The sequence below is a fragment of the Pseudomonas sp. EA_65y_Pfl1_P113 genome (assembly GCF_963970525.1).
Taxonomy (GTDB): Bacteria; Pseudomonadota; Gammaproteobacteria; order Pseudomonadales; family Pseudomonadaceae; genus Aquipseudomonas; species Aquipseudomonas tritici.
Map to the genome: position 1 here is coordinate 1 of NZ_CAXAQM010000002.1, position 57,671 is coordinate 57,671.

At 60.3% G+C, this 57,671-nt stretch carries 47 protein-coding genes and 3 pseudogenes (1 of these 50 running past the window's edge); 23 read left to right on the forward strand and 27 right to left on the reverse strand.

The window, feature by feature from the left end:
* Positions 1-76: 76 nt before the first annotated feature.
* Positions 77-1,192, reverse strand: a complete 1,116-nt coding sequence (locus AACY52_RS02050; protein WP_339415912.1) for a Gfo/Idh/MocA family oxidoreductase — start codon at positions 1,190-1,192, stop codon at positions 77-79.
* A gap of 307 nt (positions 1,193-1,499) precedes the next feature.
* Between AACY52_RS02050 and AACY52_RS02055 the strand changes: the two genes are divergently transcribed.
* The 6 genes from AACY52_RS02055 (at position 1,500) to AACY52_RS02080 (ending at position 7,087) form a co-directional block, all read left to right on the forward strand.
* Positions 1,500-2,540 (forward strand): YCF48-related protein, encoded by a 1,041-nt coding sequence (locus AACY52_RS02055; protein WP_339416327.1) that lies wholly within the window; start codon positions 1,500-1,502, stop codon positions 2,538-2,540.
* Between the two features lie 15 nt (positions 2,541-2,555).
* Positions 2,556-4,931 (forward strand): RND family transporter, encoded by a 2,376-nt coding sequence (locus AACY52_RS02060; protein WP_339439191.1) that lies wholly within the window; start codon positions 2,556-2,558, stop codon positions 4,929-4,931.
* A 79-nt stretch (positions 4,932-5,010) separates the two neighbouring features.
* The gene (locus AACY52_RS02065) at positions 5,011-5,304 is read left to right on the forward strand and encodes a DUF5629 family protein (protein ID WP_339415915.1); all 294 of its coding nucleotides are present in this window, start codon (positions 5,011-5,013) and stop codon (positions 5,302-5,304) included.
* On the forward strand, positions 5,294-6,466 hold the full coding sequence (locus tag AACY52_RS02070) for a lactonase family protein (protein WP_339427587.1): 1,173 nt from the start codon (positions 5,294-5,296) through the stop codon (positions 6,464-6,466). Before AACY52_RS02065 ends, AACY52_RS02070 begins: the two co-directional genes overlap by 11 nt.
* A 156-nt stretch (positions 6,467-6,622) precedes the next feature.
* A complete protein-coding gene (locus tag AACY52_RS02075; RefSeq protein ID WP_016980181.1) occupies positions 6,623-6,802 on the forward strand; it encodes a hypothetical protein in 180 nt (59 codons plus the stop codon).
* 159 nt (positions 6,803-6,961) lie between these two features.
* Positions 6,962-7,087: a hypothetical protein gene (locus AACY52_RS02080; protein WP_339415919.1), complete on the forward strand. Its 126-nt coding sequence runs from the start codon at positions 6,962-6,964 to the stop codon at positions 7,085-7,087.
* 157 nt (positions 7,088-7,244) lie between these two features.
* Here AACY52_RS02080 and AACY52_RS02085 read toward each other — a convergent pair whose 3' ends face one another.
* The 4 genes from AACY52_RS02085 to AACY52_RS02100 form a co-directional block, all read right to left on the reverse strand.
* Complete coding sequence (locus AACY52_RS02085) at positions 7,245-7,838, reverse strand: glutathione S-transferase (protein WP_339415920.1); 594 nt, start codon at positions 7,836-7,838, stop codon at positions 7,245-7,247.
* Positions 7,835-11,473 carry an AAA family ATPase gene (locus AACY52_RS02090; protein ID WP_339427586.1) on the reverse strand — a complete coding sequence of 1,213 codons (3,639 nt, stop codon included), beginning with the start codon at positions 11,471-11,473 and terminating at the stop codon, positions 7,835-7,837. Before AACY52_RS02090 ends, AACY52_RS02085 begins: the two co-directional genes overlap by 4 nt.
* Entirely contained in the window at positions 11,470-12,711 is a 1,242-nt protein-coding gene (locus AACY52_RS02095) for an exonuclease SbcCD subunit D C-terminal domain-containing protein (protein ID WP_339415923.1), read from the reverse strand. The genes AACY52_RS02090 and AACY52_RS02095 overlap by 4 nt, the downstream gene beginning before the upstream one ends.
* Before the next feature lie 111 nt (positions 12,712-12,822).
* Positions 12,823-13,017 (reverse strand): DUF3077 domain-containing protein, encoded by a 195-nt coding sequence (locus AACY52_RS02100; protein WP_339560205.1) that lies wholly within the window; start codon positions 13,015-13,017, stop codon positions 12,823-12,825.
* Between the two features lie 445 nt (positions 13,018-13,462).
* Between AACY52_RS02100 and AACY52_RS02105 the strand changes: the two genes are divergently transcribed.
* The 3 genes and pseudogenes from AACY52_RS02105 to AACY52_RS02115 all read left to right on the forward strand — a co-directional run.
* Entirely contained in the window at positions 13,463-13,921 is a 459-nt protein-coding gene (locus AACY52_RS02105; protein ID WP_339415925.1) for a hypothetical protein, read from the forward strand.
* A gap of 506 nt (positions 13,922-14,427) precedes the next feature.
* Complete coding sequence (locus AACY52_RS02110; RefSeq protein WP_339415926.1) at positions 14,428-14,817, forward strand: hypothetical protein; 390 nt, start codon at positions 14,428-14,430, stop codon at positions 14,815-14,817.
* A gap of 88 nt (positions 14,818-14,905) precedes the next feature.
* Positions 14,906-15,079 (forward strand): annotated as a pseudogene (locus tag AACY52_RS02115) (xylose operon transcription regulator XylR); the annotation flags it as partial.
* Between the two features lie 660 nt (positions 15,080-15,739).
* On the opposite strand, the gene AACY52_RS02120 reads toward AACY52_RS02115, so the two are convergent.
* From AACY52_RS02120 to AACY52_RS02150, 7 genes are all read right to left on the reverse strand, one after another.
* On the reverse strand, positions 15,740-17,380 hold the full coding sequence (locus tag AACY52_RS02120) for a BatD family protein (RefSeq protein ID WP_339415927.1): 1,641 nt from the start codon (positions 17,378-17,380) through the stop codon (positions 15,740-15,742).
* The gene (locus tag AACY52_RS02125; RefSeq protein ID WP_339436587.1) at positions 17,377-19,116 is read right to left on the reverse strand and encodes a tetratricopeptide repeat protein; all 1,740 of its coding nucleotides are present in this window, start codon (positions 19,114-19,116) and stop codon (positions 17,377-17,379) included. Before AACY52_RS02125 ends, AACY52_RS02120 begins: the two co-directional genes overlap by 4 nt.
* The gene (locus AACY52_RS02130; protein ID WP_339415930.1) at positions 19,113-20,201 is read right to left on the reverse strand and encodes a VWA domain-containing protein; all 1,089 of its coding nucleotides are present in this window, start codon (positions 20,199-20,201) and stop codon (positions 19,113-19,115) included. The genes AACY52_RS02125 and AACY52_RS02130 overlap by 4 nt, the downstream gene beginning before the upstream one ends.
* Positions 20,194-20,688, reverse strand: a complete 495-nt coding sequence (locus AACY52_RS02135) for a DUF4381 domain-containing protein (protein WP_339456823.1) — start codon at positions 20,686-20,688, stop codon at positions 20,194-20,196. The genes AACY52_RS02130 and AACY52_RS02135 overlap by 8 nt, the downstream gene beginning before the upstream one ends.
* Positions 20,685-21,617, reverse strand: a complete 933-nt coding sequence (locus AACY52_RS02140; protein WP_339415932.1) for a DUF58 domain-containing protein — start codon at positions 21,615-21,617, stop codon at positions 20,685-20,687. The genes AACY52_RS02135 and AACY52_RS02140 overlap by 4 nt, the downstream gene beginning before the upstream one ends.
* Positions 21,618-21,622: 5 nt before the next feature.
* Positions 21,623-22,582: a MoxR family ATPase gene (locus tag AACY52_RS02145; RefSeq protein ID WP_003174327.1), complete on the reverse strand. Its 960-nt coding sequence runs from the start codon at positions 22,580-22,582 to the stop codon at positions 21,623-21,625.
* Between the two features lie 207 nt (positions 22,583-22,789).
* On the reverse strand, positions 22,790-23,143 hold the full coding sequence (locus tag AACY52_RS02150) for a hypothetical protein (protein ID WP_339560206.1): 354 nt from the start codon (positions 23,141-23,143) through the stop codon (positions 22,790-22,792).
* Positions 23,144-23,631: 488 nt separating this feature from the next.
* Between AACY52_RS02150 and AACY52_RS02155 the strand changes: the two genes are divergently transcribed.
* Complete coding sequence (locus AACY52_RS02155) at positions 23,632-28,500, forward strand: NAD-glutamate dehydrogenase (RefSeq protein ID WP_339560207.1); 4,869 nt, start codon at positions 23,632-23,634, stop codon at positions 28,498-28,500.
* A gap of 101 nt (positions 28,501-28,601) precedes the next feature.
* Here the strand turns inward: AACY52_RS02155 and AACY52_RS02160 are convergent, their stop codons facing one another.
* The 3 genes from AACY52_RS02160 to AACY52_RS02170 all read right to left on the reverse strand — a co-directional run bounded on the left by AACY52_RS02160 (position 28,602) and on the right by AACY52_RS02170 (position 31,516).
* A complete protein-coding gene (locus AACY52_RS02160; protein WP_339427583.1) occupies positions 28,602-29,294 on the reverse strand; it encodes a GntR family transcriptional regulator in 693 nt (230 codons plus the stop codon).
* Between the two features lie 17 nt (positions 29,295-29,311).
* Positions 29,312-30,013: an FCD domain-containing protein gene (locus tag AACY52_RS02165; RefSeq protein WP_339427582.1), complete on the reverse strand. Its 702-nt coding sequence runs from the start codon at positions 30,011-30,013 to the stop codon at positions 29,312-29,314.
* A 177-nt stretch (positions 30,014-30,190) separates the two neighbouring features.
* The gene (locus AACY52_RS02170; RefSeq protein WP_339416329.1) at positions 30,191-31,516 is read right to left on the reverse strand and encodes a C4-dicarboxylate transporter DctA; all 1,326 of its coding nucleotides are present in this window, start codon (positions 31,514-31,516) and stop codon (positions 30,191-30,193) included.
* Positions 31,517-31,733: 217 nt separating this feature from the next.
* Between AACY52_RS02170 and AACY52_RS02175 the strand changes: the two genes are divergently transcribed.
* Complete coding sequence (locus tag AACY52_RS02175) at positions 31,734-32,363, forward strand: DNA-3-methyladenine glycosylase I (protein ID WP_339436585.1); 630 nt, start codon at positions 31,734-31,736, stop codon at positions 32,361-32,363.
* Positions 32,364-32,413: 50 nt separating this feature from the next.
* Here AACY52_RS02175 and AACY52_RS02180 read toward each other — a convergent pair whose 3' ends face one another.
* From AACY52_RS02180 to AACY52_RS02195, 4 genes are all read right to left on the reverse strand, one after another.
* Entirely contained in the window at positions 32,414-33,181 is a 768-nt protein-coding gene (locus tag AACY52_RS02180) for an SDR family oxidoreductase (protein WP_049713006.1), read from the reverse strand.
* A gap of 22 nt (positions 33,182-33,203) precedes the next feature.
* Positions 33,204-34,271, reverse strand: coding sequence for a phosphotransferase family protein (locus AACY52_RS02185; RefSeq protein WP_339415939.1), 1,068 nt, complete (start codon positions 34,269-34,271; stop codon positions 33,204-33,206).
* Positions 34,272-34,400: 129 nt separating this feature from the next.
* Positions 34,401-35,354: a 2-hydroxyacid dehydrogenase gene (locus AACY52_RS02190; protein ID WP_339415941.1), complete on the reverse strand. Its 954-nt coding sequence runs from the start codon at positions 35,352-35,354 to the stop codon at positions 34,401-34,403.
* A gap of 53 nt (positions 35,355-35,407) precedes the next feature.
* Positions 35,408-35,932 (reverse strand): cysteine hydrolase family protein, encoded by a 525-nt coding sequence (locus tag AACY52_RS02195; protein WP_339415943.1) that lies wholly within the window; start codon positions 35,930-35,932, stop codon positions 35,408-35,410.
* Positions 35,933-36,321: 389 nt separating this feature from the next.
* On the opposite strand from AACY52_RS02195, the gene AACY52_RS02200 reads away from it, so the two are divergent.
* Positions 36,322-37,599: a serine/threonine transporter gene (locus AACY52_RS02200; RefSeq protein WP_339415944.1), complete on the forward strand. Its 1,278-nt coding sequence runs from the start codon at positions 36,322-36,324 to the stop codon at positions 37,597-37,599.
* A gap of 209 nt (positions 37,600-37,808) precedes the next feature.
* On the opposite strand, the gene acnB is transcribed toward AACY52_RS02200, so the two are convergent.
* Positions 37,809-40,418, reverse strand: a complete 2,610-nt coding sequence (gene acnB / locus AACY52_RS02205) for a bifunctional aconitate hydratase 2/2-methylisocitrate dehydratase (protein WP_339416331.1) — start codon at positions 40,416-40,418, stop codon at positions 37,809-37,811.
* Between the two features lie 397 nt (positions 40,419-40,815).
* Between acnB and AACY52_RS02210 the strand changes: the two genes are divergently transcribed.
* On the forward strand, positions 40,816-41,289 hold the full coding sequence (locus AACY52_RS02210; protein WP_339415945.1) for a DUF1289 domain-containing protein: 474 nt from the start codon (positions 40,816-40,818) through the stop codon (positions 41,287-41,289).
* 58 nt (positions 41,290-41,347) lie between these two features.
* On the opposite strand, the gene AACY52_RS02215 is transcribed toward AACY52_RS02210, so the two are convergent.
* The gene (locus AACY52_RS02215) at positions 41,348-42,193 is read right to left on the reverse strand and encodes a universal stress protein (RefSeq protein ID WP_339415946.1); all 846 of its coding nucleotides are present in this window, start codon (positions 42,191-42,193) and stop codon (positions 41,348-41,350) included.
* A gap of 151 nt (positions 42,194-42,344) precedes the next feature.
* Between AACY52_RS02215 and AACY52_RS02220 the strand changes: the two genes are divergently transcribed.
* Entirely contained in the window at positions 42,345-42,947 is a 603-nt protein-coding gene (locus tag AACY52_RS02220; RefSeq protein WP_339415947.1) for a tRNA isopentenyl-2-thiomethyl-A-37 hydroxylase MiaE, read from the forward strand.
* Here the strand turns inward: AACY52_RS02220 and AACY52_RS02225 are convergent.
* Positions 42,903-44,102, reverse strand: a complete 1,200-nt coding sequence (locus AACY52_RS02225; protein ID WP_339427581.1) for an MFS transporter — start codon at positions 44,100-44,102, stop codon at positions 42,903-42,905. The two genes, AACY52_RS02220 and AACY52_RS02225, sit on opposite strands and share 45 nt — an antisense overlap.
* A gap of 157 nt (positions 44,103-44,259) precedes the next feature.
* Here AACY52_RS02225 and AACY52_RS02230 point away from each other — a divergent pair, with 157 nt between their 5' ends.
* The 4 genes and pseudogenes from AACY52_RS02230 to AACY52_RS02245 form a co-directional block, all read left to right on the forward strand.
* Positions 44,260-44,967: a winged helix-turn-helix domain-containing protein gene (locus tag AACY52_RS02230; RefSeq protein ID WP_339427580.1), complete on the forward strand. Its 708-nt coding sequence runs from the start codon at positions 44,260-44,262 to the stop codon at positions 44,965-44,967.
* The gene (locus AACY52_RS02235) at positions 44,968-46,245 is read left to right on the forward strand and encodes an ATP-binding protein (protein WP_339439401.1); all 1,278 of its coding nucleotides are present in this window, start codon (positions 44,968-44,970) and stop codon (positions 46,243-46,245) included. It begins immediately after the preceding gene.
* A gap of 14 nt (positions 46,246-46,259) precedes the next feature.
* A pseudogene (locus tag AACY52_RS02240) lies at positions 46,260-46,994 on the forward strand (CoA ester lyase); the annotation flags it as partial.
* 242 nt (positions 46,995-47,236) lie between these two features.
* Positions 47,237-47,476: pseudogene (locus tag AACY52_RS02245) on the forward strand (TRAP transporter large permease subunit); the annotation flags it as partial.
* Positions 47,477-47,479: 3 nt separating this feature from the next.
* Here the strand turns inward: AACY52_RS02245 and AACY52_RS02250 are convergent.
* A complete protein-coding gene (locus AACY52_RS02250) occupies positions 47,480-48,952 on the reverse strand; it encodes an NUDIX domain-containing protein (protein ID WP_339560259.1) in 1,473 nt (490 codons plus the stop codon).
* 419 nt (positions 48,953-49,371) lie between these two features.
* On the opposite strand from AACY52_RS02250, the gene AACY52_RS02255 reads away from it, so the two are divergent.
* A complete protein-coding gene (locus tag AACY52_RS02255) occupies positions 49,372-50,346 on the forward strand; it encodes a polyprenyl synthetase family protein (RefSeq protein WP_339560208.1) in 975 nt (324 codons plus the stop codon).
* A 19-nt stretch (positions 50,347-50,365) separates the two neighbouring features.
* Here the strand turns inward: AACY52_RS02255 and ampC are convergent, their stop codons facing one another.
* Positions 50,366-51,520, reverse strand: a complete 1,155-nt coding sequence (gene ampC, locus AACY52_RS02260; RefSeq protein WP_339427577.1) for a class C beta-lactamase — start codon at positions 51,518-51,520, stop codon at positions 50,366-50,368.
* 131 nt (positions 51,521-51,651) lie between these two features.
* Between ampC and AACY52_RS02265 the strand changes: the two genes are divergently transcribed.
* The gene (locus AACY52_RS02265) at positions 51,652-52,530 is read left to right on the forward strand and encodes a LysR family transcriptional regulator (RefSeq protein WP_339494870.1); all 879 of its coding nucleotides are present in this window, start codon (positions 51,652-51,654) and stop codon (positions 52,528-52,530) included.
* 78 nt (positions 52,531-52,608) lie between these two features.
* On the forward strand, positions 52,609-53,793 hold the full coding sequence (locus AACY52_RS02270) for a DUF2252 domain-containing protein (protein ID WP_339560209.1): 1,185 nt from the start codon (positions 52,609-52,611) through the stop codon (positions 53,791-53,793).
* Between the two features lie 49 nt (positions 53,794-53,842).
* On the opposite strand, the gene yghX is transcribed toward AACY52_RS02270, so the two are convergent.
* Together yghX and AACY52_RS02280 are read right to left on the reverse strand one after the other, a co-directional pair.
* Complete coding sequence (gene yghX / locus AACY52_RS02275) at positions 53,843-54,730, reverse strand: YghX family hydrolase (protein WP_339560210.1); 888 nt, start codon at positions 54,728-54,730, stop codon at positions 53,843-53,845.
* A gap of 43 nt (positions 54,731-54,773) precedes the next feature.
* Entirely contained in the window at positions 54,774-55,268 is a 495-nt protein-coding gene (locus AACY52_RS02280; protein WP_339456839.1) for a PaaI family thioesterase, read from the reverse strand.
* 133 nt (positions 55,269-55,401) lie between these two features.
* Between AACY52_RS02280 and AACY52_RS02285 the strand changes: the two genes are divergently transcribed.
* On the forward strand, positions 55,402-55,956 hold the full coding sequence (locus AACY52_RS02285; protein ID WP_339560260.1) for a YceI family protein: 555 nt from the start codon (positions 55,402-55,404) through the stop codon (positions 55,954-55,956).
* Here AACY52_RS02285 and AACY52_RS02290 read toward each other — a convergent pair.
* Positions 55,953-56,843, reverse strand: a complete 891-nt coding sequence (locus AACY52_RS02290; protein ID WP_339427576.1) for a DMT family transporter — start codon at positions 56,841-56,843, stop codon at positions 55,953-55,955. The two genes, AACY52_RS02285 and AACY52_RS02290, sit on opposite strands and share 4 nt — an antisense overlap.
* A gap of 91 nt (positions 56,844-56,934) precedes the next feature.
* Here AACY52_RS02290 and AACY52_RS02295 point away from each other — a divergent pair, with 91 nt between their 5' ends.
* A protein-coding gene (locus AACY52_RS02295) for a PLP-dependent aminotransferase family protein (protein WP_339560211.1) crosses the window boundary here: on the forward strand, positions 56,935-57,671 show its 5' portion. 589 nt of this gene lie beyond the right edge of the window; the window shows 737 of its 1,326 coding nt (coding positions 1-737); its start codon is at positions 56,935-56,937; its stop codon lies beyond the right edge, outside the window.

Below are 57,671 nucleotides of genomic sequence, written 5' to 3' on the forward strand. Positions count from 1 at the left end.
CTTGCCTGCGATAGCGGTGTAACCGTTACACCGCTATCGCAGGCAAGCCAGCTCCCACAAAGTTCTGTGGTGGATTTTAGAGTGAGTTCACGGCTACCCAGCGTTCTTCCCTGGCAGCCAGGCGAATCGCCGTCGCCAACCGCTCAACCTCCCATGCCGCCTCAAAGTCAGTGCCATCCGTACCTTGGCCCGCCACGGCCAGGATCAACGCCTGCACCTCCAGCGTTTTCAACTCGTTGTACCCCAACTGGTGCCCCGCAGCCGGGCTGAACGCCGCATAGCCGGGCAGGGCGGGACCGGCCAACAGACGCTGGAAACCCTCCTGACCAACCCGGCAAACGCGCAACTCATTCAAGCGCTCCTGATCGAACGCCAGCGTGCCTTTCGTCCCGCTGATCTCGAAGCTCAGGTGGTTCTTGTAGCCATGCTTGAGCCAGCTACTGCTCACCGTGCCGCGCGCGCCGTTGGCGAAACGCAGCAAGGCATGCACCTGATCGTCCACGGCGATGGGTTTCACCTCCGTGCTCCCTTTGACGGCAGGGCGGCGGGCGTGGACGGTCTGGGTATCGGCACACACGCTGACTACATCCCCCAGCAGATAGCGCGCCATCGACAGCAGATGGCTGCCCAAGTCCGCCAGCGCGCCGCCGGCATGTTCCACTTCGCAGCGCCACGACCAAGGGGACGTCGGGTCGGCCATGAAGTCTTCGCTGAATTCACCCTGGAAGCTGATGATCTCGCCAAGCTCGCCAGTGGCAATCATCTGTCGGGCCAGGGTGATCATCGGGTTGTGCTGATAGTTGTAGCCGACCCGCGTGACCACGCCGGCCGCACGGGCGGCGCGGCGCATGGCGTCGGCCTGCTCCAGGCTGACCGCCAGGGGCTTCTCGCAGTAAACCGCCTTGCCTGCCGCGATGGCGGCCATGGCCATTGGGTAGTGCAAATGGTTGGGGGTGGTGATGGCCACTACACCGACGCCGGGATCATTGATCAACGCCTGCCAGTCGCCGTGGGCCTGGGCAAACCCCCAGGCATTGGCGCAGCGCTGCGCACGCTCGGTGTCGGCATCGGCCAGGGCGGCCAGCTTGAGCTGTACCGGCAGCTCAAATACCGCTCGCGCATTGTTGAACGCCAACGCATGGGCGCGGCCCATGAAGCCTGTGCCGATCAAGCCGATTCCGAGTTCGCGCATTGCCGTGGTCCTTTGCATTATTGTTTTGAGAAAAGGTATTAATGGAATAAAAATTCACTAAATTCAATAGATGGAATAAAAATTCATTAAGCCGCTGAAGATCACCTCAGCGAATGCAGCTATATTCAGGTGATGGGGAAATGGCATCAGTTAACAAAAGATAACGTAGCGCCGATTGTCAGACGATTCGAAAGCCCGATAGGATGGCCCCTGCTTCCTCCAGGCGCTCTAGATTGCAGGTTTCAAGGCCCCGGAAGGCAGGCGATAACAATAATAAATGGGAGAAAGGTCTATGAGTGAGCCTGTCATGGGTTGGGTTGTTTGCCGCCCACGCGCCGCACGCACGGTTGCGTTGTTGGCCACAGCGCTCTCGTTGCTGGTCGGTGGCGTGTTGTCCACGTCCGCACTGGCAGCCAGCGATACCACCGCAACGCCTGCGTTTGCGATTGAATCCCCCAAGGCCGCCAAAGGCCTGATGATCGACGTGGTCCATGCCGGCAAGCGGCTGGTGGCCGTTGGGGATCGCGGGCATATCCTCTATTCCGATGATCAGGGCAGCACCTGGACCCAAGCCAAAGTCCCCACCCGGCAACTGCTCACGGCGGTGTTTTTTGTCGATGAGAAGCAGGGCTGGGCGGTGGGCCATGATGCGCAAGTTCTCGCCAGTTCCGATGGCGGCGCTACGTGGACCCGGCAGTATCAAGACCTCAAACACGAAGCCCCGTTACTCGACGTGTGGTTCAACAACGCCAATCACGGCCTGGCCGTCGGCGCCTACGGTGCGTTGATCGAAACCACCGACGGCGGCAAAACCTGGAACGACGTCAGCGACCGCCTCGACAACGAAGACCAGCTCCACCTCAACGCCATCGCCCATATCAAGGACGCCGGCCTGTTCATCGTCGGTGAGCAAGGCAGCATGTTCCGCTCCAGCGACGACGGCCAGACCTGGGAAAAACTCGAAGGCCCTTACGAGGGCTCGCTGTTTGGTGTGATCAGCACCGCCCAACCGCAGACCCTGTTGGCTTATGGCTTGCGTGGCAACCTTTACCGCTCCGCGGATTTCGGCAGCACGTGGGAACAAGTCGAGCTGAACGCGGCGCGGGGAGCGCTGGAGTTCGGTTTGTCGGGCGCGACTTTGCTGGATGACGGTTCCATCGTTGTCGTCGGCAACGGTGGCAGCGTGGTGATCAGTCATGACGGCGGGGCGACCTTCAGCGTGTTCAACCGTCCGGACCGTATTTCGCTGTCGGCCGTCACGGCGGCAGGCAATGGCAACTTGATTCTGGTCGGGCAGGGTGGCGTTCGTGTTGCCATGCCCACCGGCGCTGAACCGACAAAACAATAAGAAGGCGGGCAAAGAATGAGCAGTCATCACAACGATAAAGCGACCTTTCTTGAGCGCCTGATCTTCAACAACCGCCCGGCAGTGATCGTCATCTGCCTGCTGGTGAGTATTTTCCTGTTCTGGCAGGCGACGTTGATTCGCCCGTCCACTAGCTTTGAAAAGATGATCCCTCTCAAGCACCCCTTCATCGAGAAGATGATGGAGCACCGCAACGACCTGGCCAACCTGGGCAACACGGTGCGCATTTCGGTGGAGGCCAAGAACGGCGACATCTTTACAAAGGAGTACATGGAGACCCTGCGCCAGATCAACGACGAAGTGTTCTACATCTCCGGCGTCGACCGTTCGGGCCTCAAGTCGCTGTGGAGCCCCAGCGTACGCTGGACCGAAGTGACCGAAGAAGGCTTTGCCGGTGGTGAAGTGATTCCGCAGAGTTACAACGGCTCGCCGCAAAGCCTTGATCAACTGCGCAACAACGTGCTCAAGTCCGGCCAGGTCGGGCGCCTGGTAGCCAACGATTTCAAATCAAGCATTGTCGATATCCCGCTGCTGGAGTCTTACCCGGATCCGCAGGACCAAGGCACGTTGCTGGCCCTTGACTACCGCAAGTTCTCCCATGAGCTTGAAGACAAGATTCGCGACAAGTTCGAAGCGCAGAACCCCAACGTCAAGATCCACATCGTCGGTTTTGCCAAGAAGGTCGGCGACCTGATCGATGGCCTGGTGATGGTGGTGCTGTTCTTTGGCATCGCGTTTGTCATCACGCTGATTCTGCTGCTGTGGTTCACCCACTGCCTGCGCAGCACCATTGCGGTGTTGAGCACGACATTGGTGGCGGTGGTCTGGCAGCTCGGGTTGATGCACTTTTTCGGTTTTGGCCTCGATCCGTATTCGATGCTGGTGCCGTTCCTGATCTTCGCCATCGGTATTTCCCACGGCGTGCAGAAGATCAACGGCATCGCGCTGCAGTCCAGTGAGGCGGACAACGCGCTGACGGCGGCGCGCCGCACATTCCGGCAGCTGTTCCTGCCGGGAATGATCGCGATCCTCGCCGACGCGGTGGGCTTTATCACGCTGTTGATCATCGATATCGGCGTGATCCACGAACTGGCCATCGGCGCGTCCATCGGGGTGGCGGTGATCGTGTTCACCAACCTTATCCTGCTGCCGGTGGCGATCTCCTATGTCGGCATCAGCAAGCGCGCCATTGCCCAAAGCAAGAAAGACGCGCACCGCGAACACCCGTTCTGGCGCCTGCTGTCGAAATTCGCCAGCGCCAAAGTGGCGCCAGTCTCGATCCTGCTCGCGTTGGTCGCCTTTGGTGGTGGCCTCTGGTACAGCCAGAACCTGAAGATCGGCGACCTGGACCAAGGCGCGCCGGAACTGCGCCCGGACTCGCGCTACAACAAAGACAACAACTTCATCATCAGCAACTATTCGACCAGCTCTGACGTGCTAGTGGTCATGGTCAAGACCAAGGCCGAAGGCTGCTCGCGCTATGAAACCATGGCGCCCATCGACCAGTTGATGTGGAAGATGCAGAACACTGAAGGCGTGCAGTCGGCGATCTCGCTGGTGACCGTGTCCAAGCAGATGATCAAGGGCATGAACGAGGGCAACCTGAAATGGGAAACCCTGTCGCGCAACCCCGATGTGCTGAACAACTCCATCGCCCGTGCCGATGGCCTGTACAACAACAACTGCTCTGTGGCGCCAGTGCTGGTGTTCCTCAACGACCACAAGGCCGAAACCCTCGACCGCGCGGTGCATGCGGTGCAGGACTTCGCCAAGGAAAACAACAAGGATGGCCTGGAATTCATTCTAGCGTCTGGTAATGCCGGGATCGAGGCAGCTACTAACGAGGTGATCAAGGAATCGGAGTTGACCATCTTGATCCTGGTGTACCTGTGCGTGGCGACCATGTGCATGATCACCTTCCGCTCCTGGGCCGCGACCCTGTGCATCGTGCTGCCGCTGGTGCTGACCTCGGTGCTCGGCAACGCGCTGATGGCGTTCATGGGGATCGGCGTCAAGGTCGCGACCTTGCCGGTAGTGGCCTTGGGCGTGGGGATTGGCGTGGACTACGGCATTTACATCTACAGCCGCCTGGAAAGCTTCCTGCGTGCCGGCCTGCCGCTGCAAGAGGCGTACTACCAGACGCTCAAGTCCACCGGTAAAGCCGTACTGTTCACCGGTTTGTGCCTGGCGATTGGCGTGTGCACCTGGATCTTCTCGGCCATCAAGTTCCAGGCCGACATGGGCTTGATGCTGACTTTCATGCTGCTGTGGAACATGTTTGGTGCGCTGTGGCTGCTGCCGGCGCTGGCGCGGTTCCTGATCAAACCGGAGAAGTTGGCGGGGCAGAAGGGCAATTCTTTGTTTGCTCACTGACCGATAGAGACCATTGCCGCAAGGCACTGCGGGGGAATTGACCTATCATGTGTCTTTTCCCCCGCAGTGACTTCACATCATGACCGACGCAGCACCCAACCTGAGCACCGCCCTCAAAGACAGCGACATGCTGATCATCAACGGGCTGCACGCCTTCGACTTCACGTTCGATCAGCACTTGCAGATCGAAAGCATGGACGGCCGGGAACTCAAGCGTTGGACGTTCAGTCCAGATCAACTGAACGCCGCCACCTTTGATGGCAGCTTGCAAAGCTGGCTCTTGAGCAACGAAGACGGTGAACACCGTCTGGTCTGCCTGAGTGCGATCAAGGGCGACAACAACAACGACGAGGATGAAGCGGATGATGCGTAAATTCTGGCCCCTGCTGATGGCCGGCAGCGTAGGCGCGATGTCGGTGCAAGCCGCGCCGGCCGACACCTATGAACTGCTGGTGGGCACCTACACCGCTGGCACCAGCCAAGGCATCTACCGCCTGCAATTCGACAGCCGTACCGGCACGTTCCAAGGCCAGCCGGTGTTAGCGGCCAAGGCGGCGAACCCGTCGTGGCTGACGGTCTCCAAGGACCAGAAGCACCTGTTTGTGGTCAACGAAAACGGGCCGGGCCAACAGGATGCGGTCGGCCGCGTGAGCAGCTACAGCATTGATCCGCAGAATCATCAGTTGACCTTGATCAACCAGGTCCAGAGCCTTGGCAACGAGCCCACCCATTCCAGCGTGGCCGCCGATGGGCGCTACCTGTTTGTGGCCAACTACTCGGTAGTGGAAGATCCGGGCGGAAGCCTGGCGGTGCTGCCGGTCGATGCCGAGGGCAAGCTGTCAGCCCCGGTGCAACTTAGCGGCCACCCGGCCAGCCGCGTCAACCCGGAGCGCCAGGCATCCAACCATGTGCATTCGGTGGTGTCGTCGCCAGATGGCAACTACGTGTTCGTGCAGGACCTGGGCGCGGACAAGGTGTTTGCCTATCACTACGACCCCAAGGCCAATCATGAACTGCCATTGACCCCGGCCACTCCGGCCTCGGTGCAACTGCCGCCGGGCAGCGGTCCGCGTCACTTGTTGTTCAGCGCTGATGGCAAGCATGCCTGGCTGACCACCGAGATGAGCGCACAGGTCGCGGTGTTTGACTACAAAGACGGCCAACTGACCCAGACGCAACGGGTGGATTTGGCGGCCGAGCAACCGGTGTCCGACAAGGCCAGCGCCGCGCTGCATGCGTCCAGTGATGGCAAATTCCTCTACGTGAGCAACCGTGGCACGGCCAATCAGTTGCTGGTGTTCAGCATCGACCCGGCTACCGCGCACCTCAAGGAACTGCAACGCCGTTCAGTGGACGGCGACCACCCGCGCGAGTTCAGCCTGGACCCGAGCGGCAAGTTTTTGCTGATCGCCAACCAGAAAAGCAACGAAATCGTGGTGGTTGAACGCGACCCCAAAACCGGTCTGCTGGGTAAAACCGTGCAGAAACTGGCGATTGATGCCCCCAGCGACCTCAAGTTCCTGGTGCGTCAATAAGCCACAGGCCCCGCACTGTGGGGCCTGAACCGGTGTATTAATTTTATTAATAGCGGCTACTGTTTCAAAGCATTTCTAAGGTTTAACCCTCGGGCGTAAGTTTGGTTCCAAGGCCTTCCAAGGCCACTCAACCAAACGAACACAAGGGTTACCGACATGAACTTGAATCTCTTCTCCATCATCGCCGCTTCCGCTGTTTCCGCCACTGTTGCCCTGCCAGCGGCGGCCAGTGTGGAAGTCTCCGGCAAAAAATCCAGCACCAGCGCCTACACCCAGAAATACCTGCAACAAAGTGCCAACTTCTACGCCGCACTGGATCACAAGACTCAGCAATAACCTGCACAAAAGCAGACGCCAAACCACTGGAACGAAGCCTGGCTCGTTCCAGTGGTTTGGCGTTTGTGCATCTGCAAAATAAAAATGATTGATATCACATTGCCATGTGTTTAAATTTGACGCTCAAATATTGACGCATTTATTCCTGGAATCGACAGCATGGCACTCCGACTCGCCGCACTCATCCTGGTTCTCTACTCCGCCCCCATCCTGTCCTCCATACAAGGGGTGGACGGTGAGCCGGAGATTGCCCGTGAGCGGTTGCTTAACCTGGTTGAAGGCTAAGCCGAATTCCAGTAGTGAGCGGGCTTGTCCCGCGCTGGGCTGCGAAGCAGCCCCAAAACCAGGCGCCGAGGAATACCTGACACCGTGCGGCGTTTTCGATGGGGCCGCTTCGCAGCCCAGCGCGGGGCAAGCCCGCTCACTACAGAGCCCTGTCGGGTCAGTTCTTTGCCATCACGGCAATGAACAGCGGCGATTGCAGGAAGCGCTCCAGCCACTGCTGTAACCGGGGATACGGTGCACCGGCAAACCATTCCCGATCCACATGGGCGAACTGCCGCACAAACGGCGCCAGGGCCATGTCTGCCAGGCTTGGGTGATCGGCGAATAGGTACTCGTGATTCGCCAATAATCCCTCAAGTGCGCGCAAGAACACCTCACCCTCGGCCCGATAATGTTCCATCGGTTGTTCCGGATAGCGTTCGGCATACTTGTATCGATTCAAGTGATACTTGAAGCCCACATCGTTCTCGGCAATCAACGCCAATACCGCCGGGTTACCCGGCAGCAGCCAATCCTGCGGATCGTGCTGAGCCAGCGCCCATTGCATGATCGCCAGGCTTTCATCGATCACCTCGCCATTCACGCTCAACACCGGCACCGTGCCTTTGGGTGACAGTGCCAGCATCTCGGCCGGCTTGGCCTTGAGGCTCACTTCGATAATGCGCACGGGCGCCCCCGAATAGCGCAACGCCAGGCGCGCACGCATCGCATACGGGCAACGTCGAAACGAATACAGCAGCGCCTCGCTCACTTGACCTCCAGCGTGCTCAAGCCATTGCCCTGGCGCTTGACCTGGATCTGCACCGGAATGCGCTCGTGCATTTCCTGCACGTGGGAGATCACCGCCACTTTGCGGCCCTGGGCCTGCAAACCGTCCAGTGCGTCCATGGCCAACTGCAGCGACTCGGGGTCCAGGCTGCCGAAACCTTCGTCGATAAACAGCGACTCGATCTTCAACGTGCTGGAGGCCATCGACGCCAGGCCCAAGGCCAACGCCAGCGACACCAGAAACGTCTCGCCACCGGACAACGAATGCACCGAGCGCAGTTCATCGCCCATTTCCGTGTCCATGACCAACAGGCCCAGCATGCTGCCGCCGCGCTTGAGGCGGTAGCGACGCACCAATTGGCGCAATTGCACGTTGGCGTGGTGCACCAGCAGGTCGAGGTTGTAGGCCTGAGCGATCTTGCGGAAGGTGTCGCCCGTGGCCGAGCCGATCAGCGCATTCAGGCGTGCCCAGCGTTGCCATTCGTCATAGGCCTTGGCGATCTGCTCGGCGAAGGCCTGATTGGCATCCTGGCGGCGCTGGTCTTCGGATTGGCGCGCGCGCAATTCGGCGCAGGCTTTCTCTCCCTCGGCCAACTGCTGGTTGAGCGCGGCCAGGGCGCTGTCCAGTGCTTCGGCGTCGAGGTTGCCATTGTGCAGGGCCTGGTGCTCGGCGAGGCGTTGCTCGCGTTCCTGCAGCAGGACCTTGGCTTGTTCGACGGCTTTTTCGCTGTGTTGCAACTGCTGGCGCAACTGGCTGACCTGGGCGTCATCGTAGGCCAGCAGACGGTTGAGGCCGTCGTCATCGAGTTCCGGGTGCAGGGCGCGCCACTCGCTGAGGCGTGTGTCCAGCGATTGCTGCTCGGCGTGTAACGCTTGCTGACGCTCCTGTTGGGCCTTGAGATCGGCGGCCAACTGGATCAATGCGTTGTGGATCTCTTGCAATTGCTTGTTGGCGTCGGTTTCACTCTGGCGTGATTGGGTCACGGCCTGATCCAACTGCTGTTGCCAGTGTTCGACACTGCTGTGCTCGCCCAGCAATGCGCGGAGTTGTTCCTGAGCTGCTTGTTGCTGGGCGGCCAACTCGTTGACCTGCTGATTCAGCGCATCGAGTTGCTGCTGACGATGCTGCTGATGGGTCTGTTCTTTCTCGATCGCCTGTTGGCGTTCTTGTTGCTCGGCCAGCTCATCGCGTTGATGGCCGAGCTGTTCCAGGCGTTGGCTGACCTGCTGGTCCAGCTGCATGAAGGTTGCGGCCGGTTCGGCACGCAAACCTTCCTGGGTTTCGGCGGGCAACAGGCTGGCGAAGGCAGTCAGTTCCTGCTCAAGACGTTCGCGGTCGCTGGCCAACTCGCGTTGCTGATCCACCAGCAATTGACGCGCCTGCTGGCTTGCTTCCTGGGCGGCTTGCAGTTGTTGCTGCAAGCGCCCGGCGTTTTGTTGCAGGTTGAGCAGGGCGCCTTGGCGTTGTTCGTCCTGGGCGATGCTCTGGGTCAGTTGACTCAACTGTTGATCAAGCCAGGCGCTGCGTTTGGCCGCCTCCTGGTTGAACAGCGCGGCCGACAGTGGGTGCGCATCCAGGCTGGGCTTGAGTGCTTGTTGTTGCGTCGCCAGTTGCTCCTGCTGTTGCAGGTATTCCTTTTGCTGGGCGATCAGACCGCCGACTTCGCCGCGCAGCTCGGTGAGCTTTTCCTTGAGTGAGTCGACGACTTTCTGCGCCGTGGCTTCCTCGTTTTCGTCATGGCGACCGAGGCTCTGAAGCAGCGCTTCGGGCTGGTGGTACGGGTGTTCGTGGCTGCCGCACACAGGGCAGGGCTGGTCGTCCTGCAACTGCTCGCGCAATTCCTCGACACTGGCGCTGCGGGCCAGGCGCTGGCGCTCAAGCAGTTGCTTCGTGACCGCCAGGGTTTGTTCGGCAATGGTCAGCTCCGCTTTGGTTTGCAGGCCGGTCTGGTTCAGTTGCTCGCGTTGCTGTTGGGCATCGGCGAGCTTTTGCGTCAGTACGCTGGCCTGCTGGTCCAGCTGTTGCTGGCTGTCCCACAGGCGCGTCAGGTCTTCGAAGGCGCGTTGTTGTTTGCGATTGTCTTGCAGCAGGCTGGCCAGCAACTGGATTTGCTCGGCCACGGCATGGGGTTCGGCGCCGGCTTCCTGATAGAGCAGGTCCAACGCGTCGCGCTGTTGGGAGAATTGTTCAGCGGCAGCGGTAGCGCGTTGTCCCAGTTGCGGCAGCTCAGCCTGGCCTTTGTTCAGGCGGTTGCCGATCAACATCAGCTGTTGCAAGCGATCGCGGTAGGCGGTCCAGGCGTCGCTCAAGGGGGCGAGGGCGGCGCTGCGATCGAGTTCGGTGACCAGGCGTTGGAGGCGTTCGGCGACTTGGTTCTGCTTTTCCAGCAGACCGTTAAGCCGGGCCTGGCCTTCGGTGCAGGCGTGTTCGTGCTGCTTTTTGTCCTCGGTGCGCTTGGCCAGCTCTTTGGTCAAGTGGGTGAGGGTGCTCTGCTCTTCAAACGCCTGGCGCAGCAAAGGCACGGCATCGGCCTGGTTTTTCAGCGCCTCGGCCAACGCGGTTTGCGCGCTGGCTTGCTGTTGCTCGGCCTGCGTCTGGCGACCATGCAGTTGGCCCTGTTGTTCGATATGCAACTGAATCTGCACGGCCAACGGGGCAAGCACGCTGTTGAGTTCGGCCTGGCGGGCGAACTGATGACGTTGTGGCGCCAATTGCTCCAAGCGACTCAGGTCCTGGCGTTGCGGGCCCTGGGCATCCCAATCAGCCTGCGCGCGCTGCAGTTGTTCGGTGGCGGCGAGCTGGCGTTCCTGCCATTCGCGCAGTTCCTTGAGCCAGGTGTGTTGCCGCTCCAACTGCTTGAGTTGGGCCTGTTGGGCCTTGAGCTGGGCGTTTGCGGCGTCGAACTGCTGATCCAGTTCGGCGCGGGCTTCAGGGGCCAGGGGCACCACGCCGGTGGCTTGGTCCTGCAACTGCTTGTGCGCGTCCCTGGCGTCTTTGGCCTTGTCGAACGCGCGTCGGCCAAGCTGGGTGTAGAGGGCCGTGTCGGTGAGCTTTTCCAGCAGTTCGCTGCGCTCGTTATCGTTGGCCTTGAGGAAGGCACTGAACTCGCTTTGCGCGAGCAATACGGCGCGGGTGAACTGCTCGAAGTTCAGGCCCAGGGCCAGTTCCAGCTGGGTCTTGTATTCGGTTTTCTGGCTGGCCAGCAGTTGCTCGCTGTCCAGGTCGATCAGGCTCTGGCGGCTGTTCTGCAACTTGCCACTGGCCTTGTCGCGGGCGCGGTTGGCTTCCCAGCGCGCACGGTAGCGACGGCCGCTGACGCCGACAAAATCCACTTCGGCATAACCACCACCGGTGCCCCGACGGATCAAGGTGCGCGGGTCGCCAATGGAAATGTCGCTGTCGGCGTCCGGCATCTTGGCCTGGCCGGTATCGCCCAGGCGCGGCACCGCACCAAACAGCGCCAGGCACAGTGCATCGAGCAGGGTGCTTTTACCGGCCCCGGTGGGACCGGTTATCGCGAACAAACCCGCGCTGGCCAGGGGCTCGGCGGTGAAGTCGATCTCGAACGGGCCAGCCAGGGAGGCGAGGTTTTTCAGGCGAATGGCGAGGATCTTCATGGCTGTTGCTCCTCCTGTTGCACTTCCTGGAGCAGCACGGCGAAATCCTTCAAGGTCTGTTCATCCACTTCACTGCCGTAACTGTCCTGCCAGGCGCGGCTGAACAGTTCCTGGGGCGTGAGCTGGTCGAGTTCGATCAGGCGCTCGTCGTCCGTGTTGTCGCTGGCGCGTTTACCCGCGTATTCGGCGGCGATGCGCACCAGGCGCACGGCTTTGCCTTGCAGGGCGGTTTCGATTTGCTGGCGCAGGTCGGGTTGCGGCTCGTCGAGGCGCACGCGCACTTCCAGCCACGGGTGGCGTTGGGTTTCGGCGAGCAGGTCGATGTCGGGCAGATCCGCCAACTGCTTAAGGATATCCGCCAGCGGCGCAGCCTCCAGGCGTTGCAGGTCAACCGAGCGCGGGATCAGCAGTGGTTCGACACTCACCAGGCATTGGCCCTGGAACGTCACGTCGAGAATCTGGTGCTTGTAGCCGATTTCGGAAAACGACAGCGGAATCGGCGAGCCGCTGTAGCGAATCCGCTCTTCGCCATTGACCTTCTGCGGCTTGTGCAAATGGCCGAGGGCGACATAGCCGACACTTTTATCGAACAGGCTGGCCGGCAGCGCCTCGGCATTGCCGATGATCAGGCTGCGCTCGGAGTCTTCCGACACCGACCCTCCGGCCATGTGCGCATGGCTGATGGCAATCAACGGCTGGCCTTTTTTACGCTTGGCGTTGGCGGCGGCGATCAGCCATTCATGCACCTGGCCGATACCGCGCAGGTAGTCGTCACCCAGGTGTGCACCGGTGACTTCCGCCGGGCGCAGGAATGGCAAGGCCAGGCACCAGCCGGCAATCTTGCCCTTGGCATCCGGCAGGGGGATCAGCAGGCGTTCGGCATCCAGTTGGCCGTCATCCAGCCACAGCACGCGACCGAGCGCATGGGTGCGCAGGCGACGCATCAATGGCGCAGGCAGTTCGATGCGCGAGCCGGAGTCGTGGTTGCCGGCGATCATCACGATGGTCAGCTTGGGGTTTTGCTCGTGGGCGCTGATGATGAAGTCATACAACCGCTCCTGAGCCTTGAGCGGCGGGTTGACGGTGTCGAAGATATCGCCGGCGATGAGCAGCACATCCGGGCGCTGGGCATTGAGTTGGCCCAGCAGCCACTCGAGGAAACAGGCGTGTTCGAAATCGCGTTCCTGGCCGTGGAGGTTTTGGCCAAGGTGCCAGTCGGAGGTGTGGAACAGACGCAAGGCGAACTCCGTGGAAGAGATGAAAAGGAGGGGAGTTTACCCGTAAAAGCACACACGTTGCCTGCGGGTGACACAGATCAACTGTGTGCGGGCAAGCCCGCACCACAGGGGTTATGAGCCATGCAGGCAGTCCAGCGCTCGGTCGGCGAGTGTTTTGGCGCTGTTGATCAAGTGCTCGGTGGCGCCGGCCACGTTGCGCTGATCACTGCTCAGCCCATGGGTAGTGCCGACTGCGTTGGCGGCTGCGCAACGCAGCAGGTCGCAGATCTGGGCGAGGGCGTCTTCGAAGCTGAGGTCTTGGTGCACGACGGGGAGGGTGGTGGGTCGGGGATGAGTTTGTTCATGGATAAAGCTCCTGCTTGGATTGGGAGCCATTATTTTGCCGATCACACACGTCAAAAGGTGGAAGCTGTGTGCGGGTTGAGATACCGGAAAACAGGACCCCGCCAGACCGAAGTCTGCCCGCACACAGCCGCCATAGACGGTTGTAGCGCATTGCGCCTGCTAATAACGGGATCTCGCACCCGATCGCTGATATGCAGCGACGAAGCGAAGGCTAGCCACTGGTGAGCAGGCGCAAGGCCAAAGGACTGTCTAGGAAACGTCCTGCAAATTAAAGAGATATGGATTGCTGCCCTTTAACAATGCATGTCGAACGGACGGTGACGAACGAATTGGAACGGCAGGGTGAGTGGCGACCACTCACAAAGTGGATTTTTCAATCAATCCCTGAATGAATCAGGGGCCCAGCATGACATTTTCAATAAAACCACCTTCCACCACTGCTTTCACCGCTCTACCAGAGCAACTGGAGGCTGACAGTCGCTCAACCCAAGCTAACCACCGTCAGACACGAAGCGCTGAGACCCAGGCCAACGCTGCGGACGCGCGCTCATTCGCAAGCGTGACTGACCGGCAACTGATAGGGCTGGTCCGCGATCATTTACGCGAGTTCCCCGCTGGCGCGACCGACAGCTATGTGAACTTCAACGAGCTGAGGGAGGCCGCCGGCCTGATAGCTACCGACAGGACATCTTCACCAGAGGCCCACCACGCGGCCAAGGCGTTTCTCTCACGCCCAAAACTGCTGCGCAAGCTGGATATTGGCATCAGCCCCGGCAAGAAGGATGGCCGGTTCGATATGGACAACCTGAACTACCTGTACAAATTCCCCCATCGTGAATGGAAGGTGCCGCGTCGTAATCATTAAGTGCAGGCAGGCGTCCGCGCAGCGGCCCGCCAATCACGCAGCTAGGAGTAGCAGCCCGAAGCATCGCGCCGGACGTCGCAGGCCTATCAGACTTATACGACGAAATACCCGGAATCGTCTGACTTTACCCTAAGTAAGTCCCTCTCCAAAGTTTGGCTTGCCGCTGACTCTCTCGTTCTCGTTTACATCGGTATTGGTCTTGGCGGTGTGTCTTCGATGTTGGCTATACAGCAGGTGTGTAATGCGGATTCTGGGGCGGCTTGCGAGAGGGTCAAGCTTACGGAAGTAGGAAAATTTGTGGGGTCTACTTCTCCTGGGGCTTTGAGCGGAGTGATGGCTGGTGCTGCCAGTGGCTCTATTTGCATTGCAATGGGCGTGGCGACTGGAGGCTTTGGCGGGGTTATTTGTGTTGCCGCTATAGTGGGGGCGGGCGCATGGGTGGGTACGACGGGTGGGGGGATGGCGGGTGAAGCTATTGGAGAAAAACTCTACCAAGTAAATCAACCATGAGCAGTATCGACACTTGGCCTCTCTGGATCGCGATCTCTTTTCTAGGGGGGCCAATGTTGCTTGCAGCTTTGACACTTACATACAGCCTGTACCTGACTCATCGTCACATGGACGCCATAAAGGAGGCCTTAAAGCACAGCCGTTATATCTATATCTGGGGGCCAAGCCTTGGAAAACGAGGCTTGATTTGGTCACTCTTAGAGATGGGTAAAATCTCGGGAATGCTACTGTGGCCAAAAGCTTCTCTCATTAATGGAGAGCTGGACCCAACCGATCTTGAAAATTTCCCACCTCACTTAAAGCTACGAATTACCCTTAATCTGAAAACGATGATCATCGCCTTCATTTGGATGTTGATCGGGGTTGTTCTGCTGGAGTTCAGGTAGTTCTGCGGTGAAATTTTTAACTTGAAAGCTCTCGGCACTTTCCACCCATGCCCCTGACCCATCATTGGGTTCCCGATGGCTGTGCCGAGGCAAATACCTGAGCAGCACCCGTGCATCCTGGGACCTATTCCTGGAAGAAGACATCCTCTGCCGCCTGCGCGGTATCGAGCGCTGGCAGGGCGATGGGATCATTGCTGACTTCGATGACCCGCTGATTGGCGGTGCGGCAGGTGGTGCGTTCGCGAGTTATATGTCTACAGGTATAGGCGGGGTCGTATGTGCTGCTGCTTTAGTAGGAGCTGGCGCCTGGGCGGGTACGACTATCGGTGGGAAGGTCGGCGAAGTCAGCGGAGAAATGTTGTACGAGAAAACACTGCCATGACATCGGGAGATTTTTGAACCTCCTGGTTGGCTTTCTGGATTGTTGGAGGTGTACCGGGCCTGCTCGGCATGGCTGGTATCGCATACAGTCTGTACCTGAGTCGGTGCCACCTTAAAGCCACTACACAAGGAGGCTCTGAAAAATAGCCATTACATTTATCTCTGGGGCCAAGCCTGGGAAAACGCGGGGTGATTTGGTCGCTCCTGGAGATATTTAAAATTGCTGGAATGGTAGTGTGGCCGAGGGCTTCGCTCATTATTGGAGAGATAGACCCGGTGGATCTTGCCAGTTTTCCTCCGCGTCTGAGAAGGCATCTGATCATCAAGATGATGCTCATGTCGACTTGTTTCCTTTGGATGGCAGGTGTAGCGATTTTGTTGGCGTTCAGGTAGATCGAGCGGACGTGCCCCGGCTGCACTAAACGCAGCCTAACCCTGTGAGAGCTGGCTTGCCTGCGATGGCTGAGTATCAGCCAACACATCTGCCAACTGTTACACCGCCATCGCGGGCACGCCCGCTCCCACAGGGTTTTGTGGTGGGTTATTTGGGGTAGAGCGGCGGCAAGCTGGTGGTGTCGGTGGCCGGGTCTTGCTCGCGTTCGGCCACGGGGATGGCTTTGATCGCACGCCACAGGTCTTCACCCAGCCAATAATGGCCGCCCTCGCTGTACAGCGCGCCGTTCAAGCCGTCCAACGCGTCCGACAGCGGCACAAACCGCGCGGCCATGTCTGCCAGGGTTTCCGGCTGTTGCCGTGCCCAGGCGTCGAGGGCCTGGCGGGTGGCGTGGGGGTCGTTGGCCTGGGTGGCGCGCTTGAGGTCGTCGAGCAGGGTGCGCGGGCTCGGGCCGGTTTGTGCGGCGCGCAGTACGGCGGGCTGTCGGCGTGCGCGCCACCACAAGCCAAAGCCCAGCAAGGTGGTGCAGGCAAGGAGCAGGGTGCTGAGTTGCCACAGCCACAGGTGGTTGTCATCGGGGGCGGTGATGACGGTGGGCGTGGCGGGAGTGTCGACCACCAGGCTAGGGTTGATCGCCACTTGCAGGGTGCGGGCCGGCAGGCTGGTGCGCTCAAGGTGATCTTCGTGGGTGTTCCACCACACCACTTCAACGGCAGGCAGTTCCAGTGCACCTGCGCGGTTGGGCACCAGGGCTTCGCGGTCTTCGCGGCTGCCGATCAGGCCGCGGTCGTTGGTCTGGTTGCCGAGCACCGGTTGGTCCGGGTAGCGGCGCAGGCCGTTGATCTCGGTGCTAGGCAGGGCCGGCAGTTGCGCGCTGGACAGGCCTTCGGCCTTGACCGTGAGGCTGCGAGTCAGCGAGTCGCCGACCTGGACATGCTCGGGCTCCGGGTTCCAGTTTTCGCTCAGGGTCAGGCTGCGCGCCGGTAGCCAGGGCGTATCGGCGGGATACAGCGCCGGCTTGGGCTTGACCACCAGCGGCAGCTGCGCCGAGCTGACGTGGATCAGCTTGCCGGGTTTGGTGCCTTGCAGTGTGTTCTCTTGCGGCGGGCGCGACTCAACCAGCGTGGCGCTGAACGTCTGCGCCGCAATTGCCAACGTGCCGCTGTGCTGCGGGTAAATCGCGTAGCGGGTTTCGATCACGCCGTGGCGAATGCTGTTGATCACCTTCTCGTAGGTGCGTGACTCGCCCAATTGTTCGACGCGTGCGTCGGCAATCTGCAACGGTGTGAGGCTGCTGTCGTCATACAGCGACACCGAGTGGTACACCCGCACGGTCAACAGTGCCTGGGCCTGGACGTAGACACTGGTCTGGTCAAGATTGGCCTCGACAAACACCGGGGCCAGTTCGGCGGCTGTGTTCTGGCTAGCGGTTTCTATCACTTGCAGGCTGATCGGCTGGGTCTTGTACTCGCCTACTTGCAGGGGCGGGATGAGCACCGTGCCGTTTTCCTTGGGCAGCAGCGTGATGATCCATCGCGTGGTGGCGTGGTTATCGCCGCCCAGCGTGGTGAGTTGGTTGATCTGCCGCGTACCGCTGACTTCGAACTGCGCATCCAGCGGCGACAGGTCGGGTTTGCCGAACTGCGTTACATCGCTGGACTCTACCGTGAGCTCCACCGTTTCCCCGGAATTGAGGCGGCTGCGGTCGACGCTGGCAGTCAGGCTCGCCGCCTGGGCGTGGCCTGCCGAGAGTGCGAGCAGGAACAGTAGGGTGGTGCGACGGCTCATCGAGTCTTGTCCTGATGTTGTTGCTGTTCGTACCAGAATTTGCGGCGCAGCAGTTCGCCGGGGTTGTCCGGGATCTCCCGTAGCCATTGCTCCAGGGCCTGGCGACGTTCACCGTCGAGGCTGGCGTCGGCAGGAAGCAGCGGCGGGGTAGTGGTTTGTTCGTCGCCCAATTCGCTGCCCGGCACTTCATTGCCTGCGGTGTGCGGCGTATTACCGGCCTGTGTGTCGCCGGTGCCGGCTTTCCCCTGGCCTTGGGATGACTGCTCGCCACCCATGGTGCTTTGCCCACTCGCACCCGGTTGCGCAGTTTGGCCGGGTTGGGTGGTTTCGTCATCCTCGTTATTGGCTGGCTTATCGGGTTCGGGCTGCTCTTTTTCCTGCATCAGGGTTTCCACCAGCGCTTTGTTTTTCAGGGCCGGTTGCAAGTCGGGTTGTGCTTCAAGGGCCTGTTCGTAGGCGTCGATGGCGGCCTCCAGCTCACCGGACTTGGCCAGGGCGTTACCCCGATTGTAGTGGGCGTAGGCGTCATTGCTCTCGGCGAAACGCTTGATGGCCTCGGCATAGTTGCCGGCTTCGTAGAGCGCTACGCCCTGCCACTGAGGGTCTTCGAAGTGTTCGGCGGCTTCGGCGGGGCGTTTCTGCTTCAGCAGGTATTGGCCTTGCTGGTCGGGACGCAGCCACAGGTCCTGCAAGCCGAAGGCATAGCTGGGTTGTGGCGCGCTCAACAGCAGCAGGGGCAGGCAGAACAACCAGCCACGCCGACCGGCGCAGGCAGCGAGTAGCAACAGCGGCAGGAGCAGCCAGTAACCCTGGTCGGCCCAGGTATCGAGGTGCAGCCGTTGAGCGTCGTTGCGCAAGGTGTGTGGCGGGTCCAGTACACCGAGTTGGCGCAGGTCTTTGTCGTCCAGGCGGGCGGCGCGGTAGCGGCCGCCCATTTCGCTGGCGAACGCCTTGAGCGTCGGGCTGTCCAGACGTGGCACCAGGATCGCGCCGTGTTCGTCCTTGAGGAACTCGCCACTTTCCTGGGTCACCGGGGTGCCTTCCCGGCTGCCGATACCGAGGATCGACAGGGTCGGCGCCTGGCTACTTTGCAGCAGCAGCCGAATGCCCTGGCGTTCCTGTTTGGACAGCGACGAGCCGATCAGCAACAGACGCCCCTGGCCGAGGCCGCCTTGTTTGAGCAGGCCCAGGGCTTTCTCGACTGCCAGGTCGGCGCGGTGGCCGGGCTCCGGCATGATTGACGGGCGCAGGGCTTCGAGCAGGTTGCGGCTGGTGCCCAGGTCGTCTGACAGCGGCACCAGGGTGTGGGCGCTGCCGGCGTAAACGACGATGGCGGTCTGCGCATCGGTGCGTGCCTGCAACAGGTCATACAGCTTGCGCCGCGCCTGTTCCAGGCGGTTGGGCGGGCTGTCGGTGGCGAGCATTTCCGGGGTCAGTTCCAGCAGCACCACCAAAGGATCGGAGGGTTTCTGGCTGGACTGCTCAACCCTTTGCCAACTGGGCCCAAGCAGCGCCAGTACGGCCAAGAGCCAGGCAACGCCGAGCACCACCCATGGCGATTTGCTTTCGCGCCCGTTGCCACCACTGAGCAACACGGCGTGGAAGGCCGGCGGCAGGATCATCTGCCAACGCCCGGCGCGCTTTTGCCGATGCCATAGGTGCCATAGCAACCAGCCGAGCAATGGCAGGAGCAACAGCGACCAAGGGCGGAACCAGTGTGGCCACAGGTCGATCATCGACGCCTCCGCAAGCGCAGGCGTGTGAGGCGCTGGCGCCATTCCGGGTGCTGTTGCAGGAAAATCCCCTTGCTCGACAATTTGGTGAGCCACCGATGCAAGGCGTTGTTCGGCCAGCGTTCCTGGATCACCAGCAACATGCTCAGCACCAACGCCAAGGCCAGCGGCGCGCTGTACAGGGCCAGGGCCGGGCGTGCCTGGGTGGGTTGCTGCTCAACGGGCTCGAGCGTGTCGAGCGTTGCCTTGATCGCTTGCAGCTCTTCGCCATCACGGGCGCGGAAGTACTGACCGCCCGTGGCCTCGGCGATGGCCTTGAGTGCCGGTTCGTCGAGGTCCAGGCTCGGGTTGACGCCGAGGATGCCCAGGGAGCCGGTTTGTTCCGGGTCGGCGCCGATACCGATCGGATAGATCTTCACGCCTTCTTCAGCGGCGAGGCGCGCGGCGGTCAGTGGGTCGATCTGCCCGGCGTTGTTGGCGCCGTCGGTGACCAGGATCAGTACACGGCTCTGCGCCGGGCGCTGACGCAGGCGTTTCAAGGCCAGGCCAATGGCATCGCCAATCGCGGTGTTCTTGCCGGCAATGCCGATGCGCGCTTCATCCAGCCAGGTGCGCACGGTGCGGCGGTCAAAGGTCAGCGGTGCTTGCAGGTAGGCCTGGCTGCCGAACAGGATCAGGCCGACGCGGTCACCTTCACGGCCTTCAAGAAAGTCGCCGAGCAAGTGTTTGACCAGGCTCAAGCGGCTGACGTCCTCGTCTTGCCAGTTCATATCGGGAAAGTCCATGGAGCCGGACACGTCCACCGCCACCAGAAGGTCGCGGCCACTGGCGGCAATCGGCAGCGGCTCGCCAAGCCATTCTGGGCGGGCGGCGGCGGTTAACAGCAGCAGCCACAGCACCACAAAGGGCCCTTGCTGGCGCCAGCCGGGCAGGTTGACGCGGGCGCGGCGGCGAGCGAGGCCCTCAAGGTCGCTGAGGTAGCTGACTTTCAACGCCGGCTCACCGCTGTCGGCTGCCGGCAACACAAGCCGCATCAACCAGGGCAAGGGCAACAGGGCGAAGATCCACGGCCAGGCGAACTCAAACATGTTTGCGAATCCAGGTGTCGACCGCTTGGGTCAGGCCGGCGATGGCCTTGTCGTCGAGTTTGCATTCGGGTTTGTAGGCGCCTTCCACCAACACCATCCAGCGTGTGAGGCCAGCGGCGGGACAGCGGTTGTCGAGGAAGGCCAGCCATTTTCGGCCGTTGAGGGTATGGCTCTGGCTGTAGGGATAGTCGTTGCGGCACAGGCGTTTGAGCAGGCCGTTGAGTTGCTGCAACCACGCGCCGGCCGGGGCCCCGTCGTAGGGTTTGGGCATCCGCGCCAGTTCCGCGAGGGCGGCGATGCGCAATGGGTCCAGCGGTTGCTCGGCGCGGGCGATGGGGCGACGGGTTGGCAGGAAGCGTCGCAGTGACCAAAGCCCCCAGCCGAGCAGTGGAATCAGCAGCAGCAACAACCACCAGCCCGGCGCAGGTGGCCAAAAGCCGACGGCTGGCGGGGCGATCAGCGGTTGCAGTTGGTCAAGGCTGCTCATTGTTTTTTAACCGGACGCTGCGGGTTGAGGTACTCGCGCAGTTGCTCGACCATTTCGCTCTGGGTGCTCAAGGGCATCAACAAGATGCGCAGCTTCTGGGCGAGCAGTTCCCAGCGGGCGATGCGCGCTTCGGCTTGGGCCTTGTAGGCCTGGCGCAAATCGACGTTGAGCGTATCCAGTTCCAGCTGGGCACCGCGTTCTGCGAAACGCAGCAGCCCGGCAGCGGGCAGGGCGTGGTCCAGCGGGTCGGAGATGGGCAACAGCAGCAGGTCGCAGTGCCGTGACAACAGGCTCAATTGCTGCTCGGCACCTTCGGTGAGCGCGCGTTCATCGCAGATCACAATCACCAGGCTGCCTGGGCGCAACACTTCGCGGCCACGGCGCAGGGCCATGCCCAGTGCGTCAGCCTCGGGGCGGCTTTCGGTGTTCAGGCTCTGGTTGACGCGCACCAACCGGTTAAGCAGTTGCAGCAGACTTTGTTTGCTGCGGCGCGGTTTGATTTCGTAGTGCTCGCTATCGCCGAATACCAACCCGCCCACGCGGTCGTTGTGCCCCAGCGCCGCCCAGCCGATCAGGCTGGCCGCCTGGGCCGCCAGCACCGATTTGAACATCTGCCCTGAGCCGAAAAACAGCCGGCAGCTTTGCTCCACAATGATGAAAATCGGTCGCTCGCGCTCTTCGTGGAACAGCTTGGTGTGCGGTTCCTGGGTGCGCGCGGTCACGCGCCAGTCGATGGTGCGCACATCGTCGCCGGCCTGGTACACGCGCACCTGGTCGAAGTCGACACCGCGCCCGCGCAGCCTGGAGTGATGCAGGCCGATCAGCGGGCTGCGCTGGCTCGGCGTGGAAAACAGCTGCACTTCGCGCACACGGTGGCGCATCTCGATCAATTCGCTGAGCGTGACGCGGATTCCATCGCTGGTGTTCATGGGTTTCAAGCCACGGCAACGACGTCAAGAATGCGTTGCACCACGCGGTCCTGGTCAATGCCGGCGGCTTCGGCCTCGAACGACAGAATGATGCGATGGCGCAGCACGTCGAACAGCACCGCCTGGATATCTTCTGGGCTGACGAAGTCGCGACCGGCCAGCCAGGCATGGGCGCGGGCGCAGCGGTCGAGGGCGATGGAACCGCGTGGGCTGGCGCCATAGGCGATCCACTCGGCCATCTCCGGGTCGAACTTGGCCGGGGTGCGCGTGGCCATCACCAGTTGCACCAGGTATTCCTCTACCGCATCAGCCATGTACAAGCCGAGGATTTCCTTGCGTGCGGCGAAGATCGCCTGTTGGCTGACGCGGCGCTCAGGCTTGGTTTCGCCGTTCAGGGCTTCGCCACGCGCCTGTTGCAGGATGCGCCGCTCGACGGCGGCGTCGGGGAAGCCGATCTTGACGTGCATCAGGAACCGGTCGAGCTGGGCTTCGGGCAGCGGGTAGGTACCTTCCTGCTCGATGGGGTTTTGCGTGGCCATGACCAGGAACAGCGGCGACAGGTCGTAGGTGCTGCGTCCCACGCTGACCTGGCGCTCGGCCATGGCTTCCAGCAACGCCGATTGCACCTTGGCCGGCGCGCGGTTGATTTCGTCGGCCAGCACCAGGTTGTGGAAGATCGGCCCCTGTTGGAACACGAAACTGCCGGTTTCCGGGCGATAGATCTCGGTGCCGGTGATGTCGGCGGGCAACAGGTCGGGGGTGAACTGGATTCGATGGAACTGCGCTTCTATGCCTTCGGCCAGCTCTTTGATGGCCTTGGTCTTGGCCAGGCCCGGCGCGCCTTCTACCAGCATATGGCCGTCAGCGAGCAAGGCGATCAGCAAGCGATCGATGAGTTTTTCCTGGCCGAGAATCTGCGTAGAAAGAAAAGTTCGCAGCGCAAGCAGCGCTTCACGATGTTCCATCGATGACGGTTCCTGGAGAGATGAGCGCAGGCGTCGAGTAAAAACCGCCGGGCTTGGGGGGCTTACTTTAATCCATCGAGGGGGCAGGCGACTAACGACGTAACGGGTATTTTTGGCAAAACTTGTAGGATTTTTGTGTGTCCGCGAGGAATGAGGGCTGGACCGGGTGTTTAGTGAGCGGGGCAAGCCCGCTCACTAAACAGTGACTTAAGTCCGGGAGAAGGTACCGGTGCCCTTGAGGATGTTCTGCAGGGTTTCTTCAACTTCGGCCATGTCCGACACGGCCGTGGCATGGGTGATCTGCAACTGATCCTTGCCACCCAACGCGTCGGCATCGCCGGCGGCGAGTTCTACCAGCACGGTCGTCTCACTCAGCGTGACCTTCAACCCATCCAGGGTCGACGGCGCGTAGTCCCAGGTTAGTTCCACCTCATCTTCATCGGGATAACGGGTGAGCATGAACATATCGCCGTTTTTGCCGTGGCAGCAGAGCATGGCCATGTTGTCTTCTTCGTCGTCGCACGGGGTGACCATCAGGGCGTCGGTTTTCAGTTGCAGCATGGGGAATCCTGTCTGGGGTAGGGCGTGATGGGGGCAATTGTGCCATTGCGACGAATTTTGTGCTGCATCCAGTGTCAGATCCCGTGCATGACCTGGCCGGCTGAATCAGTCACTTCTGGTACTCGGGGGATTGAAAAGCGTCGGTTTTTCTACCTGGAAATCCGGGTTGCCCAAGTCGCAACCCCAAGCCTGCTTACCGATGACCGAATATGTCGCAGCGTCGCAAGCAGCTGTCTTCCTACACTCGTTAAGCTGCGCAACGGATGTGCACCCGCCAGGCGCCTGACCTGCCCGTCGTACCGTCACCCGGCAAGGTGCGCATCTTATGGAAGTTGTATGTGACCTGATTGTCTTGTCCAGCTTCACCCACCTGTCACTCTGATTCGTTTATGGTGTTTCCAGAATTCCCAGCGAACAGAGCTGACGGTCCCCCAAGGGGATAACACGCGACGCTTCCATCAATAACAAGCCCAAGCGGAGTACCACAGATGGCGTTCTTCACCGCAGCCAGCAAGGCCGACTTCCAGCATCAACTGCAAGCGGCACTGGCCCAGCACATCAGTGAACAGGCACTGCCACAAGTGGCGCTGTTTGCTGAACAATTCTTCGGCATCATTTCCCTGGACGAACTGACCCAGCGTCGCCTTTCCGACCTGGCCGGCTGCACCCTCTCTGCGTGGCGTCTGCTTGAGCGCTTTGACCACACCCAGCCGCAGGTGCGTGTCTACAACCCCGATTATGAACGTCATGGCTGGCAGTCGACCCACACCGCGGTCGAAGTGCTGCACCATGACCTGCCGTTCCTGGTGGACTCGGTCCGCACCGAACTGAACCGCCGTGGCTACAGCATCCACACCCTGCAAACTACCGTGCTCAGCGTACGTCGTGGTGCCAAGGGCGAGCTGCTGGAAATCCTGCCGAAAGGCACCCAGGGCGAAGGCATCCAGCAAGAATCGCTGATGTACCTGGAAATTGACCGCTGCGCCAACGCCGCCGAACTGAGCGTGCTGAGCAAAGAGCTTGAGCAGGTGCTCGGCGAAGTGCGCGTGGCCGTGGCTGATTTCGAACCGATGAAAGCCAAGGTCCAGGACCTGCTGGCCGGTATCGACGCCAGCCAGTTCAGCATCGACGGCGAAGAAAAAGCCGAGATCAAGAACTTCCTGGAATGGCTGGTGGGCAACCACTTCACCTTCCTCGGTTATGAAGAGTTTGTGGTACGTGACGAGGCGGATGGCGGTCATATCGAATATGACGCCGATTCCTTCCTCGGTCTGACCAAACTGCTGCGCGCCGGCCTTACCGCCGACGACCTGCGCATCGAAGACTATGCCGTGGCGTACCTGCGTGAGCCGACCGTGCTGTCGTTCGCTAAGGCTGCGCACCCGAGCCGCGTGCACCGCCCGGCGTATCCGGACTACGTGTCGATCCGTGAGATCAGCGCCGACGGCAAGGTCATCAAGGAACACCGTTTCATGGGCCTGTACACTTCCTCGGTGTATGGCGAAAGCGTGCGGGTGATCCCGTACATCCGCCGCAAGGTCGCGGAAATCGAACGCCGTTCCGGCTTCCAGCCCAAGGCTCACCTGGGCAAGGAGCTTGCTCAAGTCGTTGAGGTGCTGCCGCGTGATGACCTGTTCCAGACTCCGGTCGACGAGCTGTTCAGCACCGTGATGTCGATCGTGCAGATCCAGGAACGCAACAAGATCCGTGTGTTCCTGCGCAAAGACCCGTACGGTCGTTTCTGCTACTGCCTGGCCTACGTGCCGCGCGACGTCTATTCCACCGAAGTGCGCCAGAAAATCCAGCAAGTGCTGATGGATCGCCTGAAGGCCTCGGACTGCGAATTCTGGACCTTCTTCTCCGAGTCCGTGCTGGCGCGCGTGCAGTTGATTCTGCGGGTTGACCCGAAGAACCGCCTGGACATCGACACGCTGCAACTGGAAAAAGAAGTGGTGCAGGCCTGCCGCAGCTGGCAGGACGACTACTCCAGCCTGGTCGTGGAAAGCTTCGGCGAAGCCCAAGGCACCAACGTGCTGGCCGACTTCCCGAAAGGCTTCCCCGCCGGTTACCGCGAGCGTTTTGCTGCGCATTCGGCTGTGGTCGACATGCAGCACCTCAACAGCCTGACCGAAGCCAACCCGCTGGTGATGAGCTTCTACCAGCCGCTGGGCCAGGTCTCCGGCCAACGCGAGCTGCATTGCAAGCTCTACCATGCCGACACCCCGCTGGCGCTGTCCGACGTGCTGCCGATCCTCGAAAACCTCGGCCTTCGCGTGCTGGGTGAGTTCCCGTATCGCCTGCGTCATGCCAGTGGTCGTGAGTTCTGGATCCATGACTTCGCGTTCATCGCCGCCGAAGGCGTGAACCTGGATATCCAGCAGCTCAACGACACCCTGCAAGACGCGTTCGTGCACATCGTGCATGGCGACGCCGAGAACGATGCGTTCAACCGCCTGGTACTGACTGCTGGCCTGCCTTGGCGCGACGTGGCCTTGCTGCGTGCCTACGCCCGTTACCTGAAGCAGATCCGCCTGGGCTTTGACCTGGGTTACATCGCCAGCACCCTGAACAACCACACCGACATCGCTCGCGAGTTGACCCGGTTGTTCAAGACCCGTTTCTACCTGGCCCGCAAACTCACCGCCGAAGACCTGGAAGACAAGCAGCAACGCCTGGAACAAGCGATTCTCAGCGCCCTGGACGACGTTCAGGTGCTCAACGAAGACCGCATCCTGCGTCGCTACCTGGACCTGATCAAGGCCACCCTGCGTACCAACTTCTACCAGGCCGACGCCAACGGTCAGAACAAGTCGTACTTCAGCTTCAAGTTCAACCCGCACGCGATTCCTGAGCTGCCTAAGCCAGTGCCGAAGTTTGAAATCTTCGTGTACTCGCCACGGGTTGAGGGTGTGCACCTGCGCTTCGGCAACGTGGCGCGTGGCGGGTTGCGCTGGTCCGACCGTGAAGAAGACTTCCGTACTGAAGTGCTTGGCCTGGTAAAAGCCCAGCAAGTGAAGAACTCGGTCATCGTGCCAGTGGGGGCGAAGGGCGGCTTCCTGCCGCGTCGCCTGCCACTGGGCGGCAGCCGGGACGAGATCGCGGCCGAAGGCATCGCCTGCTACCGCATCTTCATTTCCGGCCTGTTGGACATCACCGACAACCTGAAAGACGGCGCCCTGGTACCGCCGGCCAACGTTGTGCGCCATGACAACGATGACCCGTACCTGGTGGTGGCTGCGGACAAGGGCACTGCGACCTTCTCCGACATCGCCAACGGCATCGCCATCGACTACGGCTTCTGGCTGGGCGACGCGTTCGCCTCGGGTGGTTCCGCCGGTTACGACCACAAGAAAATGGGCATCACCGCCAAGGGCGCGTGGGTCGGTGTGCAGCGTCACTTCCGTGAGCGCGGCATCAATGTGCAGGAAGACAGCATCACTGTTGTGGGCGTCGGCGACATGGCCGGTGACGTGTTTGGTAACGGCCTGTTGATGTCCGACAAGCTGCAACTGGTCGCGGCCTTCAACCACCTGCATATCTTCATCGATCCAAACCCGAACCCGGCCACCAGCTTCGTTGAGCGCCAGCGCTTGTTTGAGCTGCCGCGTTCGGCCTGGACCGACTACGACACCAGCATCATGTCCGAAGGCGGCGGTATCTTCTCGCGCAGCGCGAAGAGCATTGCCATCTCGCCACAGATGAAAGAGCGCTTCGACATCTCGGCCAACAAGCTGACCCCGACCGAATTGCTGAACGCCTTGCTCAAGGCGCCGGTAGACCTGTTGTGGAACGGCGGTATCGGTACCTACGTCAAGGCCAGCACTGAAAGCCACGCCGATGTGGGCGACAAAGCCAACGACGCACTGCGCGTCAATGGCAACGAGCTGCGCTGCAAAGTGGTGGGCGAGGGCGGTAACCTCGGCATGACCCAACTGGGTCGTGTGGAATTCGGCCTCAATGGCGGCGGTTCCAACACCGACTTCATCGACAACGCCGGTGGTGTGGATTGCTCCGACCACGAAGTGAACATCAAGATCTTGCTCAACGAAGTGGTGCAGGCCGGTGACATGACCGACAAGCAACGCAACCAGTTGCTGGCGAGCATGACCGACGAAGTCGGCAACCTGGTGTTGGGCAACAACTACAAGCAGACCCAGGCCCTGTCCCTGGCTGCGCGCCGTGCCTACGAGCGTGCCGCCGAGTACAAGCGCCTGATGAGCGACCTGGAAGGCCGTGGCAAGCTGGACCGCGCCATCGAGTACCTGCCGACCGAGGAGCAGCTCGTCGAGCGCGCCGCGAATGGCAAGGGCCTGACCCGTCCGGAACTGTCGGTGCTGATCTCGTACAGCAAGATCGACCTCAAGGAAGCGCTGCTCAAGTCTCGCGTACCGGATGACGACTACCTGACCCGAGACATGGAGACCGCGTTCCCACCGAGCCTGGTCGCCAAGTTCGGCGAGGCCATGCGCCGCCACCGCCTCAAGCGCGAAATCGTCAGCACCCAGATCGCCAACGATCTGGTCAACCACATGGGTATCACCTTCGTTCAACGGCTCAAAGAGTCGACCGGCATGACCCCGGCGAACGTAGCCGGCGCTTACGTGATCGTGCGTGACATCTTCCATCTCCCGCACTGGTTCCGCCAGATCGAAGCCCTGGACCACCAGGTGTCGGCTGACGTGCAACTGGAGCTGATGGACGAGCTGATGCGCCTGGGTCGTCGCGCCACGCGCTGGTTCCTGCGCAGCCGTCGCAACGAGCAGGACGCTGGCCGTGACACCGCGCACTTCGGTCCGCACCTGGCGGCGTTGGGCCTCAAGCTCGACGAACTGCTGGAAGGCCCGACCCGTGAAGGTTGGCAGAACCGTTACCAGGCCTACACCGAAGCCGGTGTTCCTGAGCTGTTGGCACGCATGGTTGCAGGCACGGCTCACCTGTACACCTTGCTGCCGATCATCGAAGCCGCTGACGTCACCGGGCATGACGCCGCCGAAGTGGCCAAGGCCTACTTCGCCGTTGGCAGCGCCCTGGACTTGCCATGGTACCTGCAGCAGATCAGCGATCTGCCGGTGGCCAACAACTGGCAGGCCCAGGCCCGCGAAGCCTTCCGCGATGACGTGGACTGGCAGCAGCGTGCAATCACCATCTCCGTCCTGCAAATGGCCGACGCGCCACAAGACATGGAAGCCCGCGTGGCCCTGTGGCTTGAGCAGCACAAGGACATGGCCGAGCGTTGGGTGGCGATGATGGTTGAGATTCGTGCTGCTGTGGGTACGGACTACGCCATGTATGCCGTGGCCAACCGCGAGTTGCTGGACCTGGCGTTGAGTGGTCAGCCGGTGCTGCAACCGGCTTGATCAAGCGGTAAAACAAAAGCCCCCACATCGTGAGATGCGGGGGCTTTTTGTTGCAGCGCTATTTATCAAACACTGAAGGGCACATTTTGATCTTCATTCACTTAGGTGCAGTGGTGTTTTACTAGTTTGCTTTGCAGATGATCCAAGTGCTGCATCATGAGGTTCACCGCAGTGGTTGAGTCACGGTGCTCCACCGCATCCACAATCGCCGCATGCTCCTGCCACGCGCAATACGTGCAGGCTTTTGCTTCGTATTGGGCAATGATCAACGACGTCAGCGGCACCAAACTGTTAAGGAACTGCGCCAGCGGTGCATTGCGCGCCATCGCTGCCAATTGCAGATGAAATTCCCCCGACAGCCGAATCGCCGGTCCACGCTGGTCGCGCTCGATGCACTCGCGCTCGCGGGCAATCAGCTCGCGTAACTGGCGCACCTGGGGCGGTGTGGCGTGTGCGCAGGCCAGTTGCACCACAGTTATTTCAGTCAGGCGCCGTGCTTCAAGGATTTGCCGGGTTTGCTGCGGGTCCGGCGCGGCGACCTGGGCCCGTTGGTTGGGCCGCAGGATGATTACTTGCTGATGGGACAGTTTTGCCAGGACCCGGCGAATCACACTGCGACTCACGCCAAAGATTTCGCCCAGGCCTTCTTCGGTAAAACGGCTGGCTGGGGCGATGCGTTGTTCGAGGATGGCGTCGAACAGGCGCGGGTAGATGTCGTCCACCGAAGGCTTTTTACCAGCGACCAGGCGCAGGGCAGGGAGGATAGGGTCGCGGTGCAGCGCGTGAGCGGTCATGGCCGGTCTCCAGAAAGTCAGCTGCCCAGATGGTCGTCCGGGATGTTCAAACGGATGCCCATGCGCAGGCCTTCCTGAAGGATGTGCCGACGCATTTCCGCACTGGCCAGGGCGCTGTTCTTGTTGCGGATGGCGCGCACCACGGCTTCGTTTTCCCGCAGGCGCTCCGCCAGGTGCTCGGGCGAGTTGCGCAGCACTTGGGCGCTTTGCTTGAGGGCGTTACTGGTTTGTTGCACCACGTTCTGGAAGATCGGGTTGGAGGTCAGGGCGAACAGTTCTTCATGGAAGCCGATGTAGGCGTTCATGCCAGTTTCGGCGTCGCCGGCGTCGAGGGCTTCGCGCATGTCCATCAAGGTCAGGCGCAATTGGCCGACCTCTTTGCTGCTGATGGATTGGGCCACCAGACCGACAATGAACGGCTCGAGGGTGTAGCGCAGTTGCAGGATGTCTTCGAGGCTCGCGTCGGCCACGGTGTCGCTGGAGTGCGCGTCGCTGACGCTGGTTTCCAGCACCACCACGCCTTTGCCGGGCATGGAGCGCACCAGGCCAAGGGTTTCCAGGACAATCACGGCTTCGCGCAGGCTGGGGCGGCTGATGCCCATTTGTTCGGCCAGTTCGCGCTGGCCGGGGAGCATTTCGCCGCGGCGCCACTGGCCCCGCGCCAGAGCGGCTCGGAGTTTTTCTACGACTGAATTGACGACGGTTGAGGTGCTGATCACGTCGTACACTCCTTTAAGTTGCCAATACAATAATTAAACTGGCATTGAGCCAATGTGGGCGCTGGCTTGTCGGGTCGCCGCATCGCTGCGCTGGCTGACTATCAGTTGATAGCTTTGTAGGCTGGCCCACCGCTATCGCAGGCAAGCCAGCTCCCGCATTTAAACGGTGTCGCTTGCTCAGAACTCCTGATGCGCGGGCAGCACCGGTTTCTTGGCCTGGAAAGCGTAGCCTTGGTGACCATCGAGGACCTTGTTGGCGCGCTGGATATCGATGTCTTTCTCCCAGCGTGCAATGGCCACGGTGGCGACGCAGTTGCCGATCAGGTTAGTCAGGGCGCGACCGATGCCCATGAACCAGTCCACCGCCAGCACCAGCACCAGGCCCACCACCGGAATCGCCGGGATCGCGGTAAGGGTCGCCGCCAGGATCACCAGCGCCGAACCGGGAATCCCATGGGCGCCCTTGGATGTAATCAACGATACCAACAAGATGGTCATCAGATCGGTCATCGACAGCGGTGTGCCGGTGGCATTGGCGATAAACACGATGGCCAGGGTCAGGTAGATCGAAAAGCCATCGAGGTTGAACGAATACCCAGTTGGAATCACCAGGCCCACGGTGGAGCTGCCGATCCCCAGGTGCTCCAGCTTACGCATGATTTGCGGCAGCACGGCGTCGGAGGAGGCGGTGCCCATCACGATCAGCAGTTCTTCGCGCAGGTACTTGAGCAGCGGCAGCATGCGCAGGCCCGACAGGCGCATTACCAGGCCCAGGATCAGGCCGACGAAGGCAAAGCACGTCAGGTAGAACAGGCCGACCAGGCTGCCCAGGTGTTGCAGCGAATCAAGCCCGTAGGTGCTGGTGGTAAAGGCGATCGCGCCGAATACACCGATCGGCGCCAGGCGCACGATCATGCCCATGATGCGAAAGATCACATGGCTCAGTTCGTTGATCAGCCGGGAAATGCCCGACGCCGCTTCGCCCACCAGGTTCAACGCGCTGCCGAATAGCACCGAGAACAACAGCACTTGCAGCACGTTGTTCTCGGCAAAGGCGCCGATGACCGAGTTGGGGATCAGGTCCATCAGAAACTGGCTGGTGCCCTTGATGTGCTGGCCCTTGTCGGCCAAGTCATTCAAACCGGCAGACGACAACTGCTCCAGATGGATATTGGCACCAGTGCCGATACCGGTGCTAAAAGCCATGATGAGTCCGATCACCAGGGCGACCGTGGTCAGGACCTCAAAGTAGATCACCGACTTGAGGCCGATGCGTCCGACCTTTTTCAAGTCGCCGGCGCCGGAGATGCCGCTGACCACCACGCAGAACACGATCAGGCCGATCAGCATCTTGATCAGCTTGATGAAGCCGTCGCCCAAGGGTTTGAGTTGCGAGGAGAATTCGGGAAGGGCCAAGCCGCAGATTACGCCTAGCATCAGGCCAATCACGACTTGCAGGAAAATCGAACGCGAGCACCATCTGAGCATGGGAGGGATCTCTATTCGGTGCCCTGGTGATTCCAGGGCTTAATTGTTGTGGTCATACCGGTAAGTCCAGTGCGGGGCCAGTCTAGGCCAGGTATTTTTGAAATAACAAGTCATTATTTAGCGTTTGACGGGTCCCGGTCTGACCAGTTGGTCGGTGAGGTCGATGCTTGAGCGGTTGGCGGGGTGGGATTTTTTTCGCTTATCATCCGTCGCTCGGCATACGAGGTGATAGATGGACCCGCCAGGACTGACCACTGACGACACCGGGTGCACCCATTGCACCTGGCGCACCGCAGCGCCGGAATACCCGCATTACCACGACTGTGAGTGGGGCGTGCCGGTGGCGGACGATACCCAGCTGTACGAGAAGATCTGCCTGGAAGGTTTTCAGGCAGGCATGGCGTGGATCACCATCCTGCGCAAACGCGAGCAGTTTCGCGCGGCGTTCGAGGGGTTTGATTTTCGCCGGGTGGCGCAGTACGGCGCGGCGGATATCGAGCGGCTGATGCAGGACCCGGGCATCGTGCGTAATCGCGCGAAGATCGTGTCCACCATCAACAATGCGCGCAGGGCGTGTGAGTTGGTGGAGGAGACCGGCTCGCTGGCACGGTGGTTGTGGGCGTTTGAGCCCGCTGACGATGAGCGCCCGGCCGTGGTGGACATGGCTTACTGGACAGGTAACCCCACCTCGCCGGCTTCCGAACGTTTGTCGAAAGCCCTGAAGAAGCGGGGTTGGACGTTTGTCGGCCCGACCACGATGTATGCGCTGATGCAGGCGATGGGGATGGTGAATGATCATCTGGAAGGCTGCTGCTGCCGGCCGCGAATTGAAACGCTGCGGCAGCAGTTCAAACGGCCCTGAATCCCTGGTTCCAGACTGTCAACACTGTGGGTGCGGCGGTGTCTGGGCTATCAGGACAGGAAACCACCGTCCACATTCAGCGACACACCCGTGGTGTAGCTGGACGCATCGCTGGCCAGGAACAACACCGCGCCGGCCATTTCGCTCGGATCCGCCACACGCTTGAGGGGGATCTGCGCCAGGGCCATTTTCAGGATTGCGTCATTCTTCACCAGGGCCGAGGCGAACTTGGTGTCGGTGAGGCCCGGCAACAGGGCGTTGCAACGAATGCCGAACTCGGCGCATTCCTTGGCAAACACCTTGGTCATGTTGATCACGGCGGCCTTGGTCACCGAGTAGATGCCCTGGAAGACACCCGGCGAAATCCCGTTGATCGACGCCACATTGATGATGCTGCCGCCACCGTTTTCGCGCATCAGCTTGCCGGCTTCCACCGACATGAAGAAATAGCCACGGATGTTCACGTCAACGGTCTTCTGGAACGCACCGAGATCGGTGTCCAGCACGTTGCAGAATTGCGGGTTGGTCGCAGCGTTGTTCACCAGGATATCCAGGCGACCAAACTGCTCGCGAATGCCGGCGAACACTTGGGTGATCTGCTCCATTTCGCCGATATGGCAGGCCACGGCGGTGGCCTTGCCGCCGTCGGCGATGATTGCATCAGCCACGTGCTGGCAGCCTTCCAGCTTGCGGCTGGAAACGATCACGTGAGCGCCTTGTTGGGCCAGCAACTTGGCGATGGCTTCACCGATGCCACGGCTGGCGCCGGAAACAAAAGCAATCTTGCCATCGAGGTCGAACAGGTTGGTCTTGGACATGAGGGTTCCTTGGTGTGTGCGATCAGAGCGCTGATTTGCCGATGACATTCAGGCTCATTTGCTCCAGCAGCTTGTTCATTTGAATGAACTGCGCAAAGCGTTTGTCCTGGGTCTGGCCATGGAAGAAGCGGTAGTAGATCTGCTGCACGATGCCCGCCAGGCGGAACAGGCCGTAGGTGTAGTAGAAGTCGAAATTGTCGATCTGCAGGCCCGCGCGTTCAGCGTAGTAATCGACGAACTGGCGGCGGGTGAGCATGCCGGGGACGTTGCTTGGCTGACGGCGCATCAGTTGCACCGGCGCAGGGTCGGCGGCTTCGATCCAGTAGGCGAGGGTGTTGCCCAGGTCCATCAGCGGGTCGCCGAGGGTGGTCAGCTCCCAGTCCAGCACGCCGATGATCTGCATCGGGTTGTTTGGGTCGAGGATCACGTTGTCGAAGCGGTAGTCGTTATGCACGATGCTCGACGTTGGGTGGTCGGCGGGCATTTTTTCATTCAGCCACGCGCGCACGGCGTCCCAGCGCGGCGCGTCGGGGGTCAGGGCTTTTTCGTAGCGATCACTCCAGCCACGGATCTGGCGCTCTACGTAGCCTTGCGGCTTGCCCAGGTCAGCCAGGCCGCAGGCGCTGTAGTCCACTTGGTGCAGTTCGACGAATTTGTCGATAAAGCTTTTGCACAACGCCTCGGTCTTGGCCGCATCCAGGCCCAGTTCGGGCGGCAGGTCGGAGCGCAGGATGATGCCGTTGACGCGCTCCATCACATAGAACTCGGCACCGATCACCGACTCGTCGGTGCAATGCACGTAGGCCTTGGGGCAATAAGGGAAGCCGTCTTTGAGCTGGTTGAGAATGCGGTATTCGCGGCCCATGTCATGAGCGGACTTGGCCTTGTGACCAAACGGTGGGCGACGCAGCACGAATTCCTGACCGGGGTATTCCAACAGGTAGGTCAGGTTGGACGCACCACCCGGGAACTGGCTGATCGTAGGCGTGCCGCTCAAACCGGGGATGTGGGCCTTGAGGTAGGGATCGATCAGGCTGGCATCAAGTTCTTCGCCTGGGCGAATCTGGGTCGATTGGTCGTTCAGCGCCATGCTTATCCCTTCTGCTTATTCTAAAGGCCTTGGACTATTTCCTAATCTAATGCGCACCACCGCCCAGCGACAAGGTCGTGGCGGCTTAATAGGTTAGCGTGTTGGATGATGATCAGCGTGCCTGATCGGTCATTTATTGGGCGGGGGCAGGGCGACCGGCGTGAGCACTGGACGCCCGGCGAAGTATTCCACCAAGTTGTCCGCTACGCGCTGCACCGTGTCATGGGCGGCTTCCGGCGACAGGCCCGCGACATGGGAGGTGAGCACGGTGTTGCTGAGTTTCTTGAGCGCGTCGGGCACCTTGGGCTCGTCGTCGAACACATCCAGCGCGGCGCCGCCGATGCGGCGTTGCTCCAGGGCGGCGACCAGGTCGGCGGTGACCACCACGCTGCCACGGCCGATGTTGACCAGATAGCCATTCGGCCCCAGGGCGTCCAAGGCAAAGCGATCGATCAGGTGGCGGGTGCTGGCGCCACCGGGCGTGGCCAGGATCAGGAAGTCCGAGGTGCGCGCCAGTTCCACGGCGGTGGCGCAGTAGGTGTAGTCCACGTCGTCGCGCGGTTGGCGGTTGTGATAACTCACCTCCATGCCGAATCCCAGGGCGGCACGCTTGGCGATCTCCAGGCCCACCGCACCGAGTCCGAGAATGCCCAGCTGCTTGCCGCCCAGCGACGGGCGCATCACTTTCGGCCATTCACTGCGGCGCACGGCGGCGTCGGTCTGCGGGATACCGCGCACCAGCGACAGCAGCAACGCGATGGCGTGATCGGCCACCGACGGCGCATTCACTCCGGCGCCATTGGTCACGACAATTCCGCGATTGCTGGCGGCCTGCAGGTCGACATGCTCATAGCCGGCGCCGATCACGCAGATGATTTCCAGCAGCGCCAGGGCGGCGATTTCCTCGGCGTACAAACCCAGCGGGCCACGAGTCAGTACGGCGTTGATCTGGCTGCCGTGGGCTTTGATGGCTTCGGCGCGTTCGGCAGGTGTCGGCGCCAGGATCACGTGAAAGTCATTGCTCTCGATGATGGGCAGGTAGTCGTTGATGGTTTCTACCAGGACCAGAACGGTGGCGGTCATCGGAAGGCTCTTGCTGAAGGGTTTGAGGGCATGAGTATGCAGTATTTGCGTTGTCAGAAGCGGACCTCAGCCGCTCTCGTGCGCTTCACAAACGCCCCAGCCAACGTCGCGTTGTGATGCTCGATAATCGCCTCTGCCTTCAGTGCCGCAGTGTCCATGCAGGTATGGCCGTCTTCCGGCAGCACCACCGAAAAGCCCAGTTCCACCGCTACCCGACAGGTGGTGTCGATGCAGAACTGGGTTTTCATGCCCACGATCACCAATTGACTGACCTGCGCCGCCCTCAGTTGCTGCTGCAAGTCTGTGCCCAGGAAGCAACTGGGGCGGGTTTTGTTGAACACCAGATCGCCGGACTCGTCGACATCCAGGCCATGCCATAGCTGCCAGGGCGCGCTGCCGGCTTCAATCGGCGAGCCTGTCGGACCAGTGTGGCGGGCGACGAAGATCGGGGCACCTACAGGGCGGGCACGCTGAATCAGTTGGTTGATGGTGGCGAGTACACGTTCGCGCTCGAAGGGCTTTTCCGGACCGTCGTATAAGCCAGTTTGCATATCGATGATCAGCAGGGCGTCAGTCATGGTGTTGCTCCTTGCAATGGCCAGGTGGCGGAGCAATAAAAAGGCCCCGTCCATTGCTGGCGGGGCCTTGGGTTGAATCTGTGAGGTGTTTAGCGTGAACACCCACCGCAACCGCACGACCCGCCTGAGGCGGTCGTGGTGGTGGTGGTGGTGGTGGTGAGGTTCAGCTGAATACGGTTCATGGCTGGATCATGCTGAGAGCGGCGCCTAGTTGTCAACGAATGTATTTGAGTTGCGCGCGGCGCGTCGATGTACCACGCCACCGTTCCTCAGCTAAGTCTTTGCTTATTCAACAGAATCCCGGACAATCCGGCCCCTTCTATGGTCGGGGCGCTGCCTGTCAGGTTTTCTGACTCGTCCCGGCCGTGTAAAAGCGGAGATCCGATCGGATGAATGATCAGGCCAGTAGCGTCGACCAACGCTATGAGACGACACCTGCAACCCTCACACGCTGGAGCCGCCAGGACACCACCTGGATGCTGGGCCTGTTCGGCACCGCCATTGGCGCCGGCACGCTGTTCTTGCCGATCAACGCGGGCCTGGGAGGCTTCTGGCCACTGGTGATCCTCGCGGTACTGGCCTTCCCGATGACATTCTTCGCCCACCGTGGCCTGACTCGTTTCGTGCTGTCCGGCCGAGAAGGCTCCGACATCACCGACGTCGTCGAAGAGCACTTCGGCATCAAGGCCGGTGCGCTGATCACCTTGCTTTACTTCTTTGCGATCTTCCCGATCCTGCTGATCTACAGCGTGGCGCTGACCAACACCGTCGCCAGCTTCATGGAACACCAACTGCACATTATGCCGCCACCACGGGCGATTCTGTCGTTGGTGCTGATCCTCGGTCTGCTGGCCGTGGTGCGTTGCGGCGAGCAAGTGATCGTCAAGGCCATGAGCCTGATGGTGTATCCGTTCATCGTCGCGTTGCTGTTCCTGGCGGTGTACCTGGTTCCGCATTGGAATGGCGGCATCCTCAGCACCGCCAGCGTAGTCCCAGCCCCGTCGGCACTGCTCAATACGCTGTGGCTGGCGATCCCGGTGATGGTGTTCTCGTTCAACCATTCGCCGATCATCTCGGCCTTTGCGGTTGACCAGAAGCGCCAGTACGGTGTCCATGCTGATGAGCGCAGTTCGCAGATCCTGTCCCGCGCGCACCTGTTAATGGTCGGGATGGTGCTGTTCTTCGTGTTCAGCTGCGTGCTGACCCTGTCGCCGGCGCAGTTGGCCGAAGCGAAAGCGCAGAACCTGTCGATCCTGTCCTACCTGGCCAACCACTTCGATAACCCGACCATCGCGTTCGCAGCCCCCCTGATCGCGTTCGTGGCGATTGCCAAGTCGTTCCTGGGCCACTACATCGGAGCCAGCGAAGGCCTCAAGGGACTGGTGCTGAAAACGGGTCGCCGCCCGGGTGCCAAGAGCCTGGACCGCATGACTGCCGCTTTCATGCTGGTGGTGTGCTGGATGGTTGCCACGCTTAACCCAAGTATCCTCCGCATGATCGAGACGCTGGGCGGGCCGATCATCGCGTCGATCCTGTTCCTGATGCCGATGTACGCCATTCGTAAGGTTCCGGCCATGGCCAAGTACCGTGGGCAGGCGTCGAATGTGTTTGTCACCGCCGTAGGCCTGGTGGCGATTACTGCGTTGGTGTATTCGTTTATTGCTTGAGTCTGATGCGGTCTAGCTGACTGCACGGCACTAAAAATGTGAGAGTGGGCTTGCTCGCGAATGCAGTGGATCGGTGAATAAATCACTGACTGACACACCGCATTCGCGAGCAAGCCCACATTTGTTTTGGGGTGTCGCTAATACTGTATTGCAGGCATAAAAAAACGCCGCGTACCTTGCGATACGCGGCGCTTCTTCACATCAACATATTAGGCTTGAATCACCGGGATGTTGGCGCTTGCTGCGATCTTGCGAAACTCAGCGATCTGGTCGAAGTTCAGGTAGCGGTAGACGTCACTGGCCATGGTGTCCAGTTTCGCCGCGTAGCCCATGTACTCTTCGACGCTCGGCAGACGACCCAGGGTAGACGCCACTGCTGCCAGCTCGGCCGAAGCCAGGTAGACGTTAGCGCCATCACCCAGACGGTTCGGGAAGTTACGGGTCGATGTCGACACAACGGTCGAATTCGGCTCTACACGTGCCTGGTTACCCATGCACAGCGAGCAGCCCGGCATTTCCATGCGCGCGCCAGCCTTGCCGTAGATGCCGTAGTAGCCTTCTTCGGTCAGTTGGTGAGCGTCCATCTTGGTCGGCGGCGACAGCCACAGACGGGTTGGCAGCTGGCCCTTGACCTGCTCCAGCAGCTTGCCGGCAGCGCGGAAGTGACCGATGTTGGTCATGCACGAGCCGATGAACACTTCGTCGATCTTCTCGCCGGCAACGCTCGACAGCAGACGGGCATCGTCCGGGTCGTTCGGTGCGCAGAGGATCGGCTCGTTGATGTCGGCCAGGTCGATCTCGATGACTTCGGCGTATTGCGCGTCGGCATCGGCTTCCATCAGCTCCGGGTTGGCAACCCAGGCTTCCATCGCTTGGGCGCGACGTTCCAGGGTACGCGGGTCACCGTAGCCTTCACCGATCATCCAGCGCAGCAGGGTGATGTTGGAGTTCAGGTACTCGGTGATCGACTCTTTCGACAGCTTGATGGTGCAACCGGCAGCCGAGCGTTCGGCCGAGGCGTCGGACAGCTCGAAAGCTTGTTCCAGCGTCAGGTCGTTCAGGCCTTCGATTTCCAGGATGCGGCCGGAGAACGCGTTCTTCTTGCCTTTCTTCTCTACAGTCAGCAGACCCGATTGGATCGCGTAGTAAGGAATGGCATGAACCAGGTCACGCAGGGTGATGCCAGGTTTCATTTTGCCTTTGAAGCGCACCAGGATCGATTCCGGCATGTCCAGTGGCATTACGCCAGTGGCTGCGGCAAACGCGACCAGGCCAGAACCGGCCGGGAACGAGATGCCCATCGGGAAACGGGTGTGGGAGTCACCACCGGTACCGACGGTGTCCGGCAGCAGCATGCGGTTCAGCCAGCTGTGGATGATGCCGTCGCCTGGACGCAGCGATACACCGCCACGGGTCATGATGAAGTCAGGCAGGGTGTGGTGGGTGGTCACGTCGATCGGCTTTGGATAGGCCGCGGTATGGCAGAACGACTGCATTACCAGATCGGTCGAGAAGCCCAGGCACGCCAGGTCTTTCAGTTCGTCGCGGGTCATCGGACCGGTGGTGTCTTGGGAACCCACGGTGGTCATCTTCGGTTCGCAGTAGGTGCCAGGACGAATGCCTTTGCCTTCTGGCAGACCGCACGCCTTGCCGACCATTTTCTGTGCCAGGGTGAAGCCTTTGCCGGTGTCGACAGGCGCTTCAGGCAGCTTGAACAGGTCGGTAGGGCCCAGGCCCAGTTCTGCGCGCGCCTTGTCGGTCAAGCCACGACCGATGATCAGCGGGATACGGCCGCCGGCGCGGACTTCGTCCAACAGCACCGGGGTCTTCATTTCGAAGGTGGTGATGACTTCGTCGGTGCCGTGTTTGCAGACTTTGCCAGCATGCGGGTACAGGTCGATCACGTCGCCCATGTTCATGTTGGTAACGTCGAATTCGATTGGCAGTGCGCCAGCATCTTCCATGGTGTTATAGAAGATGGGAGCGATCTTGCTGCCGAAGCAGAAGCCGCCAGCGCGCTTGTTCGGCACGTAAGGAACGTCGTCACCGAAGAACCACAGTACGGAGTTGGTCGCGGATTTACGCGAGGAACCGGTACCAACCACATCACCGACGTAGGCGATCGGGAAGCCTTGGCCGCGCATCTCTTCGATCTGCTTCATCGGGCCGGTCTTGCCTTGCTCGTCCGGCACGATGCCTTCACGCGCCATTTTCAGCATGGCCAGGGCGTGCAGCGGGATGTCAGGACGGGACCAGGCATCTGGCGCAGGGGACAGGTCGTCGGTGTTGGTTTCGCCGGTGACCTTGAACACGCGCAGGCTGATCTTGTCGGCCAGGGTAGGGCGGTTGCTGAACCACTCGCCATCAGCCCAGGACTGGACCACGGCTTTGGCGTGCTCGTTGCCGTTCTTGGCTTTTTCGGCCACGTCGTGGAACGCATCGAACATCAGCAGGGTGTGCTTGAGTTGGGCCGCGGCGACAGGTGCCAGTTCGGCGTCGTCCAGCAGCTCAACCAGGGTCACGATGTTGTAGCCGCCTTGCATGGTGCCAAGCAGTTCAACGGCGCGTTTCTTGTCGATCAGGGGGGAAGTGGCTTCGCCCTTGGCCAGGGCAGACAGGAAACCGGCCTTGACGTAGGCAGCTTCGTCAACGCCTGGTGGAATGCGGTTGGTGATCAGGTCAACGAGGAATTCTTCTTCGCCAGCCGGAGGGTTTTTCAGCAGCTCAACCAGGCCTGCGGTTTGTTCGGCGTTAAGCGGCTGGGGAACAATACCCAGGGCTGCACGCTCTTCGATATGTTTGCGGTAGGCTTCAAGCACAGTTATTACCCTCATCAGTGGTCCCACGGGACGCTCATCCAGCAATGAACGGCACGCATGCGCTCGGGGGCTTTTTGGGCCACAAAGCCAGCGCTGCCGGCATTTCTCACAGAAGCTGCTTTCAAAGTTTTACGCCTGCAGAACGGAGCTGATGAGGGTTGGCGAGGGCGTTGACCTACCGAGTCATTCACCATCGCCAACACCGTTCTGAAGGAACGACTGTGCTCGTGACGCTTTGAAAACAGCTTCCAGCGGATTATTGGCGCCTTACAAGGCCGGATGATTCTACGGCAAAAAAAATCTAAAGGTAAGTTGCCTCGCCAAGTTTGCAGGGTGATAGCCGTTAGACAAAGGGCTAACATGGCGCATTGTTTTGCTTATCTGCGTGTCGTTGCCCATGTCCAACCAAACCATCAAGACCCCCTGCGTCGGCCTGTGCTCCACGGTTTACGGTGATCTCGTGTGCCGTGGCTGCAAACGTTTCCACCACGAAGTGATCCAGTGGAACGGCTATAACGAAGAAGAAAAACGCGCGGTCTGGCTGCGGTTGGAGCAACTGTTGGTGCAGGTAATGGCCGGCAAACTCGAGGTATTTGACCCCAAGACCCTGCGTGGGCAGTTGGAGCAGCGCAAGATTCGCTTCGTGCCACATCAATCCGAGTATTGCTGGGCCTACCAGTTGATCGCCCGTGGTGCGCGGGTGATTTCCAACGTGGAGGCTTACGGCATGGTGCTGTTGCCGGAATTTCGCGATTGGCCCTTGCCAGACCTGCGTGACGCCATTGATCGAGAGTTCTTTATCCTGTCGGAGGCGCACTACCAGCGCTATATCGCGCCAAGCTTTCTCAAAGATGCATTTTCCAGCGGGTGACACAGAACCCAATGTGGGAGCAATCGTCCGAAGGACCCCGTCAGGCCTTGCTGGCCAGTTACTCCAACTGATCCATCAGCGTGTCAGGCTTGAGCACCAACACATCACTTTCCACGGCATCCAGTATCACCTCCGCCGTATTGCCGATCAGCGCCCCGGTAATCCCTGTGCGCGCCACGGTGCCGATGATCGTCACCGCCGCCTGCCACTTATGGGCGGCGAAAGGGATCAGCACATCCGCCGGGCCTTCCTCAATGTGCAAGTGTGAGTCGTCCACATCGAACTCTGCCTGAAACGCCTTACATTGCTCGCGATAACGCGCCTCGATGGTTTCCTTGAGCTGGAAGGTCGGGTCTGCCGCCGACAACATCGGCGACGGGTGGGCGCTGATGACATGCAACTGCGCCTTGGCCAGGCTGGCGATATCAAAACCATGGTCGATGATTGAATTGTGCAGCGCTCGATGGTCTGCATCAATGTTGCCCACATCGATCGCCGCCAGGATCACACCGCTCGTCCACGGCTTAGCCGTCTTGACCAGCAGCACTGCCGACGGGCAATAGCGCAGCAGCTTCCAGTCCGCGGGCGTCAGCAGGGCTTTTTTCAGCGGGCTGTCGGGGAAATGCTGCTTGATCACCAAGCCACAACCCTCGGCTTGCTGCACATCAATAATGGTTTCATGCAGGCTGTCATTCCAGGCCTGCTCGGTGCTGACGCTGTAGCCATCTTCCTGCAAGCCCGACTTCAGCAGCGCCAGCAGCGCCGAGTGCTCATGTTTTTTGTCGCAGACCAGCAAATGCAAGTGCGCGCCAGTGACCCCGGCGATCAGCTTGGCGCGTTTGAGGGCCAGGCTTTCCGAATGCTCGGGTTCGATGACCACCAGGATGCTGCGGATGGCTTGCATGATCGGATCTCCAAAAGAGGCGGGGGCTGGAACAACTATAGTTGCTGGCTGGCGCACGTCATGTTGATGCACATCAAGGCCCGTGACTGGTGGTCTGCGGCGGGGTCGGTATAATCGCCGGCCTTTTGTGATCCTTTTGCCCGTGAGCCCGATGAACCTGCCAGAAATCCACGAATTCCTCGGTTGCCGCACCCCTGACGCTTGGGTCCAGGCCGCGCTTGCCGATCAGGAAACCCTGCTGATCGACCACAAGAACTGCGAATTCAAAGCCGCCAGCACCGCGCTGAGCCTGATGGCCAAGTACCACGGCCATGTTGACCTGATCAACATGATGTCGCGTCTGGCCCGTGAAGAGCTGGTGCACCACGAGCAAGTCATGCGTTTGATCAAAAAGCGCAAGGTCGAGCTGCGACAACTGCACGCCGGGCGCTATGCCTCGGGTTTGCGCAAAGTCGTGCGCAGCCACGAGCCGGTCAAACTGGTCGACACGCTGGTGGTGGGTGCCTTTATCGAAGCGCGCAGTTGCGAGCGTTTCGAAGCATTGGTGCCGCATTTGGACGAAGAACTCGGCAAGTTCTACTTCGGCTTGCTCAAAAGCGAGGCGCGGCACTTCCAGGGTTACCTGAAGCTGGCGTACCAGTATGGCGACGGCAAGGACATTGCCCAGGTGATCGAGCGGGTGAGGGCGGCCGAGCAGGAACTGATCGAGTCACCCGACATCGAGTTCCGCTTTCACAGTGGCGTGCCAGCCTGACGCGACGGCCACGCCGATCAGCGCGGTTATTGCGGTCAGCAGCAGGATCACCGTCTGGGTACTCAAGGGCGCGGCGAGTACGGCAATCGCCAGGCCGGCCAATGGCTGCGCCAGGTTGTTGAGCAAGGTGATCACGCCCACTGTTTTGCCGAAGTCTTGCACCGGAATGACCCGTTGACGGGTGCTGCGCATGTACACGTTGAACATTTTGTCGAAACCGGTGACCAGCAGGAAACCCACGGTGTAAGCCCAAAGCGTGGGGCTGACCGCCATGACCAAGGCCCCGGCCCCGATCATTGAATACGACAGCCCGCCCAGCACTTTCAACGCCAGGGTGGCGCGTGCCAGGTAAAACAGAATAGCGATGGTGACCACTGCGCCGGCAGCCTGTAGCAGCGCATAGGCATCCTTGCCGGCGGCGAATTGCCCGGTCACCATCGCCGCCGACGTGGCCAGCGTCACGCCGATGATCAGGTTCACGCCGACTGCGAGGGCAATGATGCGCTTCAGCTCTGGCAGGTTGCGGATATGCCCGAATGCGATGCGCAGCGGTTGCAGCCAGATGTCCTGATGCTGTTCAAAGCTCTCCAGATTCACCGCAGTGTTGCGCTGCCAGGTCCGCATCGCCAGATCTGCTAGCACAAACAGCCCGGCAACCCCCAGCACCACCCAATGCCAGGCCCACACCTCCAGCATCAATGCCGCTACCAGCGGCCCCAGCACCAGGCCGCTCTGGTCGGCTATTTGTGAGTAGGACAAGGTCTTGGCGTAGGTGTAATGCTTGAAGATGTGCGGCATCACGACTTCGCGGGCCATGATGCCTTGAGTCGTCAGCACGCCGCACAGCGCAGACAGGGCTACCAGCCAATAGATACCGTCAAACACCCCGTAAAGCGCTACGGCCACTACGCACGCCAGTGCGCGGTAAACCTGGCTGATATGCAGGATGCGCACCGGCGAGAATTTATCGCACAGCGCTCCACAGACTGGAAAAGCCAGGTAGCGCGGCAGCGATTCGACGAAAAACGCAAGCCCGGCCAACGCGACGCTGTTGGTGGTCTGGAACACAAGCAGCGGCACGATAAACAGCAGTATCTGGTCCGCCAGCCGTGACAGGAACAGTGAGATAAAAAAAGCCAGGTAATCCTTGCGCATGCAACTCCCTGTGGATGGCGTTAAAGATTGCAGGTTATTTGTTAAAAACTCTTAAAAACATGAAGCTTGGTCGGCCGGTGTGAGCCCGCTGCGTTTGTTGCCCAGCTTGCCACCTATAATTCCCGCTCTTCAATCCGCATCTGCACACTGAGAACTTATGGAAAACCTGGGGTTGGGCAAGGTCTTGCTCGTTGAGGACGACGAGAAGCTGGCAGGGCTGATCGCGCATTTTCTGTCACAGCATGGTTTTGAGGTGCGCGTGGTGCACCGGGGCGATGAGGCCCTGGCGGCGTTCCTGGACTTCAAACCGAAGATCGTCGTGCTCGACCTGATGCTGCCCGGTCAGAGCGGCCTGCATGTGTGTCGCGGGATCCGCGCGGTGTCCGACACGCCCATCGTGATCCTGACCGCCAAGGAAGATGACCTGGACCACATCCTCGGCCTGGAGTCTGGTGCTGACGACTATGTGATCAAACCGATCAAACCCCCGGTGCTCCTCGCACGCCTGCGCGCCCTGCAGCGGCGGCAGGCGCCAGAACCGACGGTGCGCGGCGCCCTCGCTTTCGGGCGGTTGGCCATCGACCGCAGTTGCCGGGGCGTCAGCCTGGGGGATGACAAGATCGACCTCACCACCATGGAGTTCGAGCTGTTGTGGCTGCTGGCGAGCAACTCGGGGACGATCCTGTCCCGTGATGACATTCTCAACCGCATGCGCGGTATCGCGTTCGATGGCCTCAACCGCAGTGTCGATGTGTACATCAGCAAACTGCGCGGCAAACTCAACGACAACCCGCGCGAACCGGTGTGCATCAAGACCATCTGGGGCAAGGGCTACCTGTTCAACCCGTTTGCGTGGGAGGTCTAGATGCTGCGGCTCTACATCCGCCTTTACATCATTCTGGCGCTGGGCCTGGCGGGGGCAATCTGGCTGGTTAACTACACCTTCGATGAGCTGCTCCCTGAGGCCAACGAAACCTATAACCGCGAAGCCCTGCGCGGCCCCGCCTATGGCCTGGTGGAGCAATTGCGTCCCGTGCCGGCCGAGGCCCGCGAGGTGCGCCTGAGCGAATTGCAGCAGCATTACGGTCTGCGTCTGGATTTGGTGCAACGCGATGAGTTGGCGCTGAGCCAACGCGAGCAGCACTTGCTCGCGGCCGGCCAATTAGTGGTACGGGGCGACTTCATGGAGTTCATCGCCAATATCGATGGCGGCCCGCAACTGCTCAATATCAAGCTGCCTGAAGAGCCTAAATGGTTGTACCTGTGGGCCTACGGTTTGCTGGGGTTGTGCTTGGCAATTGTGCTGTATTTCTGGGTTCGTCCGCACTGGCGCGACCTGGAGCATATTCGCCTGGCGGCACAACGTTTCGGTGACAACGACCTCAGTTCCCGCATCCTGCTGCCACGCCGCTCCACCGTGCGCGAGCTGGCGGGGCACTTTAACCAGATGGCCGAGCGCATTGAAAGCCTGATCGCCAACCAGCGCGAGCTGACCAACGCCGTGTCCCACGAGCTGCGCACGCCGATTGCGCGCCTGTCGTTCGAGCTCGACCAGCTCAAGCAACAGACCGACCCGCGCCAGCGCAGCCAATTGATTACCGACATGTACGCCGACCTCGGCGAGCTGGAAGAAATGGTCTCCGAGCTGCTCACTTATGCCAGCCTGGAACGTGGCGCCACTCAGGTCACGCGCGAGCGCATCGAGGCCCACAGCTGGCTCGACAGTGTGATCGGCAGCGTGGCCCTCGAAGCGGAAGCGGCCGGCATTCAGCTGTCGCTGCGTACGTGCGAGGTGGACTTTATCCAGATCGAACCGCGCTTTATGGCGCGAGCGGTGATCAACCTGCTGCGCAATGCGATCCGATACGCCGAGCGCCGTGTGGAGGTGTCGCTGGTCACGTTCGGCAGCGGCTATGAAGTGCGGGTGTGTGACGACGGCCCGGGTGTTCCGGAGAAAGGCCGCTCGAAGATCTTCCAGCCCTTCATGCGCCTCGACGCCAGCCGTGACCGTCGCACCGGCGGCTTCGGCCTTGGCCTGGCGCTGGTACAACGGGTGTCGCAGTGGCACGGCGGCCAGGTGCAAGTGCTGGATTCGGAATGGGGCGGAGCGTCGTTCCGGATGACGTGGGCGTATGCCGATTAACGACCCTGAAATCGATTGTAGTCAGCGGCATCCTGTCGGCGTTGTTTGTGCCTGGTAGCCGGCCGGAGCGATTCTTCAAAGCCTTGACCAGTGGTGCTGATGCAGTGATCGTGGATTTTGAAGAAACGGTTGAAGAACCGCTCAAGCGCCAGGCGCGCGATAACCTCGGGGCGTTTTTGACGGCCAACCCTACTGCCCAGGTATGGGTGCGCATCAATGCGCCGGAGCATGCCGAGCATTTCGAGGATGTGACGTTCTGCAAAGCCCATCCGAATGTGGCGGGCGTGCTACTGCCTAAGGTTGAACGTGCAGCACAGGTCGCCGTGGTGACGGCGACCGGCAAACTCATCTGGCCGATTATCGAGAGCGTGCGCGGCCTGTTGGTCGTGGCCGAAATTGCCCATGCGCCGCTGGTGGAGCGCCTGTCGTTTGGTGGTCTGGACCTGGCGCTGATCGTGCATTCCCGCGCTGCCGGCCTTGTCGCACCGCTGAATGGGGTGCATCCGGCCATCGATGACCCAGAGGGGCTGTGCCGTTCGATTCGGCATGCCTATGAAATGGGGTTTGCCGGTGCGCTGTGTATTCACCCCAGGCAGGTAGCGGTGATTCACCAAGCCCTGGCGCCGAGCGCCGAAGACTTGGCCTGGGCAAAACGGGTGGTGGACGCGGGTGCGCATGGGGCAGGGGCCTACCAGATCGATGGGCAGATGGTGGATGCGCCGGTGTTGTTGCGGGCACAACGGCTATTGGGCTGCACAGTAGTAATTGACGATGCGCGCTCGCACATTGGATCTGTGCTGTGTCTCAGATTTGGGGGCTGCCTGGCTGAACGCAGGTATCTAGAATCCGAAATTCACTACACGCCTGGCATCAGGCAACTTGCCTTGCAACACAACAATAAGAAGCTGATTTCCATGCTCAAGCTCTCTAGGGCGCTGCTGTGAAGCCGCCACCCTGTTTGTCGCGGACTTGGCCCAGGCGGCGGACCCGATTGTCATCGAAATTGGGGATTGGCCCGATTCACCTGAGGATCGTGATGGTGGTGAACATGGAAGTTGGCCTGGTGCACCCACCGGCGGGGTTGAACCTGTTTGGGACATCAGCGGTGACTGGATTGACGCTGGGGCAGACCATTCGTGCGGCGTTGCCGTGGCTGATGATTCTGTTGGTGTTCTTGAGCATGGTTACTTATCTGTCATTCATTGCGCTGCCGCATTGGCTGGGGATGTAGAGGCTAACTCACGAAGCCGTCGACGAGGTGCGGGTCGATGGTTTCCCCTTGGAGGTTCTCGAAGCGAATTTCCCGATAACGCGGCGCTGTCAGGTGCCAGGCAATATTTCCGCGCCACTGGTTGTGCAGGGCTTGCGCACAAATCATCATCTGTTGCACCGATTGCTCGTCATAGCCGTAGCTTGCCAGGCATGCAGGCAACCGTTCCTGGGCATCGGTAAACGCGTGGGCCCATTGATCAATGCGTCGTGATACTTCGCGGGCAGCCGCCTCAGGGGAGTAACCCTGGGTGTGCCGCAGATGGGTCAGCAGGTTATAGATGTCATCATCGGGGTCTTCCATGATTCGAAACGACAGTAAATCGTTGACAGCCTTGAAGAGGTTCAGTGCCAGCAAGCACAACTCTTGCCAAGGCTTGCTGTAGTAGAGGGAGGAGGGCAGGTAAATATTCTGTACCCAGTAGATGAATTCTAGACAGAACTGGAAGCCTCCGGCGTCCCGCCAAAGGCTATCGTAGCCTTCGATTCCTGGCTGGGTGTGATGAACTCGATGCATCAACGCTGTCATGCAGGGGGCAATGTAAGAGGCATACCGCTCGCCAGCCCGTTCTTTCCAGAGAGGCGGTGCCAAGCGTGCGGAGCGCCTGATTATATCCTTGAGCCCTGAGGCAAGCAGCCCTGGTTGGGGGGCGTAGCATGTGAACGCACTGCTGTGAACTCCCCGAAGCAATTGTTCCAACGTGTGAGGGTCCTTGCAGTCTTCGTCTGCGAGATCATCTTGGCAACTGAACCACCCCACCACGTCTGACAAAATCAACAACAGGTCCCGCGGCGCGTCTGGCCACATATAACCGGCATATGTGCCAGGGACGTAAATGTCCAATTGGCGGGCTGCGCGCGGTGTGTCTTCCAGGCCGATGCTCTTGAGCCATTGACGCGTGTGATGTTGTGCCTCTTCGGCATAAGGATTTAGCGGGTAATGCGCTTCAGCCAGCCAGCGAGGGAGTTCAAAAGCCCCGCCGACTATCGGCGTCTGAAGGGCCCTCTGAGCTTTAGGGGCCCATCCTTTGATGCCTGCGGCTCCGGCACCTTTCACGATGGTACGCAACCAGGCCGTGAATATTTTTGGCGTGTGTTGCAGCTCATCCTGTAATTGCTCAGGCTCCACCCAGCGCCATGCTTTGGCTTCATCCGGATTGGCAATGGGGTCAGTCGCGCAGCAGCCTACGAACACGTGATCGTATTCATATTCCGTCATGGTTTTCGACACGCGTTCCCGATAAACCAGCGTGGAGTATTGCTCAAGCTCGCAGGTCAGCCCCATTTCTTCATACAAACGGCGCCGCGCTGCGTCTGGCGTCGTCTCGCCCTGGCGTGGGTGCCCGCAACAGGTATTACTCCACAGCCCAGCAGAGTGGTACTTACTGTCCGCTCTTTGTTGCAGTAACAGTCTGGAGTGAGGGTCAAAAATGAATATTGAAAAAGCTCAATGAAGCAGCCCTTCTTCATGCACCTGTTGTTTGCCAGCGAAACCTGTCGGCTGATCATTCACGTCAACCAGAATGAGGACGTCTTTCATAGCCGCTCTCCTGAGCTTTATATGCAGGACGGTAAGGCGGTCCATTTCAAGGGTGTCTGACACGTTCAGGGTGAGAGCATAGATCGAGTGATCAAGGGGTGAACGCTTATTCGTTATACTTATTCGCACTCAGGGCTATATCAAAGAATCAAAGAAAAAGTATTTCTTTTTTTCAGGCATCCGCTACGGTTAAGGCGCTGTCCTCGTAAAGTGGTGTCCATTGCAGTTCCGGTCTTTTACGTCTAGGTAATCCATGTGCCGCACCGCAGGTAAGCGTTAGAGCCTTGCGGGTCGCTCGCAAACTAGAGGCCGCTACGATGATCACTGCCGACGCGCTGACAGAAAGAACTGACTATAAAGTTGCGCACGCTCAATGGCGCGAAGCGTTTGAATACCAAGCGCGCGCGGGTGGCAAGAAAGTGCGCAGCGCGATTGCTGTGGCGCTGTCAGCTGTCTATAAACTTGCGCCCCATCAGACCCATGTTTTGTGCGAAGCCATAGAACTTCTTAACACCTCCACGTTAATACATGACGATGTGCTTGACGGCGATCATATTCGCCGCGGGCTTCCGTCGGTGTGGGCTAAATTCGGCGTTGAAATCGCTCTGAATTCCGGCATGTGTGGGTACCTTGTCGGTCTGCAACTCCTTGCACAGTCTTTCAATGCTGGCGTCCTGCAGGCCGCGCTCACCAGTCTTGAGCACCTGCACGTGGGGCAGCACTTGGATCTACAGTTCAGCAATGGCGATGTCCTGCCGACCTGGGAAGAATATGAATTAATCGCTCAAGCCAATACGGGTTGTCTGTTCGTTTTTCTACTGGACGCGTGTCAATGCCTGACGCCCATCGATGAAGCGACGTATCTGGAACTCTACGTGTTGCTTCTCGAATTGGCTGTTTATTATCGTTATGTCAACGACTACTCGGATGTAAACCACACTGCGCATTACAAAAAAAAGGGCTTTGCTCCCGACCTTGAAGGCGGACCCAAGTCAATTTTAATGATGCTTGCCAATGATCCATTGAGGAAAGGCAAAAAAACCAACGCACAGAAAAAGAAAATAATCAAAGCCTATGGTCGCGCCGGCGTGTTTGATGCCGCCTTGGTGTTAATAGATGCTACTTACGCAACCATTGAACGACGCCTGGAAACCCTCACGCGTCTACATCCTGAACATGACCTGCGTCCTTTAATGGGGGTGTTGAGTGACATTCGATTTGAGCATGGCCCAGTTGATAATTACTATCAGCAGTGTCTGGCCGGCGGTCGTCCGCTGCAGCGGACGACCTGAGGTCACGGGCGTCAATGCTTCACGGATTCAGCGCGCTGAAGATTGCATGCGCTACTTTCACCCGTTCCGCATTTGGATAGTTCTTGTTCGCCAGGATCACCACGCCCACATCCTTGCTCGGCACATACGCCACGTAGGCGCCAAAACCACGGGTCGAACCGGTTTTGTTGTAGAGGGCGTTGGTTGGTTGCACCTGAGCGGGATTCAGCCAGTTCACCTTGTGTGGCTCCATCGCCATCGATGTAGAGTTGCCATCAATCAACGCTTGTAACTTGATCGGGTAGGGGTAGTACTCCCAGCCGAGCCCTTGGGTCATGCCATTTACGGTGTAGTAGCCGGTATGCGTGGTGGCGATTGCCTGTTGCAACGGTTTCCCCAGCGTTTGCGGGTGCATGTTCACCCTCACATAGTGCGCCAAGTCCTGGGTGCTGGTTTTGATGCCATAGGCTTCGCTGTCCAGCGCCCCAGGGCCGACGTGCACGGGTTTTTGGTCCTTGTCGTAACCTTGGGCATAGAGATTGGCTTTGTCGGGCGGCACGCTGACATAGGTGTTCTTCAGGCCCAGTTGGGGCAGTAGGGTTTTCTCCATGGCCACGTTGAACGGCTCGCCGAGGCTTTGTGCGCTCAGGTAGCCGAACAGGCCAATGCTAGGGTTGGAATAAAGACGCTGCGCACCGGGCGCGTACGCAGGTTTCCACTGCTGAAAATAGCCGAGCATGGTGCCCGCGCTGTCGGCAGCGTCCGGAAACTGCAGCGGCAGGCCGCCTGGCGTGTAGGTAGCCAGTTGTAGCAGGCTGATGCGGTCGAAGGCGCTGCCCTTGAGTGCTGCAAGGTGCTGGCTGGCGTTGTCCGACAGCTTGAGCTTGCCACTGGCCTGGGCGTAACCCCCCAGTGTGGCGGTGAAGGTTTTGCTCACCGAACCGATCTCAAACAACGTGTCTTGGGTGACGGGTTGCTGGGTGTCTTTATTGGCGATGCCGTAATTAAAGTATTGCACCTTGCCTTTGTTTACCACAGCGACCGATAGGCCAGCGATGCCGTGTTGCTGCATCAGGGGTTCAACGCTATTGTCCACGACCTTGCGCAAATCGGTGTTGGCCATGCAGGTGCCGGAGGCGAACAAAAAGGCCGAAAATAAGAAGCTTCGTACGTTTAAGTGAGATCTTTCGCACATAGTAATTGGCGTCCATGTAAGTGATAGGCTAACGATCAGTGCCTGCGCAGGCGCCGCAAATTTAGGCGGATTCTTGCCTCTGGGCAAACAATGATATTTCGCACCAGCCATTAGAAAATTTGGGGTCAAACATGCTGCGTTCCCATCTACCCCTCAATGCCCTGCGCGCATTCGAGGCTTCAGCTCGGCATTTGAGCTTTACCCGCGCAGCTATCGAGTTATGCGTGACTCAGGCGGCGGTCAGCCATCAGGTCAAGAGCCTGGAAGCGCAACTTAATGTCACATTATTCAAGCGTCTTCCTCGAGGCCTGATGCTCACCCGTGAAGGCGAAACCTTACTGCCGGTAGTGCGTGAGTCGTTCGACCGCATCGCCCAGACGCTCAGCCAGTTCGAAGGCGGGCACTACCGCGAAGTGCTCACCGTGGGCGCAGTGGGCACCTTTGCGGTGGGCTGGTTGCTGCCACGCTTGGCGGATTTTCACGCGCGTTACCCCTTTATCGACCTGCGGTTATCCACCCACAACAACCGCGTCGACGTGGCCGCCGAAGGCCTCGACTACGCGATCCGCTTCGGCGCGGGAGCCTGGCACGGCACCGATGCCTGCGAACTGCTGGAAGCGCCCCTCACCATGCTTTGCGTGCCGCAACTGGCCGAGCAACTGCACACCCCTGTCGACCTGTTGAAACACACCTTGCTGCGCTCCTACCGCGCCGATGAGTGGAGCCTGTGGTTCCAGGCCGCTGGCCTGCCCGCCGACACCCTGGTGCCGCGCAGTATCGTGTTTGATTCCTCGTTGGCAATGATGGAAGCGGCCTTGCAAGGAATGGGGTTGGCATTGGCGCCGGCAATGATGTTTTCGCGCCAACTGGAGAATGATGTGATTCGCCAGCCGTTCGACGTCGGCATCACCACCGGCAGCTATTGGTTGACGCGTTTGCAGTCGCGGGCCGAGACGTCGGCGATGTTGGCGTTCAAGGGGTGGTTGCAGGAAATGAAGATGCAAGGCTGAACGTGCTTATTTTTGAAATATAATGAAACATTTGCTCAGGGCCTTCGCTCTACAGCAACACCTGTACTGAGTTATTCCATGAAAATACCACGCCCCTGCGCCCGTATGCCCCACCTGATCCAATTGCGAAACCTCAAGATGGCGCGCTCTGCTCACGCCTACGTACGTGGCAGCACGGTGCAATTCTACGAGTGGCTGCACAGCCAGACGGGTCGACGTTTGCCCCACGGCCCGGCGATCTGGATCTGCGGCGACTGCCACGCCGGTAACTTGGGCCCTACGGGAGACACGAAGGGCCGCATCGATATGCATATCCGTGACCTTGACCAGGCGGTGATCGGTAACCCGACTCACGACCTGGTGCGCTTGGCCTTGTCCCTGGCCACTGCTGCGCGCGGCTCGGACCTGCCTGGAGTAACCACTGCGCGCATGCTTGAAGAAATGATGGGCGGCTACGAACAGGCGTTCAAGGACAAACCCGACGCCGCGCCGCCGCGCCCGTCCCAGGTCAAGGCGAGCATGCGCACCGCGGTGGAGCGCACTTGGAAAAACCTCGCGCGTGAGCGTATCGAGAACGCTCGGCCGACCATCCCGCTGGGCAAGCACTTCTGGTCGTTGTCACGGGCCGAGAAGGTTGCGCTGGAAACCCTCTGTGCCTCGGATGAAGTCCACCAGTTGGTCACCTCGCTCAAGGGGCGGCCCAAGGACGCCAGGGTTGAACTGCTGGACTCGGCCTACTGGGTCAAGGGTTGTAGCTCCCTCGGGCTGCTCCGTTATGCCGTACTGCTCGGCGTGGGTGACAAGGGCGATGAGGAATATTGCCTGATTGATATCAAGGAAGCCGTCGGCGCTGCTGCACCCCGCGCGGCACGGGCGAAGATGCCCAGGGATAATGGTCGTCGAGTGGTGGAGGGCGCGCGTCAGCTCTCTCCGAGCCTGGGTGAGCGCATGATGGCAACGCGTTTTCTGGATCACGGATTCTTCATCCGCGAACTGCTGCCCCAGGACATGAAGTTGGAGCTGGACGAATTGAACGAAACCGACGCCATGCACGCCGCCGGTTACCTGGCGCGGGTCGTGGGCATTGCCCATGCTCGGCAGATGGACCGCGATACGCGCGAGGACTGGATGGCGGTGCTTCAGGAAAACCGCTCCAAGCAACTCGATGCGCCGTCCTGGCTGTGGACCAGTGTGGTGCAACTGGTGGGTAGCCATGAGCAGGGGTACCTCAACCATTGCCGCAGATATGCCCTCGAACATTGACCCAACACCGTGTCGGCGCTGATACGCTAGCGCCTACACGGTGTTGGCATCAAGCAAGGTACTTGCGAAACCATCCCAGCGTCCGCTCCCACGCCAGATTCGCCGCCGCCTCGTCATATCGCGGCGTCGAGTCGTTATGAAAACCATGATTGGCGCCTTTGTAGGTATACGCCTCATAGTTCGTGCCTGCAGCCTTCAGCGCCGTCTCATACGCCGGCCAGCCCTCATTGATCCGCGTGTCCAACTCACCGAAATGCAGCATGATCGGCGCCTTGATCCGTGGCACGTCCTTGGCCTCTGGTTGGCGCCCATAAAACGACACGGCCGCGCCCAGTTCCGGATAAGCCACCGCCGCCGCATTGGCCACGCCGCCGCCATAACAGAACCCAGTGATGCCGACTTTGCCGGTGCTGCTGTCGTGGTGCATCAGCCATTCGATGGCGGCGAAAAAATCGTTCATCAGCTTGGTCGGGTCAACCGTCTGTTGCAGCGCCACGCCTTTTTCGTCGTTACCGGGGTAGCCGCCCACCGAAGTCAGGCCATCCGGCGCCAGGGCGATGAAGCCAGCTTTGCCCAGGCGCCGGGCGACGTCTTCGATATAGGGGTTGAGGCCGCGGTTTTCATGCACGACCACCACGGCGGGCAACTTGCTCGTGGCCTTGGCCGGGCGCACCAGGTAGCCGCGCACGGTGCCGTTGCCTTTGGGCGAGGGGTAGGTGATGTAGTCGGCAACGATGTCCGGGTCGGTGAATTTCACCTGTGCGGCCAGTGCGTAGTTGGGGCTGAGGGCAGCGAGCAGGGCCGAGGCGGTAAGGCCACCCAAGGTGAATAGCGCGGCGCGGTCGAGAAATTCGCGGCGGTTGATCTTGCCGTGGGCGTAGCCGTCGTAGAGTTCCAGCAGTTCGGGGGCGAAGTCTTTCGCGGTGAGACGAGTCATCGGTGCGTCCTCGATTAGCGGTGGCAGTCAATGTAGATCAGGATCAGCCCTCACGCCCATGGGCGGCCGCTGCCAATTGGCCGGTATCGACGCGCACGAAAACCGAGTCGCCCATGGCGGTGAGCACGTCGCCGGCGTACACCTCGCAGATCACGCGGGTCTTGCGCCCCACGTCGCCCTCGACCCGTGCGCGCAGGGTGAGGGTGACGCCCATGGGCGTTGGCTTGATGAATTTGATGCCCAGGTTGCCGGTCACGCAGTCAATGCGGGGCAGGTTGCCGGGTTCGCGCCCCTCGGCGCGGTAGTGGTAGGCCATGGCGGTCCAGTTGGAATGGCAGTCCACCAACATGGCGATCAGGCCGCCATAGACCAGGTCGGGCCAGCCGCTGTATTTTGCGTCGGGCCTATGCTCGGCGATCAGGTGGATGCCGTCCGCGTCCCAACGGCTCTTGATATGCAGGCCGTGGGGGTTGCTGCCACCGCAGCCATAGCAGATGCCGTCCGGCGCGGTGAGGTCCTGAAGCGAAGGGGAATGCATGGAGCGTCCTTATTACTCTGGGGCGACTACTCTGTTTAGCAGGACAAACGCCTGATGGGAATAAATCCCTGTTAAAGCGTGTTGGCTCGGTGCCTGTGTCTTTTCCTCTGCGGAGCGTTGCATGAAATGTCGAATGTCCCCGGTCGCCATACTCGTCCTGATCCTTGTGTTCTATTCCAGCGCCCAGGCGGTGGAGTACAACGACGTCAACCGCACCGCCAGCCAGATCAGTTTTACCTATAAACAGTTGGGGCAGCGGGTGTACGGCACCTTCAGCGCGTTCGAAGGCACCTTGACGTTCGATACGCAAAAGCCGGAAGCCGGGCATGCATTGCTCAAGATCCAGCTGGCCAGCATCGACGCCGGCAGCCCGGACGCGAATGACGAGCTGCAACGTGCGTCGTGGTTTGACACCGCGACTTATCCAGTGGGCGTCTACGAATCCACCGGCGTCGCGGTCCTGGGGGATAACCGCTACAAGATCAGCGGCAACCTGACCATCAAGGGCACCACACGCCCGGTGGATGTCGACGTGGTGCTCAAGGAGCAAAGCGGCATCGGCGTGTTCGACGGCGAATTCATCCTCAAACGCGGCGATTTCAAGATTGGCGAGGGCGAGTGGGCCGGCAACAGCGTGGTGTCGAATGACATCAACATCAAGTTCAAGATGGTTGCGCCGCAGCGTTAACGGGCGAACTTCTTTGCGCCGGCCACGCAGCCGATCACCGCGACCGTCACCAGCACCATGCCCAGGCTGACCTGCTCATGCAGCAAGCCCGCCGCCAATGCCAGGCCGAAAAACGGTTGCAGCAACTGCAACTGGCCGACGGCGGCAATGCCACCCTGGGCCAGGCCGCGGTACCAGAACACAAAGCCAATCAACATGCTGAACAACGCCACATAGCCCAGGCTCAGCCAGGCGGGCAGGCTGATGCCGCGCACGCTTGGCGGTGCCAGGAGCAGGCTCAAGGGCAGCACCACCGGCATCGCCACCACCAACGCCCAGCAGATCACCTGCCAGCCGCCCAGGCTGCGCGACAACGTGGCGCCCTCGGCATAACCCAGGCCGCAGACCAGCACCGCCAGCAGCATCAGCAAATCGCCGGCGGGTGCGGCGTTCAAACCCTGGGCAACGGCATAACCCATCACCAGCACGCTGCCCAGGATCGAGAACAACCAGAACACCGGACGCGGGCGCTCGCCACCGCGCAGTACGCCAAACACCGCGGTCGCGAGGGGGAGCAGGCCGATAAACACGATGGAGTGGGCCGAGGTCACGTACTGCAGCGCCAGTGCGGTCAACAAGGGAAAGCCGATCACCACGCCAAGAGCAACAAGAGCGAGGGGCGCCCATTGGGCGCGCGCGGGGCGTTTTGCCTTGAACCACCACAGCAGGCACAACCCCAGGCTGGCGGCGATGGCGGCACGGATCATGGTGAGGAACACCGGGTCGAACTCCATCACGGCCAGCCGTGTGGCGGGTAAGGAGCCGCTGAAAATCACCACGCCAATAAAGCCATTGACCCAGCCTTGGGTACGGGTATCCAGGGTGCTGAAGGGGGATGTAAGTTCCATGAGGAGGCGCCCGAATAATGAGGGGGTTGCGTTCAAGCCATCCTAGGGGTGAGCATTAAGACAATCAAAAAATTGTCATGGATACATCCCTATGCCGCGCGCCCGCTATAAAACGTTGGTCGACACGTTTGCCGAGGGCATCCGTTCGGGGAAAATGCCGCCGGGTACGCGTCTGCCGACACACCGGCAACTGGCTGCCGATCATGGCCTGGCGCTGGTGACCGCAAGCCGGGTTTATACCGAACTGGAGGCCATGGGGCTGGTCAGCGGTGAAACCGGACGCGGCACCTTTGTGCGCGAGATCTCGCTGCCGCCAGGGCAGGGCAGTGGGCAGATGACGGTTGCGGCGGGCATGCTCGACCTCAATTTCAACTATCCCTCACTGCCAGGCCAGGCGGACCTGCTGCGCACGGCGTTGCGCCAGTTGGCGCTGTCCGGCGACCTCGAGGCCCTGTTGCGTTACCAGCCTCACGCGGGGCGTTTGCATGAGCGGGCTGCCGTCGCACGGCATTTACTGAGCCGAGGCCTGACGGTAGAGGCCGGCCAGGTGTTGCTGGTCAGCGGCGCCCAGCATGGCTTGGCGGTGACGATGATGGCGTTGCTCAAGCCGGGCGATGTGATCGCGGTCGATGCGTTGACCTATTCCGGGTTCAAGGTGCTGGCCGAGACCCTGCATTTGGAAGTTGTCGCGATCCCGGTTACGCCCACCGGCACGGACCTGAACGCCTTGCAAAACCTGTGTCGCAAACGCCCGGTGCGCGCCGTGTACAGCATGCCAACCCTGCACAATCCCCTTGGCTGGGTGATGGACAGGGACCAGCGCGAGCA

Coding starts and splice junctions, on each gene's coding strand:
- AACY52_RS02195 (WP_339415943.1), bottom strand. CDS start 35,932: ATGACTGACGCCCTGCTGATCATCGATATGCAAACTGGCTTATACGAC.
- AACY52_RS02180 (WP_049713006.1), bottom strand. CDS start 33,181: ATGTCCAAGACCAACCTGTTCGACCTCGATGGCAAGATTGCTTTTGTT.
- AACY52_RS02050 (WP_339415912.1), bottom strand. CDS start 1,192: ATGCGCGAACTCGGAATCGGCTTGATCGGCACAGGCTTCATGGGCCGC.
- AACY52_RS02175 (WP_339436585.1), top strand. CDS start 31,734: ATGGACCCGCCAGGACTGACCACTGACGACACCGGGTGCACCCATTGC.
- AACY52_RS02215 (WP_339415946.1), bottom strand. CDS start 42,193: ATGCAAGCCATCCGCAGCATCCTGGTGGTCATCGAACCCGAGCATTCG.
- AACY52_RS02070 (WP_339427587.1), top strand. CDS start 5,294: ATGATGCGTAAATTCTGGCCCCTGCTGATGGCCGGCAGCGTAGGCGCG.
- AACY52_RS02255 (WP_339560208.1), top strand. CDS start 49,372: ATGATCACTGCCGACGCGCTGACAGAAAGAACTGACTATAAAGTTGCG.
- AACY52_RS02190 (WP_339415941.1), bottom strand. CDS start 35,354: ATGACCGCCACCGTTCTGGTCCTGGTAGAAACCATCAACGACTACCTG.
- AACY52_RS02225 (WP_339427581.1), bottom strand. CDS start 44,102: ATGCGCAAGGATTACCTGGCTTTTTTTATCTCACTGTTCCTGTCACGG.
- AACY52_RS02210 (WP_339415945.1), top strand. CDS start 40,816: ATGTCCAACCAAACCATCAAGACCCCCTGCGTCGGCCTGTGCTCCACG.
- AACY52_RS02130 (WP_339415930.1), bottom strand. CDS start 20,201: ATGTTTGAGTTCGCCTGGCCGTGGATCTTCGCCCTGTTGCCCTTGCCC.
- ampC (WP_339427577.1), bottom strand. CDS start 51,520: ATGTGCGAAAGATCTCACTTAAACGTACGAAGCTTCTTATTTTCGGCC.
- AACY52_RS02160 (WP_339427583.1), bottom strand. CDS start 29,294: ATGACCGCTCACGCGCTGCACCGCGACCCTATCCTCCCTGCCCTGCGC.
- AACY52_RS02270 (WP_339560209.1), top strand. CDS start 52,609: ATGAAAATACCACGCCCCTGCGCCCGTATGCCCCACCTGATCCAATTG.
- AACY52_RS02120 (WP_339415927.1), bottom strand. CDS start 17,380: ATGAGCCGTCGCACCACCCTACTGTTCCTGCTCGCACTCTCGGCAGGC.
- AACY52_RS02125 (WP_339436587.1), bottom strand. CDS start 19,116: ATGATCGACCTGTGGCCACACTGGTTCCGCCCTTGGTCGCTGTTGCTC.
- AACY52_RS02090 (WP_339427586.1), bottom strand. CDS start 11,473: ATGAAGATCCTCGCCATTCGCCTGAAAAACCTCGCCTCCCTGGCTGGC.
- AACY52_RS02135 (WP_339456823.1), bottom strand. CDS start 20,688: ATGAGCAGCCTTGACCAACTGCAACCGCTGATCGCCCCGCCAGCCGTC.
- yghX (WP_339560210.1), bottom strand. CDS start 54,730: ATGACTCGTCTCACCGCGAAAGACTTCGCCCCCGAACTGCTGGAACTC.
- AACY52_RS02265 (WP_339494870.1), top strand. CDS start 51,652: ATGCTGCGTTCCCATCTACCCCTCAATGCCCTGCGCGCATTCGAGGCT.
- AACY52_RS02185 (WP_339415939.1), bottom strand. CDS start 34,271: ATGGCGCTGAACGACCAATCGACCCAGATTCGCCCAGGCGAAGAACTT.
- AACY52_RS02290 (WP_339427576.1), bottom strand. CDS start 56,843: ATGGAACTTACATCCCCCTTCAGCACCCTGGATACCCGTACCCAAGGC.
- AACY52_RS02285 (WP_339560260.1), top strand. CDS start 55,402: ATGTCCCCGGTCGCCATACTCGTCCTGATCCTTGTGTTCTATTCCAGC.
- AACY52_RS02105 (WP_339415925.1), top strand. CDS start 13,463: ATGACATTTTCAATAAAACCACCTTCCACCACTGCTTTCACCGCTCTA.
- AACY52_RS02075 (WP_016980181.1), top strand. CDS start 6,623: ATGAACTTGAATCTCTTCTCCATCATCGCCGCTTCCGCTGTTTCCGCC.
- AACY52_RS02065 (WP_339415915.1), top strand. CDS start 5,011: ATGACCGACGCAGCACCCAACCTGAGCACCGCCCTCAAAGACAGCGAC.
- AACY52_RS02140 (WP_339415932.1), bottom strand. CDS start 21,617: ATGAACACCAGCGATGGAATCCGCGTCACGCTCAGCGAATTGATCGAG.
- AACY52_RS02150 (WP_339560206.1), bottom strand. CDS start 23,143: ATGCTGCAACTGAAAACCGACGCCCTGATGGTCACCCCGTGCGACGAC.
- AACY52_RS02200 (WP_339415944.1), top strand. CDS start 36,322: ATGAATGATCAGGCCAGTAGCGTCGACCAACGCTATGAGACGACACCT.
- AACY52_RS02110 (WP_339415926.1), top strand. CDS start 14,428: ATGAGCAGTATCGACACTTGGCCTCTCTGGATCGCGATCTCTTTTCTA.
- AACY52_RS02060 (WP_339439191.1), top strand. CDS start 2,556: ATGAGCAGTCATCACAACGATAAAGCGACCTTTCTTGAGCGCCTGATC.
- AACY52_RS02280 (WP_339456839.1), bottom strand. CDS start 55,268: ATGCATTCCCCTTCGCTTCAGGACCTCACCGCGCCGGACGGCATCTGC.
- AACY52_RS02155 (WP_339560207.1), top strand. CDS start 23,632: ATGGCGTTCTTCACCGCAGCCAGCAAGGCCGACTTCCAGCATCAACTG.
- AACY52_RS02145 (WP_003174327.1), bottom strand. CDS start 22,582: ATGGAACATCGTGAAGCGCTGCTTGCGCTGCGAACTTTTCTTTCTACG.
- AACY52_RS02080 (WP_339415919.1), top strand. CDS start 6,962: ATGGCACTCCGACTCGCCGCACTCATCCTGGTTCTCTACTCCGCCCCC.
- AACY52_RS02220 (WP_339415947.1), top strand. CDS start 42,345: ATGAACCTGCCAGAAATCCACGAATTCCTCGGTTGCCGCACCCCTGAC.
- AACY52_RS02055 (WP_339416327.1), top strand. CDS start 1,500: ATGGGTTGGGTTGTTTGCCGCCCACGCGCCGCACGCACGGTTGCGTTG.
- AACY52_RS02235 (WP_339439401.1), top strand. CDS start 44,968: ATGCTGCGGCTCTACATCCGCCTTTACATCATTCTGGCGCTGGGCCTG.
- AACY52_RS02230 (WP_339427580.1), top strand. CDS start 44,260: ATGGAAAACCTGGGGTTGGGCAAGGTCTTGCTCGTTGAGGACGACGAG.